This window comes from Absiella sp. AM29-15, assembly GCF_003434225.1.
In the GTDB taxonomy this organism is placed as follows: Bacteria; Bacillota_I; Bacilli_A; order Erysipelotrichales; family Erysipelotrichaceae; genus Hoskinsella; species Hoskinsella hominis.
This window is the reverse complement of sequence record NZ_QVFL01000016.1, coordinates 57,672-115,342: the sequence shown is the minus strand read 5'-3', so window position 1 is coordinate 115,342 and position 57,671 is coordinate 57,672. Positions and strand designations below refer to the sequence as shown.

General features: G+C 37.1%; 65 protein-coding genes and 2 other annotated features (2 of these 67 cut by a window edge). Of the genes, 11 read left to right on the top strand and 54 right to left on the bottom strand.

The genetic code is table 11. The features are described 5' to 3' along the window. The 3 genes in view from DW761_RS15735 to DW761_RS21705 are tightly spaced (at most 21 nt apart) and all read left to right on the top strand, a layout consistent with a single transcriptional unit that may run on beyond the window. Positions 1-148 carry the 3' end of a shikimate kinase gene (locus DW761_RS15735; RefSeq protein WP_117518701.1) on the top strand. It extends 1,106 nt beyond the left edge of the window, so the window shows 148 of its 1,254 coding nt (coding positions 1,107-1,254); its start codon lies beyond the left edge, outside the window; its stop codon occupies positions 146-148. 21 nt (positions 149-169) lie between these two features. Continuing rightward, a complete protein-coding gene (aroF, locus tag DW761_RS15730) occupies positions 170-1,186 on the top strand; it encodes a 3-deoxy-7-phosphoheptulonate synthase (RefSeq protein WP_117518700.1) in 1,017 nt (338 codons plus the stop codon). Beyond that, a complete protein-coding gene (locus DW761_RS21705; RefSeq protein WP_117518699.1) occupies positions 1,164-1,577 on the top strand; it encodes a DUF2809 domain-containing protein in 414 nt (137 codons plus the stop codon). Before aroF ends, DW761_RS21705 begins: the two co-directional genes overlap by 23 nt. 15 nt (positions 1,578-1,592) lie before the next feature. Here DW761_RS21705 and DW761_RS15720 read toward each other — a convergent pair whose 3' ends face one another. Both DW761_RS15720 and DW761_RS15715 read right to left on the bottom strand, forming a co-directional pair. After that, a complete protein-coding gene (locus DW761_RS15720; RefSeq protein ID WP_117518698.1) occupies positions 1,593-2,426 on the bottom strand; it encodes a DegV family protein in 834 nt (277 codons plus the stop codon). 13 nt (positions 2,427-2,439) lie between these two features. Continuing rightward, on the bottom strand, positions 2,440-3,123 hold the full coding sequence (locus tag DW761_RS15715; RefSeq protein ID WP_117453680.1) for a M48 family metallopeptidase: 684 nt from the start codon (positions 3,121-3,123) through the stop codon (positions 2,440-2,442). Positions 3,124-3,282: 159 nt separating this feature from the next. Between DW761_RS15715 and DW761_RS15710 the strand changes: the two genes are divergently transcribed. Both DW761_RS15710 and DW761_RS15705 read left to right on the top strand, forming a co-directional pair. Further along, a complete protein-coding gene (locus DW761_RS15710; RefSeq protein ID WP_117518697.1) occupies positions 3,283-4,236 on the top strand; it encodes a TIGR01212 family radical SAM protein in 954 nt (317 codons plus the stop codon). A 55-nt stretch (positions 4,237-4,291) separates the two neighbouring features. Beyond that, positions 4,292-4,939 (top strand): gamma-glutamyl-gamma-aminobutyrate hydrolase family protein, encoded by a 648-nt coding sequence (locus DW761_RS15705; RefSeq protein WP_117518696.1) that lies wholly within the window; start codon positions 4,292-4,294, stop codon positions 4,937-4,939. Here the strand turns inward: DW761_RS15705 and DW761_RS15700 are convergent. From DW761_RS15700 to DW761_RS15680, 5 genes are all read right to left on the bottom strand, one after another. Continuing rightward, entirely contained in the window at positions 4,912-5,478 is a 567-nt protein-coding gene (locus DW761_RS15700; protein WP_117518695.1) for a YqaA family protein, read from the bottom strand. The two genes, DW761_RS15705 and DW761_RS15700, sit on opposite strands and share 28 nt — an antisense overlap. A 36-nt stretch (positions 5,479-5,514) precedes the next feature. Then, positions 5,515-6,282, bottom strand: coding sequence for an HAD-IIA family hydrolase (locus DW761_RS15695; protein ID WP_117518694.1), 768 nt, complete (start codon positions 6,280-6,282; stop codon positions 5,515-5,517). 1 nt (position 6,283) lies between these two features. Next, the gene (locus DW761_RS15690; protein ID WP_117518693.1) at positions 6,284-6,802 is read right to left on the bottom strand and encodes a hypothetical protein; all 519 of its coding nucleotides are present in this window, start codon (positions 6,800-6,802) and stop codon (positions 6,284-6,286) included. Between the two features lie 122 nt (positions 6,803-6,924). Next, the gene (locus DW761_RS15685; protein ID WP_117518692.1) at positions 6,925-9,012 is read right to left on the bottom strand and encodes a sodium-translocating pyrophosphatase; all 2,088 of its coding nucleotides are present in this window, start codon (positions 9,010-9,012) and stop codon (positions 6,925-6,927) included. Between the two features lie 86 nt (positions 9,013-9,098). Continuing rightward, entirely contained in the window at positions 9,099-10,232 is a 1,134-nt protein-coding gene (locus DW761_RS15680) for an MFS transporter (protein WP_233513115.1), read from the bottom strand. 122 nt (positions 10,233-10,354) lie between these two features. Here DW761_RS15680 and DW761_RS15675 point away from each other — a divergent pair, with 122 nt between their 5' ends. Continuing rightward, positions 10,355-10,939 (top strand): TetR/AcrR family transcriptional regulator C-terminal domain-containing protein, encoded by a 585-nt coding sequence (locus tag DW761_RS15675; protein WP_117518691.1) that lies wholly within the window; start codon positions 10,355-10,357, stop codon positions 10,937-10,939. After that, entirely contained in the window at positions 10,940-11,287 is a 348-nt protein-coding gene (locus tag DW761_RS15670; RefSeq protein ID WP_117453687.1) for a cupin domain-containing protein, read from the top strand. Here DW761_RS15670 and DW761_RS15665 read toward each other — a convergent pair. From DW761_RS15665 to DW761_RS15525, 29 genes are all read right to left on the bottom strand, one after another. Further along, on the bottom strand, positions 11,284-11,643 hold the full coding sequence (locus tag DW761_RS15665; protein ID WP_117518690.1) for a hypothetical protein: 360 nt from the start codon (positions 11,641-11,643) through the stop codon (positions 11,284-11,286). The two genes, DW761_RS15670 and DW761_RS15665, sit on opposite strands and share 4 nt — an antisense overlap. After that, complete coding sequence (locus DW761_RS15660; protein WP_117518689.1) at positions 11,640-12,944, bottom strand: pyrimidine-nucleoside phosphorylase; 1,305 nt, start codon at positions 12,942-12,944, stop codon at positions 11,640-11,642. The genes DW761_RS15665 and DW761_RS15660 overlap by 4 nt, the downstream gene beginning before the upstream one ends. Beyond that, positions 12,932-13,399 (bottom strand): dihydrofolate reductase, encoded by a 468-nt coding sequence (locus tag DW761_RS15655; protein ID WP_158553827.1) that lies wholly within the window; start codon positions 13,397-13,399, stop codon positions 12,932-12,934. The genes DW761_RS15660 and DW761_RS15655 overlap by 13 nt, the downstream gene beginning before the upstream one ends. 17 nt (positions 13,400-13,416) lie before the next feature. Further along, complete coding sequence (locus DW761_RS15650; protein WP_117453691.1) at positions 13,417-14,112, bottom strand: pseudouridine synthase; 696 nt, start codon at positions 14,110-14,112, stop codon at positions 13,417-13,419. Position 14,113: 1 nt separating this feature from the next. After that, positions 14,114-15,820: an oligosaccharide flippase family protein gene (locus tag DW761_RS15645; protein WP_117518687.1), complete on the bottom strand. Its 1,707-nt coding sequence runs from the start codon at positions 15,818-15,820 to the stop codon at positions 14,114-14,116. Between the two features lie 19 nt (positions 15,821-15,839). Next, complete coding sequence (locus tag DW761_RS15640) at positions 15,840-16,361, bottom strand: hypothetical protein (RefSeq protein WP_117453693.1); 522 nt, start codon at positions 16,359-16,361, stop codon at positions 15,840-15,842. A 92-nt stretch (positions 16,362-16,453) separates the two neighbouring features. Next, positions 16,454-16,618, bottom strand: a complete 165-nt coding sequence (locus tag DW761_RS15635) for a DUF1540 domain-containing protein (RefSeq protein ID WP_117453694.1) — start codon at positions 16,616-16,618, stop codon at positions 16,454-16,456. A gap of 45 nt (positions 16,619-16,663) precedes the next feature. Continuing rightward, positions 16,664-16,843 carry a sporulation protein Cse60 gene (locus DW761_RS15630; protein WP_117453695.1) on the bottom strand — a complete coding sequence of 60 codons (180 nt, stop codon included), beginning with the start codon at positions 16,841-16,843 and terminating at the stop codon, positions 16,664-16,666. Positions 16,844-16,871: 28 nt separating this feature from the next. Further along, positions 16,872-17,726 (bottom strand): 4-hydroxy-tetrahydrodipicolinate synthase, encoded by an 855-nt coding sequence (dapA, locus tag DW761_RS15625; protein ID WP_117518686.1) that lies wholly within the window; start codon positions 17,724-17,726, stop codon positions 16,872-16,874. Further along, complete coding sequence (locus DW761_RS15620; protein WP_117518685.1) at positions 17,727-18,305, bottom strand: dipicolinate synthase subunit B; 579 nt, start codon at positions 18,303-18,305, stop codon at positions 17,727-17,729. Beyond that, positions 18,302-19,066, bottom strand: coding sequence for a hypothetical protein (locus DW761_RS15615; protein WP_117453698.1), 765 nt, complete (start codon positions 19,064-19,066; stop codon positions 18,302-18,304). The genes DW761_RS15620 and DW761_RS15615 overlap by 4 nt, the downstream gene beginning before the upstream one ends. A gap of 76 nt (positions 19,067-19,142) precedes the next feature. After that, on the bottom strand, positions 19,143-20,372 hold the full coding sequence (tyrS, locus tag DW761_RS15610; protein WP_117453742.1) for a tyrosine--tRNA ligase: 1,230 nt from the start codon (positions 20,370-20,372) through the stop codon (positions 19,143-19,145). Positions 20,373-20,417: 45 nt separating this feature from the next. Continuing rightward, positions 20,418-20,613 (bottom strand) — a binding site (T-box leader). Between the two features lie 35 nt (positions 20,614-20,648). Then, positions 20,649-21,644: a LacI family DNA-binding transcriptional regulator gene (locus DW761_RS15605; RefSeq protein WP_117518684.1), complete on the bottom strand. Its 996-nt coding sequence runs from the start codon at positions 21,642-21,644 to the stop codon at positions 20,649-20,651. A gap of 20 nt (positions 21,645-21,664) precedes the next feature. Continuing rightward, complete coding sequence (locus DW761_RS15600) at positions 21,665-22,195, bottom strand: hypothetical protein (protein WP_117453700.1); 531 nt, start codon at positions 22,193-22,195, stop codon at positions 21,665-21,667. Next, positions 22,195-22,581, bottom strand: a complete 387-nt coding sequence (locus tag DW761_RS15595; RefSeq protein WP_117453701.1) for a histidine kinase — start codon at positions 22,579-22,581, stop codon at positions 22,195-22,197. The genes DW761_RS15600 and DW761_RS15595 overlap by 1 nt, the downstream gene beginning before the upstream one ends. A 49-nt stretch (positions 22,582-22,630) precedes the next feature. Continuing rightward, entirely contained in the window at positions 22,631-23,944 is a 1,314-nt protein-coding gene (gene murC / locus DW761_RS15590) for a UDP-N-acetylmuramate--L-alanine ligase (protein ID WP_117518683.1), read from the bottom strand. A gap of 12 nt (positions 23,945-23,956) precedes the next feature. Beyond that, complete coding sequence (locus tag DW761_RS15585) at positions 23,957-24,718, bottom strand: internalin (protein WP_117518682.1); 762 nt, start codon at positions 24,716-24,718, stop codon at positions 23,957-23,959. Positions 24,719-24,732: 14 nt separating this feature from the next. Beyond that, the gene (locus DW761_RS15580) at positions 24,733-25,065 is read right to left on the bottom strand and encodes a thioredoxin family protein (RefSeq protein ID WP_117453704.1); all 333 of its coding nucleotides are present in this window, start codon (positions 25,063-25,065) and stop codon (positions 24,733-24,735) included. A 94-nt stretch (positions 25,066-25,159) separates the two neighbouring features. Next, positions 25,160-25,816: a tRNA (guanosine(46)-N7)-methyltransferase TrmB gene (gene trmB / locus DW761_RS15575; protein WP_117453705.1), complete on the bottom strand. Its 657-nt coding sequence runs from the start codon at positions 25,814-25,816 to the stop codon at positions 25,160-25,162. A 10-nt stretch (positions 25,817-25,826) separates the two neighbouring features. Next, complete coding sequence (pepV, locus tag DW761_RS15570; RefSeq protein ID WP_117518681.1) at positions 25,827-27,209, bottom strand: dipeptidase PepV; 1,383 nt, start codon at positions 27,207-27,209, stop codon at positions 25,827-25,829. A gap of 371 nt (positions 27,210-27,580) precedes the next feature. Beyond that, positions 27,581-28,135: a hypothetical protein gene (locus tag DW761_RS15565; RefSeq protein ID WP_117518680.1), complete on the bottom strand. Its 555-nt coding sequence runs from the start codon at positions 28,133-28,135 to the stop codon at positions 27,581-27,583. 205 nt (positions 28,136-28,340) lie between these two features. Next, the gene (gene pnp / locus DW761_RS15560; RefSeq protein WP_117453708.1) at positions 28,341-30,512 is read right to left on the bottom strand and encodes a polyribonucleotide nucleotidyltransferase; all 2,172 of its coding nucleotides are present in this window, start codon (positions 30,510-30,512) and stop codon (positions 28,341-28,343) included. A 103-nt stretch (positions 30,513-30,615) separates the two neighbouring features. Continuing rightward, positions 30,616-30,882, bottom strand: a complete 267-nt coding sequence (rpsO, locus tag DW761_RS15555) for a 30S ribosomal protein S15 (protein WP_117453709.1) — start codon at positions 30,880-30,882, stop codon at positions 30,616-30,618. A 130-nt stretch (positions 30,883-31,012) separates the two neighbouring features. Next, positions 31,013-32,389: a sodium-dependent transporter gene (locus DW761_RS15550; protein ID WP_117518679.1), complete on the bottom strand. Its 1,377-nt coding sequence runs from the start codon at positions 32,387-32,389 to the stop codon at positions 31,013-31,015. 62 nt (positions 32,390-32,451) lie between these two features. Then, a complete protein-coding gene (locus tag DW761_RS15545; protein ID WP_117453711.1) occupies positions 32,452-33,147 on the bottom strand; it encodes a transglycosylase domain-containing protein in 696 nt (231 codons plus the stop codon). Between the two features lie 131 nt (positions 33,148-33,278). Next, positions 33,279-33,494, bottom strand: a complete 216-nt coding sequence (locus DW761_RS15540; protein WP_117453712.1) for a YneF family protein — start codon at positions 33,492-33,494, stop codon at positions 33,279-33,281. 69 nt (positions 33,495-33,563) lie between these two features. Beyond that, a complete protein-coding gene (locus DW761_RS15535) occupies positions 33,564-33,893 on the bottom strand; it encodes a hypothetical protein (RefSeq protein ID WP_117518678.1) in 330 nt (109 codons plus the stop codon). 154 nt (positions 33,894-34,047) lie between these two features. Continuing rightward, positions 34,048-35,499, bottom strand: a complete 1,452-nt coding sequence (locus DW761_RS15530; protein ID WP_117518677.1) for a 4Fe-4S dicluster domain-containing protein — start codon at positions 35,497-35,499, stop codon at positions 34,048-34,050. A gap of 92 nt (positions 35,500-35,591) precedes the next feature. Next, positions 35,592-36,467, bottom strand: a complete 876-nt coding sequence (locus DW761_RS15525; protein ID WP_117518676.1) for a DMT family transporter — start codon at positions 36,465-36,467, stop codon at positions 35,592-35,594. Between the two features lie 202 nt (positions 36,468-36,669). Here DW761_RS15525 and DW761_RS15520 point away from each other — a divergent pair, with 202 nt between their 5' ends. Continuing rightward, the gene (locus DW761_RS15520) at positions 36,670-37,242 is read left to right on the top strand and encodes a xanthine phosphoribosyltransferase (RefSeq protein WP_117453716.1); all 573 of its coding nucleotides are present in this window, start codon (positions 36,670-36,672) and stop codon (positions 37,240-37,242) included. 27 nt (positions 37,243-37,269) lie between these two features. On the opposite strand, the gene DW761_RS15515 is transcribed toward DW761_RS15520, so the two are convergent. From DW761_RS15515 to DW761_RS15475, 9 genes are read right to left on the bottom strand one after another with little or no spacing between them, the layout of a single operon-like run. Continuing rightward, complete coding sequence (locus tag DW761_RS15515; RefSeq protein WP_117518675.1) at positions 37,270-37,872, bottom strand: TlpA family protein disulfide reductase; 603 nt, start codon at positions 37,870-37,872, stop codon at positions 37,270-37,272. 40 nt (positions 37,873-37,912) lie between these two features. Continuing rightward, entirely contained in the window at positions 37,913-38,821 is a 909-nt protein-coding gene (gene argF, locus DW761_RS15510; RefSeq protein ID WP_117518674.1) for an ornithine carbamoyltransferase, read from the bottom strand. A 32-nt stretch (positions 38,822-38,853) separates the two neighbouring features. After that, complete coding sequence (locus DW761_RS15505; protein WP_117518673.1) at positions 38,854-40,023, bottom strand: aspartate aminotransferase family protein; 1,170 nt, start codon at positions 40,021-40,023, stop codon at positions 38,854-38,856. Positions 40,024-40,025: 2 nt separating this feature from the next. Then, entirely contained in the window at positions 40,026-40,892 is an 867-nt protein-coding gene (gene argB, locus DW761_RS15500) for an acetylglutamate kinase (protein ID WP_117453720.1), read from the bottom strand. A 19-nt stretch (positions 40,893-40,911) separates the two neighbouring features. Next, positions 40,912-42,129: a bifunctional glutamate N-acetyltransferase/amino-acid acetyltransferase ArgJ gene (argJ, locus tag DW761_RS15495; RefSeq protein ID WP_117518672.1), complete on the bottom strand. Its 1,218-nt coding sequence runs from the start codon at positions 42,127-42,129 to the stop codon at positions 40,912-40,914. Positions 42,130-42,146: 17 nt separating this feature from the next. Continuing rightward, positions 42,147-43,187 (bottom strand): N-acetyl-gamma-glutamyl-phosphate reductase, encoded by a 1,041-nt coding sequence (gene argC, locus DW761_RS15490; RefSeq protein ID WP_117518671.1) that lies wholly within the window; start codon positions 43,185-43,187, stop codon positions 42,147-42,149. Position 43,188: 1 nt separating this feature from the next. Continuing rightward, complete coding sequence (gene argH / locus DW761_RS15485) at positions 43,189-44,565, bottom strand: argininosuccinate lyase (protein WP_117518670.1); 1,377 nt, start codon at positions 44,563-44,565, stop codon at positions 43,189-43,191. Positions 44,566-44,596: 31 nt separating this feature from the next. Then, complete coding sequence (locus DW761_RS15480; RefSeq protein WP_117518669.1) at positions 44,597-45,037, bottom strand: GNAT family N-acetyltransferase; 441 nt, start codon at positions 45,035-45,037, stop codon at positions 44,597-44,599. 9 nt (positions 45,038-45,046) lie between these two features. Further along, the gene (locus tag DW761_RS15475; protein WP_117453725.1) at positions 45,047-46,270 is read right to left on the bottom strand and encodes an argininosuccinate synthase; all 1,224 of its coding nucleotides are present in this window, start codon (positions 46,268-46,270) and stop codon (positions 45,047-45,049) included. A 92-nt stretch (positions 46,271-46,362) separates the two neighbouring features. Continuing rightward, positions 46,363-46,579: a binding site (T-box leader), on the bottom strand. 160 nt (positions 46,580-46,739) lie between these two features. On the opposite strand from DW761_RS15475, the gene DW761_RS15470 reads away from it, so the two are divergent. Next, positions 46,740-47,939, top strand: a complete 1,200-nt coding sequence (locus DW761_RS15470; protein ID WP_117453726.1) for an ATP-grasp domain-containing protein — start codon at positions 46,740-46,742, stop codon at positions 47,937-47,939. Between the two features lie 74 nt (positions 47,940-48,013). Here DW761_RS15470 and DW761_RS15465 read toward each other — a convergent pair whose 3' ends face one another. Continuing rightward, positions 48,014-48,271 carry a glutaredoxin family protein gene (locus DW761_RS15465; RefSeq protein ID WP_117518668.1) on the bottom strand — a complete coding sequence of 86 codons (258 nt, stop codon included), beginning with the start codon at positions 48,269-48,271 and terminating at the stop codon, positions 48,014-48,016. Positions 48,272-48,414: 143 nt separating this feature from the next. On the opposite strand from DW761_RS15465, the gene DW761_RS15460 reads away from it, so the two are divergent. After that, positions 48,415-49,170 carry an alpha/beta hydrolase gene (locus DW761_RS15460; protein WP_117453728.1) on the top strand — a complete coding sequence of 252 codons (756 nt, stop codon included), beginning with the start codon at positions 48,415-48,417 and terminating at the stop codon, positions 49,168-49,170. Positions 49,171-49,381: 211 nt separating this feature from the next. On the opposite strand, the gene DW761_RS15455 is transcribed toward DW761_RS15460, so the two are convergent. Next, entirely contained in the window at positions 49,382-50,158 is a 777-nt protein-coding gene (locus DW761_RS15455; RefSeq protein ID WP_117518667.1) for an HAD family hydrolase, read from the bottom strand. 3 nt (positions 50,159-50,161) lie between these two features. Further along, positions 50,162-51,193 carry a threonine aldolase family protein gene (locus DW761_RS15450; RefSeq protein WP_117453730.1) on the bottom strand — a complete coding sequence of 344 codons (1,032 nt, stop codon included), beginning with the start codon at positions 51,191-51,193 and terminating at the stop codon, positions 50,162-50,164. A 447-nt stretch (positions 51,194-51,640) separates the two neighbouring features. Between DW761_RS15450 and dcd the strand changes: the two genes are divergently transcribed. Continuing rightward, positions 51,641-52,180, top strand: coding sequence for a dCTP deaminase (gene dcd, locus DW761_RS15445; RefSeq protein WP_117453731.1), 540 nt, complete (start codon positions 51,641-51,643; stop codon positions 52,178-52,180). Between the two features lie 44 nt (positions 52,181-52,224). Here dcd and DW761_RS15440 read toward each other — a convergent pair whose 3' ends face one another. From DW761_RS15440 to DW761_RS15415, 6 genes are all read right to left on the bottom strand, one after another. Beyond that, positions 52,225-53,775, bottom strand: a complete 1,551-nt coding sequence (locus DW761_RS15440) for an acyl CoA:acetate/3-ketoacid CoA transferase (RefSeq protein WP_117453732.1) — start codon at positions 53,773-53,775, stop codon at positions 52,225-52,227. A gap of 92 nt (positions 53,776-53,867) precedes the next feature. Next, positions 53,868-54,647: a short-chain-enoyl-CoA hydratase gene (locus DW761_RS15435; protein ID WP_117453733.1), complete on the bottom strand. Its 780-nt coding sequence runs from the start codon at positions 54,645-54,647 to the stop codon at positions 53,868-53,870. A 96-nt stretch (positions 54,648-54,743) separates the two neighbouring features. Next, positions 54,744-55,583 carry a 3-hydroxyacyl-CoA dehydrogenase family protein gene (locus DW761_RS15430; RefSeq protein WP_117453734.1) on the bottom strand — a complete coding sequence of 280 codons (840 nt, stop codon included), beginning with the start codon at positions 55,581-55,583 and terminating at the stop codon, positions 54,744-54,746. Positions 55,584-55,662: 79 nt separating this feature from the next. Beyond that, positions 55,663-56,685 (bottom strand): electron transfer flavoprotein subunit alpha/FixB family protein, encoded by a 1,023-nt coding sequence (locus DW761_RS15425; RefSeq protein ID WP_117453735.1) that lies wholly within the window; start codon positions 56,683-56,685, stop codon positions 55,663-55,665. A gap of 12 nt (positions 56,686-56,697) precedes the next feature. Then, entirely contained in the window at positions 56,698-57,489 is a 792-nt protein-coding gene (locus tag DW761_RS15420) for an electron transfer flavoprotein subunit beta/FixA family protein (protein ID WP_117453736.1), read from the bottom strand. Positions 57,490-57,509: 20 nt separating this feature from the next. Next, positions 57,510-57,671: the end of an acyl-CoA dehydrogenase gene (locus DW761_RS15415; protein WP_117518666.1), read on the bottom strand. 978 nt of this gene lie beyond the right edge of the window; only the last 162 of its 1,140 coding nucleotides appear in the window; its start codon lies beyond the right edge, outside the window; its stop codon occupies positions 57,510-57,512.

Sequence of the window (57,671 nt, the reverse complement as noted above, 5' to 3'; positions counted from 1 at the left end):
GAGTAAAGCTGCCATACAGGAAATGCTGGATATAAGAGCGCCGTTATATGAAGCAGCTGCAGATATCTGCATTGAAAACAATAACGATCTTGATACTGTCATAGAAATGATCAAACAAATGTTTGATGCATATTGTCAAAAATTATAAAGAAAGAAGAGGGATAAACTTATGATTATTACATTAAAGAAGGATGCACCTAAGGAAGAGGTCAATAAGCTTGTTAAAAGCTTTGAAAACAAAGGCTTATCTGTTACCATGATTTATGGTGACAACTACAATGTCTTTGGTTTGGTCGGTGATACCAGCAAGGTGGATGAAAAGCTGGTCAAAGCACATCCATTTGTAGAAAATGTGACACGTATTGCAGCACCATATAAAAAAGCCAACCGTTTATTTCACCCGGCTGATACGATTGTTGATGTTGCCGGCATTAAAATTGGTGGTCATGAAAAAATTGTTGTGATTGGCGGACCTTGCTCCGTAGAAGGTGATACGCAGATCATGGAAATCGCAAAAGCTGTCAAAGAAGCCGGTGGCGATATGTTAAGAGGTGGCGCGTATAAACCAAGAACCAGCCCTTATGCATTCCAGGGTATGGGCACAGAAGGTGTCAACTGTATGGTTCACGCAAGAGAAACCTATGGACTTCCTATCGTTAGTGAACTCATGAGCGCTGATAAACTGGATGAATTCATTGAAAACGTAGATTTAATTCAGATTGGTGCCCGTAATATGCAAAACTTTGATCTGTTAAAAGCAGTTGGTAAGACCAATAAGCCAGTCCTTTTAAAACGTGGGCTTGCCAACACGATTGAAGAATGGATCATGGCTGCGGAATACATCATGTCAGAAGGAAATGAAAATGTTATCTTCTGTGAACGTGGTATCCGTACATTTGAAACATATACAAGAAACACTTTGGATTTAAGTGTTGTGCCAATCATCAAAGAGAAAACGCATTTACCAATCATCATTGATCCAAGTCATGCGACTGGTGACTGGAAACTTGTTGAGAGTGCTTCCCTTGCCGCTATCGCTGCAGGTGCTGATGGTTTGATTATTGAAGTACACAATGATCCGGAAAACGCATGGAGTGATGGTGCCCAGTCATTGAAACCAGAACGTTTTGCGGAAGTTATTCGTAAAGGCAGAAAAATTGCCAATGTTATTGGCAGAGAGATGTAATACCAAAAGAAACAGAGGATGGATATCTGTATGGATCATCCTCTGTATTCTTTTAGGCCTATTATCAAGAAGCACTCTTCCCCTTCCCACTTTCTTTCATGCATATGGTGGGGATACATTATGGGCATCCATGTTTTACTTTATCTTTTTATGGCTCTTGCCAGATAAAAAAGCATCTTTCATTTTAATTGTCACTATCATATTTTCCTTTATGATTGAGTTTTCTCAAATGATTGATGTAGCATGGTTAAATGCTTTACGTCAAACACCTTTACGCCTATTATTAGGTCAGGGCTTTTTGATGAGTGATTTACATTGTTATGTAGTTGGTGCTATTTTGGCTTTTGTTCTCGATCAATATGTCATATTTAAAAAGAATCAACGCATTTAAACGTTGATTCTTTCTTTATTTTTTAATTGTCTGGATAGCAATACATCCAGGTCCACCCTGTGTGATAAAGGCAGGAGATAGTTCTAATAACTGAATTTCTGTATCATGGAAAACAGCTTTGATCTGTTCCATGATTTTTTTTGCATCTGCCAAAGCATCCGCATGGGATACATAAATCATATAATCATGATTGACTCCCATTTCTTTAAACTTCTCCATTATTTCAGATACGGCCTTGCTTAATGTCCGTTTGATCGTATATTTATCTAATCGTTTACCATCATCTACCTGCTGCATAACAGGTTTTAATTTTAACAATCCACCAATACTTGCAGCAGCTGGTTTTAAACGGCCTCCACGTTTTAAAAACGAGAAGTCTTGTGGAATCAGAAAAGACTGCATATGTGCAATACTTTCTTCCAGTTTCTCAATAATCACCTGAATAGGTTCTTGCGCATCACGTAAACGTACTGCTTTTTCCACAAGATAACGATGTGGTCCACATAATGTTTTAGAATTTAAAACATGAATTCTTTCTTTTTCTGGCATTTGTTCACGAGCCATCGTTGCTGTTTCATAGGTTCCAGATAAACCATCTGCCATACAGATGCTTAATACATCATTCCCCTGTGCACGTTCAAATGCTTCAATGACATCCCCAATCGGAGGTTGTGAAGAAGATGGCACATGTCCATTCTTTACACTTTCTAAAAATTCGTTTGTGTCAAAGCATAAATCACGCAAATGGTGATCATCTACGCTTACACATAGTGGCAATACATCAATGTTCATACGTTTTCCTTCTTCAATTGTAAATAAGGCTGACGTATCTGTAATAATCTTAATCATAGGCTGCTCTCTTTCATCCAACTAATTTCATACGCTCTTTATAATCCGGCATATAATTTTCTATAATGTGATAAAATGCTTTGGAATGGTTTGGCTGTATAAAGTGTACAAACTCATGCAATACCACATATTCAATAAACTCAAATGGATAATGAATCAACTTCTTGTTTAATGTAATACTGTTCTTTGCCGGTGTACAGCTTCCCCAACGGCTTTTCATATCCCTGATTTTAATCTGTGGGAATGGTAACTGATAATCATGCAGAGATTTATGTGTCATCATTGCAACATCGGTATATACATCCTTGCACAGTTTATCTAAAAACTGTCTGATGACTTTATCTATATCGCTGCCTTCCTTCATCTGTACATACAGATACTGGTTGTCATAGCTTACATGATTGTATTTCCCCTTGCTTTTCTTGATCTTTAAATCGTTTCCAAACAATAGGATATGCGTATCGCTGATCATGGTTTTCGCATTCTGTTCCATCACCGACTTTTGATGTTCAATGATCCATGAGATCTTGCTGCTCACAAAATCATCAATCTTTTCCATCGGTATAAAAGGATTCGCACTTACCACAACTTCTCCCTTTGGAGATATACGCATATTTATATTTTTTACCTGTTTGATAACCAGTGTATAGGTAATCGGATATTTTTTACACTGGATGACTTTCTTTTCTATACTCATATCAACAACATCCTCAATCTCTATATGCGTGTCTATTATTATCGCATAATTTGTCGAAAAAAGGAATAAGTTTTTCTATTGAAAATCATATATTTTGCTTACAATCATTTACATTTAGTTTTCTATTCATTTTATGATAAAATACATCTGGTGATGAATATGAAAAAAGTAAATCCTTTCCCTTTCAGTGATGACAACAAGCGTTATCATACATGGAATTATTATTTAAAGCATCAATATCATGAAAAAGTATTTAAAGTAGCATTAAACGCAAATTTCTCCTGTCCTAACCGTGATGGAACTTGCGGCGTTGGTGGATGCAGCTTTTGTGGGTCTCTTGGTTCTGGAGAATATGCTGGGGATATTCATGAAGATCTATTTGCGCAATTTGAAGAGCGTAAGGCGATGATGAAACGCAAATGGCCTGATGGCAGTGCCATCGCTTATTTTCAAGCATATACAAATACATATGCGAAACTAGACACCTTAAAGAAAACCTTTGATCCCTTTGTGAATCGTGAAGATGTAGTAGCCTTAAGCATTGCGACACGTTGCGATTGTTTAGAAGATGATAAGATTGCATATCTTCAATCTTTAACGAAACAGAAAGATATTTGGATAGAATTGGGATTACAAAGCATACATGATGAAACAGCGAAACGAGTAAACCGTGGGCATGATTATCAGACTTTTTTAGACTGTATCCAACGTTTAAAGCATACGGATTTAAAAATCTGTATACATATCATTAATTCCCTGCCTTATGAAAGCAAGGAAATGATGTTAAATACTGTACGTGCAATCGCAGATCTGCCCATTCATGCTGTAAAGATACATATGTTACACATTATGGAAGATACCCAGATGGCTAAAGAGTACAAAGAGCATCCATTCCCTATTCTAACAAAAGAGGAATATATTGATGTTGTGGTATCTCAATTAGAGCTTCTTCCTCCTGAAATCATCATTCAGCGATTAACGGGTGATGGTGTAAAGGATAAATTGATTGCGCCTGATTGGACATTAAAAAAGGTTGTTGTCTTAAATGATATTGATAAAGAAATGGTACGCCGCAACACGTGGCAGGGCAAGCATTATAAAAAATCTGTATAATGCTTTTTTCACGTTTTATTCATGGATGCATATCTTAAACATAGAGGTGATGCATTTGAAATGTGCAGGAATCATAGGTCGTTTAGAGGATTTTGAGGATCAAAAGAAATGGTTTGTGAATGCGTCTTATGTAAAAGCGATAGAAGCACTTGGATGGAGTATTTATCCTATTGTATCCAACACATCCTTGGTTCATGCATTAACGATATGTGATTGTTTGATCATACCTGGTGGATATGATGTACAGGGGTATTATGTACAAGAAGAAAAAAGAGCGGAATGTACGTATTATGCTTCCATGATGGATCATTTTGATTTTATCGTACTAGACGCCTTTGTGAAACAGAAAAAACCAATTCTTGGTATTTGTCGTGGTATACAAATCATTAATTTATATTTTCATGGTTCTTTATTAACACATATGAATGAGAAAACGCATGCGAAAAATCATATGCATTCCATTTATTTTGCTAGTGGCAGTGTTTTGACACAGTTATATCAAACACCATGCATCGTCAACAGTTATCATCATCAGGTGATTGGCAAATTAGGGGATGATTTACAATCCCTTGGATATAGTGAAGAAATGTATGTAGAAGCCATTGCACATAAAAAGCTGCCTATCTTAGGTGTACAATGGCATCCGGAAAAGATGGATGATGATCAGATCTTACCTTATTTTTTTGATATTCTTTGTGCCTGAAGTTTTCTTCTAGTTTTCACCCATTCATATATCATCCAGACCAGAATCAAGATGGAAATCCATATGCCAAAGCGATCAACATTGATCATGGTATGAAGACGGTTTAAACAATACGTAACCAACAAACTTCTCAATAATCTAGCAATACCATCACTTAATGTGAATTTTAAAAATGGCATATGCGTAAAGCCAGCAAGATAAGCTAATAGAAAATCAGGAAGTGGTGTTATGCCGCCGATAAAAACCGCAATGACACCATAACGCTCCATCAATGCTTCCCCTTTTTCAATATCCTCTTTGGCAGCGATATTTTTTAATACTGATGAACCTATACGCCAAGCCAGCAGATAACCAATAGCACCTCCGATACAGGTGCCTGCCGCACCAATCATAGAATACCATATCCATTTTTGTGGACTCTTTAAGCACAATGGCACAAGTAGTACTTCTAAAGATGGAAGTGGCAGAAATGCCTTTAAAATTGAATACAGGAATAATCCTGCATCTTCAAATATAAGAAAAAAATTCTGAATGTTCATGAAATCTCCTCATTTCATGATATGCTTCAGAATTTTTTATATGAGTTCTTTTAAATTATGTACGATGATATCTGGCTGGATATCCATGCGTTTTGCGTCATGTTCATCATGAACGCCACTGGTCACAAAAATCGTTTCCACCTGATTTTGTATACCAAACAAAATATCTGTTTCCAGATTATCTCCTATCATCACACAATCACTTGCGTCAACATGGGCAAAGCTTAACGCTTCTTTCATCATTGCTTCATTTGGTTTCCCAATGATCAAGCCTTCAGATTCACTGGCATATTGAAACATTGCGACGATTGCCCCATTGCCGATTCGATAACCATCTCCATGTGGAAGTCTTCGATCAGCATTTGTACCTATCAAAGTAGCACCTTTTTGTATCAGGTTAAATGCTTTACAATACTGTTCATAGCTTGCATGTACATCTAAACCAATAAATACATGATCCGCTTCCTGTTCATCAATTATAAATCCCTGTTCAAGAAGGGCTTCCTTCATTCCTTCCTGTCCAATATAATATGCTTTATTGCCTTTTAAATAACGTTTCGCATATGCAGCCGAAGCCATGGCACTGGTAAAGAAAGCTTCATCACGTATACCATGAAATCCCATACGTTCCATCTTTTCACGATTTTGAGCATGCGTACGCATCGCATTATTGGTAATGAAATAATAAGGGATATCCTGTGCAATTAGATAATCAATAAATTCAATCGCACCATCAATTAATTCATCCCCGCGATACATTGTCCCATCTAAATCAATAAAGCAGGTTTTATCCTTCCAGGACATATTATATACTCCTCATATACATGCCCTGATAATGATCAAGGTATGCTTCTTCTTCAAATTCGTTTTCTTTCATGATCTCCATAAACAGATACATACATAATGCATAAATACTGCCAAAAACACCATTTGAGAAATTCACGGTACAGCTATCCTCCTCAATCGTAAATTCTGCGACCTGCATCTGACGATCAAAGATGATAACACTGCGTTTTGCGGCATGTCTGCCTCCATAAATATGATACGTTACATCATGATAAATCATATCGAATCCGTTTTTACTTTTACGCAGTTCCCCAATTTTTTCTTCCTGTTCATACATTGTGAATTCATGTGATTTCAATACTGGCAGAATATGATACCATTTTTTGATTTGATAAAAACTTAGTACTACATCTTCATATGGATTTTTTAGTAAGATGTTGATCAAGTTACCTTCTTTTTCCTGTACAATGGTATAAATCAAATGTCCGTTTTCCTGTACCTGATATATATCATCCTGCTTGACAAGTGTAAACAGCATATGTAGCTCCTCCTTTTAAAAAAGCTCTTGGTAAGTATCAAGAGCTTCATGTATGAGTATATTGTTCATCATACGTCTTTCTTACAGAAACATTATAAGGAAATTTGTATGATTTTGCAAGGTTATTTAAATAGGAAACTTAACAGTGGTTCCATTTCCATTAAGACAGGAGCTAAAATCAAAGAGATGACAGACATCAATTTGATCAAGATATCCATTGCCGGACCTGCTGTATCTTTGAATGGATCCCCTACAGTATCTCCGGTAACTGCTGCTTTATGTGCTTCACTGCCTTTTCCACCATGGTGTCCACTTTCGATATACTTCTTTGCATTATCCCAAGCACCACCTGCATTGGCCATAAATACCGCTAACATAATGGCAGACATCAATGCCCCTACAAGTAGACCACCTAATCCCTTCGTACCTAATAAGATTCCACAAAGAATTGGTGATATTACAGCAATACATCCAGGCAGGATCATTTCTTTCAAGGCTGCCTGTGTGGAGATATCTACGCATTTTGCATAATCTGGTTTACTGGTTCCTTTCATGATGCCAGGATCTGCTTTAAACTGTCTTCTTACTTCATCAATCATCTGATTTGCAGCTTTTCCAACTGATTTGATGGTTAAGGAGGTAAAGAAGAATGGGAGCATCGCACCAATTAACAATGCGACAATCACTCCTGGTTCTAACAGGGATATGACTTCAAGCTGAGCAACCTGTGCATAGGCAACAATCATCGCCAATGCAGTAAATGCTGCTGAACCAATACAGAAACCTTTTCCAACGGCAGCAGTTGTATTTCCTACGGAATCCAATCGATCGGTAATTTCTCTAACTGCTGGTTCCATATCTGCCATTTCCGCAATACCACCTGCATTATCAGCAATAGGTCCATATGCATCTACGGATACTGTGATTCCTGTTGTGGACAACATGCCAACTGCACCTAAAGCAATACCATACATGCCAAAGAACATATAGCTGGCAGCAATACCTGCCGCTAACAGCAGAATCGTTAATGCTGTGGACTGCATTCCGATACTAAATCCGGAAATAATATTTGTCGCATGTCCAGTCAGACTTTGTGATGCGATTTCCTGTACATGTTTATATTCATCACTGGTATAATATTCTGCGATTTTACCAATGATGACCCCTACTACCAAGCCACTTAAAATGGAATAGAATGGATAAGCACTTTTAAAGACCATCTGTGATAATAACAAAGAGCCAACCAGTACGACAAGTGTTGCGACATATGTGGCAATACTTAATGCCTTTTGTGGATTCTGCCATTCTTTCATACGCACAAATACCTGTGCCGCAATGGATGCGATGATTCCTAATGCACAAACCATAATTGGAAATACACTTCCAGCAATGCCTACCGATTTACCTGATACAGTAAGTACGATACCAAGGGAAATTGCGGATACGATTGCGCCAACATAGGATTCACACAAATCACTTCCCATACCTGCGATATCTCCTACATTATCTCCTACATTATCTGCGATAACTGCAGGATTTCTTGGATCATCTTCAGGGATGCCGCTTTCGACTTTACCAACCAAATCGGCGCCAACATCTGCTGCTTTGGTATAAATACCACCGCCAACTCTGGCAAACAAAGCAATCATGGAGCAGCCTAAGCTGTATCCTGATACCACATGTGCAGATAATGCATAATTATGGGAAAACAGATAAAATCCTAAAAACAGAACTGTTAATCCTAATAAGCCAAACCCTACAACACATAAACCAAGTACGCTTCCTCCACTAAATGCAATACGTAAAGCTTTTGGCATGCCTTTATCATGCGCTGCCTGAGATACTCTGGCATTTGCTTTGGTTGCGGCCTGCATACCACAGAAACCAGCAACTCCACTGCATAATGTTCCAATAATAAAACAGAACGCTGCTCCCATTCCCACACCATCTACATTTTGTAAAGCCGGTATAAAGCCAAGGGATGCCAGCAATACTGCAATCACGATCACAAAGATAATGATGACACGGTATTCTCTGCCTAAAAATGCCATTGCTCCCTCATGAATAAATCCTGAAAGCTTGTCTAACATACGCATGTGAATTTTTTCTCTTTTGATATTTTGAAAAAGAAAAAAAGCATACACCAGCGCTAGACACGCAAGCAAGATTGCAGCCATTAAAAAATAGACTGCATTTTCGTCGTTTATCATATTATTTTTCCTCCATTGTAAGCGATTACACTTCTTACTGAATATTATAGCACTTTCAAAAGGAAAAGCAATATTTTATGAATACTTTACGACATTTTTTGATTAATCTTTTTATAATAGAAAATTAACAATAAAGGTACAATGGAGAATATTGCCACTAAATATAAAGTCATATCGTAACCAATGCTGCTTGCCAGAAAACTGGTAATCAATGGTGTAATCAAGCCGCTAAAGCCAATAAAAACAGCCATTGCAAACATCTGGGCACTGCTTGCCACCTTTTCCCCACTTACTTCTTTAATCAACAATTTGCTTGTCAACATGATTATTGGTAATGTCACAATCTGAAGACCTGCAGTTCCTATGATCAGCCATGGCGAATGAAAAAAGCCATACAGAAAAAATTTTACTGCATACATGACTGTGCCAAACCACAATAATGTAAAAGGTTTAAATCTCTTTAGTATTTTTGCGGATATCAAAAACAAAGGCGCTTCCATAAAAGACTGTAATGCCCATTTGATTCCTATCTGGGTACTGTTTGCGTGAATATCCAGCATCTTATCAATGACAACATATTGATCTGCTGTTCCAATCATATAAATAAATAGATATATACATACCAGCAGAAGATAGCGTTTATTCTTAAAAAATCCTTTGATATCTTCCATACGCATAGCTCTGCCGTTTTTCTTTGCATCACTGCTTGTTTTTATCAAATATAATAAAACAATGGATATGATAGAAAAACTAATCAATAACGATATGTATGAAAAATGGGATACTAGATAGCCTGCGATGGGAGAACCAATGGTTAGTCCCAATGCCCCGAAACAACGTAGCACACCGTAATGTTCACTGTCCAATTCCAACATCCATGTTTCATCTAATCCCATAATGACTTTTACCATACCACCCATAAAGGATACTGTAAAGATATGGTAATAAAATACGCGCTGTTGATATAAAAACATCGCAAAACTTGCGGCGATCAAAATGACATACGCCAATAAGAAAAAACGGCGAATCTTTTGAAAACGATCGCAGAGATAGCCAAATAAGAACTGTCCAATGATGGATACAATTGCATTTCCTGCTAAAATCCAGCCACGTTCTACCACGCTGTAGCCTAACTTCGTTAAATATGGTATCATTTGTGTGTTTACCATGGATATTGCCACAAAAACAAAAAAGTTTAATGCGTATAATTTCCATTTCATATGTTTTTCTATGATCATCACATCCCGTCTTAGTATGTTTATGATCAAAAAAAATATGCACAGGCTTTCTTATAAAAACAAATTCGTGTATAATGTAGGCAAACATCAGGAGGTGTTTTCTTATGTCAGATACGATACAAACAAAGGAAATATTAGCTGAAACGTTAAAACTTTTAACAAATAAAAAAAGCTTTGCGAAAATCACAATCGCTGATATCACTAAAACAAGTGGATTTAACAGACAGACTTTCTATTATCATTTCCGTGATAAATATGAATTGTTGGAGTGGATTTATCGCCATGATGCACAACAGATATTTGATCATCATATTAGTTTTGAAAACTGGCATCGCTATATGGCTGCCTTATTAACGCATATCAAACAGGATAAGACGTTTTATCAGAATACGATTAGTTGTGATGATACAGTATTTAAGGAATTCATCTTTTCCATGACAAAATCAATATTTTTTCTTGCCATAGATGCACTTGACCTGCATCATCAGATATCTGAAAATGACAAGAATTTCTATAGTGAATTTTTCAGTTTTGGCATTGCTGGTGTCATTGGCAACTGGGTAAAGACAGATATGAAAGAAACCCCGGAAAAGGTTGCCAGCAACTTGAAAAGTCTAGCGCAGGATAGTGAAAAGCTGGCTTATGAGCGCTATCGTGAATCTTATAAAATTATGAAGGAGGAATCATAGATGAAACAAAAAGTAGAAGATTATTTTGAACGGTGCGGTGGTAAAGGATGGATGCATATTGAACGTTTACTAGTTCCTGAAGAATTAGGTCCTCATGTAAAGATGTATGCCAAAGTTACCATTGATCCCCATAGTTCATTAGGCTACCATGAACATCATGGAGATGGTGAAAGCTATTATATCCTGGAGGGAGAAGCAATTTATCAGGATCATGATAAAAAACGTATATTAAAACCAGGAGATGTGACCTTTACAGCGGATGGTTTTGGTCATGGCATTGAAAATCCTAAAGATACACCGCTTGTATTTATGGCACTTATCATTAATAACGACGAAAGACTGGATTAACCAGCCTTTTTTTGAAAACATAATAGAAACCCAGGCAGCATAAATACGATATATGGCAAGCCATATAATGAGTACAGCGGATAACGAATGATTCCGGGCACAAATTTTATTGTGTGAAACAGAAACGTATCCATCGTCAGGATAGTATATCCTAAAAGGATGATTACCCCCAGCCAGTATAGAATCGCTGTTTCTTTTTTGATGCGTGTTTGAAAACAGGCATATCCAAGATATGCAAAGGCAAAAACAAGTGTCAAATATTTGATGATCAGTAACACTGGCTTCATCACATGCATAATAGACAAGCTAATGCTGATGATAAAGCATATGCTGGAAATGAAGAATGCTTTTTTCATTCTTCTATTACCTTATAGATCAAATCATGTTTCTCTACTGGTGTTTTTGTAAAGTGATAAGAAGCATAAAAATCATCAAGCCAATGAGGAGGCAATGCGTGATTAATGTGTACATAGGCGAGAATATCGCCTTTTTTTACATAATCACCATCTTTTTTCTGAAGTACGATGCCAACGGATGGATCAATGATATCTTCTTTCACCTGACGACCTGCGCCAAGCTGCATGGCAAGGGTACCTAATGATAATGCATGAACCTCTTCTACATAGCCTTCTTCCCTGCTTTTGATTTCTAATATTTCTTTTGCCTGTGGCAGGGTTTCAGGATGTTTGATCATCTGAATATCTCCATGCTGTGCTTCTACCATATCTATTAGTTTTTGTAAAGCAGAACCATTATGAACAGCTGTTTCAAGCATTGTTCTGGCTTCAGATTCATTTTCTGCTTTTTTTGCCTGCATCAGCATGATGCTTCCTGCCTTTAAACAAAGCTCATAAAAATCCTTTGGACCTTCTCCTTTTAAAGTCGCAATGGCTTCTTTCACTTCTAATGCATTACCGATTGCATTGCCTAAGGGCTCATTCATATTGGAAATCATTGCCCGTACATCTTTATGAAAATGTTTTCCAATGGAAATCATGGTTTTCGCAAGCTTTTCAGCATCCTCCTTTGTCTGCATAAAAGCTCCTTCCCCAAATTTAACATCTAGTAAAATCGTATCCGCACCACATGCTAATTTTTTTGACATGATGCTAGAGGCAATTAAGGGAATTGAATTCACTGTCGCAGTCACATCACGTAATGCATATAACTTTTTATCAGCTGGCACAAGATTCCCGCTTTGACCAACAATTGCCAATCCAATGGAATTGATTTGATGTTTAAAGCTTTCCATATCCATATTGATTTGAAAGCCTTTGATACTTTCTACTTTATCAAGTGTTCCACCTGTGTGTCCAAGACCTCTGCCACTCATTTTCGCAATCTTAACACCACAAGCCGCCACCATTGGCGCAAGGGCTAAACTCGTCTTGTCCCCGACCCCACCGGTAGAATGTTTATCACATTTGATGCCAGCAATATCTGATAGATCCATGACTTCCCCGCTATACAGCATTTCTTCTGTAAGCCATGCTGTTTCCTGTTCGTTCATGCCATTAAAACAGATAGCCATCAATAATGCAGATACCTGGTAATCTGGTATTTTATCCTGCACATAGGATGTGATAAATTCATGAATTTCTCCTTTTGATAAAGGATGATTTTCTTTCTTTTTTTCAATGATATCTACAAACCGCATGAAACATCCTTCTTTCTTTGAAAATAATACCATGTAAATGATGCATATTCGATACACTCCATACAGATAAAGTCTGATTCATCATAAGAAGGAAAGCTTGTATCTGATGAATAAATGCCTTTGATGATGGATATATAGATACGATGCGCATATGGCAAGGAAAGCTGATAGATTTCTCTTCCTCCACATACCATCAATTCTTCTTTACTGTGTTGATAGTACTCAAGAATAGCGGTAACATCTTTCACACTTTGAACCTGTTCATATGGATACTCATGTTTTGTTCTAGACGCAATAAGCATTTTTCTTTCAGGCAGGGGACGTCCTATGGATTCCCATGTTTTTCTACCCATCAATATTGTATGATGAAGTGTTAACTGTTGAAACAGATATAATTCTTCAGGTATATGCCATGGCATATGTCCTTGAAAGCCAATATGAGCTTGTTCATCCATAGCGACAATGCAGGTGATCATGCATATAATTCAGCGATTTCTTCATCACTTAAAAAACGCCATTCTCCCTCTTGTAATGCTTCATCTAACACAAGACTTCCCATACGCACACGTTTTAACTGTAATACTTCATTATTTACCGCATGCAGCATGCGTTTTACCTGATGATATTTCCCTTCAGAAATAATCAGATGAATCTTGCATTGCTCTATAACCTGTACATGTGCTTTTTTGATTGGTTCATCATCTAAAAGAATCGTGCCATTTTCTAAAGTTTCAATATCCTGTGCAGATAAAGGATGATCGATAATCACTTCATATTCTTTCTCCACATGTTTTTTAGGAGATAACAATTCATGAGAGAGTGCACCATCATTGCAGATCAACAGCAATCCTGTAGTGTCAATATCTAATCGTCCTACCGGAAACATATCTTTTGGCAAATGGATATCAATGATATCTAATACCGTTTCATGCATGCCATCTTTGGTACTGGATACAACATCCTGTGGTTTATTTAACATGATATAATAATATTTTTGATAGGAAACTTCTTCCCCATCTAAACAGATCACATCCTGAAGCTCATCGATATGACAATCATCTTTCTTACAGACTTCTCCATTAATTGTGACAAAGCCTTTGCGTATCATTTGTTTTACTTCTTTACGAGTCCCGGCGCCAGCGTGGGATAGGAATTTATCTAATCGCATATTAACCTCTTCTTCTTGAAATTAGCTTGGATATATTAAAATGAAACAATGTTTGTGGCAATTGGAAAATACCTGTAAGTGCCAGATAAACAGCCATTGCGAAAATACCAGATATACCCATTTGCACAACACCCATTAATCTTCCCATGCCATAGCCTTTTAATCCAATTAATTCACACAACCATGCCATTAAGAACATGCCTGCACAACCTAAAATGATGATCAACAGCTTATGGAACGTATATTTCCAATTCACATGATACTGACTAGCCAGTGAATACATTCCCGCAATCATATAACCACCCATAGCAACCATAGTAGATAATACAAGACCAGAGTATCCAAAGACCTTTAACATCGGATAAGACAAGGCAAATTTTACCGCAACCATAACCACCTGGAAACGAATACATAAACGACGCTGACCAACCGCCATCATCAATGCAGTCACAACCGGGTTGATTGTGGAGATCAATGCTTCAATAGAGAACCACTTCAGTATCTGTGCACACGTATCTAAATCTGCCGGATTGGCAGGTGGAAACAAGATATCATATAATGGTTTTGCGTACAGGAATAAACAAAAACTGATTGGTACACCAATATATAAAACGATATCAAAACAATCACGAATATTTTTACGAATCTGTTTATAATCCTGGCGGGCAAGTGCTGATGTGATATGTGGAATGATAGCACTAGAAAATCCTGGTGCCAGTATCATTGGAATGGACATCAGTTTTAAGACTCCGTAATTGATACAGCCTGTGATTAAAACGATTTCTTCACTGGTATTGCCATGTGCTTCTAGACCGCTTTTTAGAAATACTGTATTCACAATGGTATCACTATATCCAAGAACTGCGGAGAAAAGATATGGCATAGCGATCATGATTAATTCTTGCATGATTGCTTTTTTATCCGTAACACCCTGATCCTCCTGGGCCTTCGCTTTTTTACGCATCTGTGGCATGATTTTTCGATCATACAGTTTTAAATGCATAAAGGCAAGGATTGCGGCAACGCTGGTGGATAACACACCAAAATAGACACTCCATACATGTCCATAGTTAAACATATAAATCGCAACAGCACTTAAAATCAAAAGGAATGCGACACGTGCAATCTGTTCAAGCACTTGTGATAATGCATATACTTCCATTTCTTTTAAGCCCTGATAAAAACCACGAGTAGCACTTAATACTGGCACAAAGAATAACGCAAAGCTGATCAAAATCAATACCAGACGCATCGTGGATAAGTCCGCTGATGTAGATACGATTTGAACCGCAGGTTCTAATATTCCCGATGCCTGTGATACACCGATATCTGATGCCGGTAACACTAGCTTGGCAAGTGGTGAAGAAAATACAATGACTAACAGCATGGCAAATGCGCCAAAGCAGATCATGACAAGGGTTGCTAATTTTCTTACCAATAAAGATGTACGATAATCTCCCTTACTTGTATACTTTGCAATTAATGTTGCCACTGCAAAGGGAAAACCCGCTGTAAATATATTCAGCAGGTAACTGTAAATATTGTAGGCAACCCCATACATTGCCACATTGGCTTCATTTCCAAGCAATGTATTAAAGGGTACGGCGTAAAATAAACCAATGAATTTTGCGACAAAGATACCGGCAGATGATATCAGTGCCCCAGCAATCATGGATTGCTTCTTATTGGAATTTTTTTGTTTATTCATGTCTTCAAAACCTTTCTACTTATCCTTCATTTTCGCTTTTTTCAGCATAACTGCAATTGAAGAATACACTGTATTTATTTGCTCTGGTACTATCTTTCCATGATACCATTACGTTTAGTGTAAATTGTTTATCTTTAGAAATTCCATTTAAGCCAATTCCCTTCCAGTAATCTAGATTTGGATTAGACTGATATGGAATCAAATTAAAGCTTTCTGAAATATCTTTTCCCAGAATTCCGATACAGGGATAAACATTTGTATTAGAATCATTTGCCTGATTGACCGCAATCGCCTGAATATCATACATGGCAACACGGGGATTGTCAATCTGTACTTCATATTCATAAGAACCATCATCCAGCTTTTGCTGAACCAATCTATAGTCAAAAGGAATACTTTTGGTTTCAATTCCTTTGTTATTGATTACGGCATTGATAAATGTTTCATAGTTTTTCATACTTTCTTCTTCCTGTTTACTGCGTTTATTACAGCCACTTAAAAGCAGCAGCATACATAGGATCAATGGAAAAACTTTACGCATAACATCACCTCTGCCTTACATTATATCAAATATCTAAAAATTAAACAATGAAACTGGAATATGTGACAAAAATAAAACGGCCAATTGGCCGCTTATTTACCGCATTTACAACGAAATGAGTTACATTCAGTTTCATGACAGTGATTTGGTTCTACACAATTGTCACAGCAAACGCTGATAGTTTCAGCTTCACAATGGTTATCCTTCTGATAAACACAGGAATGTACGTTGCATAAGATTTCTGTTTTTTTCTGCATCTGATCACACCTCCAACAAGCTTAGTATGTGAGCGATTCATGGGATTATGCCTCATATAGCAGTAAAGCGCTAAAACAATAAATTTGTCCATCATCACAATCACAGACTGCCACAGAGAAGCGGATATCAATAAGCTGAATGTCTTCCTGTTCCATCAAAAATGCATTGATACTATCACTTAAATCATCTTCATGCTCCTCATCAAACACCTTTACCTGTTTCATATGATCACCAGCAACAGGATATCATGTTTTATTCTTCTTCGTTGTCGAAATAAGAAGATAACAATAGTTCTTTTTCCCGATTGATTGCACACATGGGTAAACGCAATATATTTTCACATTCTTTTTTACGTGATAATAAATATTTCACCGGTGCTGGGGATGCGTCACAGAAGGTCAAAGAAGCTTCTTTGTATAACTCTTTGCGTAATCGATTGTCTTTTCTGCCTTCCTTAATAAAACGCTGTAGCTTTTCCATATTGAAATGTCCCATAACGGATATCAATCCATCCATGCCAATATCAAAGCCTTCATCAAAATAGCCATCCTCTCCGCTGTAGATTCTGAATAATGGGAATTCTTTTTTTAATTTCACGACCGTATCTAAGTCATGACTTGCCTGTTTCAGTCCTACGATATTTTTATGTTCATAGACAAGCTTGCGAATCGTATCATATTGTAACTCTACACCACAGCGGCCTGGAACATTATACAACATGATATTGGAATCAATCGCAGAAGCAATTGCATGATAATGTTCATATAGTCCTCGCTGGGAAGGCTTGTTGTAGTAAGGTGTTACCACAAGAACACCGTCAATCGCATACTTTTGTGCTTTGCGAATCAAACGAATTGTATCACGTGTACAGTTTCTGCCACAGCCAAACCATACTTCACAATTCCCCTGTACAATCGATAAAACATGCTGTAAGACTGCATAGCGTTCTGCCTCTCTTAATGTTGGTGTTTCGGCTGTTGTTCCACAGACAATAAAACCATCACATCCTTCTCTCATCAATCGTTTGACGATCTTTGTCAATGCATCATAATCCACTTCATTTTCTTTCGTAAATGGTGTAATCAAAGCGACCATTACTTTCTGCATCTAATCACCCCCGTAAAGTATTGGTTGGATCTGGCGGTCTTTTAAAGCCATGTCAGCAGTTTTTTCTAACAAATTCCACTTACTGACGATACTTCTTTCTTTTTCAAATGGTGCATCCTGAGCAAATGGAATCACAAAGAAATGTTTCAAATTGATCAGTGTAAAGATATTTTTTGCGCTGATGCTTAAGCCATCGTTGCTGGCTATGCCAAATACAATATTGCGATTATTTCTAAGCATTGCCTTTGCCGCAAGTGTTACCGGATGATCATATATTCCAAGCACCATCTTTGCGGCAACTGTCGCACTCATTGGCGCAATGATCATGATATCATAAGCATTGGATGGTCCAACCTTTTCCGCCTCTACTATTGTATGAATGACTGGCTTATGACTTGCCTTTTCCAGACGTGAAATAAAATCTTCATGTTGAAAGAAACGGGTATCACAGGTAAATACATTCTCACTGACAACTGCCTGTACATCGTTTTCTTCGCATAATTTTTCGAATTCTTTTAAAACTGCGGCATGATTACAGAATGAGCCGCAAATTCCAAATAAAATATGCTGATTTTTCATTTTATCAATTTCCCCCTGACATAATCGGCAATGATTTTCCCAGCACTTTCTGCACAGAATCTTCCTGGCAGATTTCCTTCTTTTTGATATGGAATACCTAGTTCCTTTGCACATTGCTTATCCACAACATCTGGTGTAGCGATATCAATGATCAAAGGTGCATTTTTCCATGAACGCATCAAGTCTGCATCCATAAGTTTCTCAATGGATGTGTTGATAATGACATCTCCACATTGTTTCCAATGCTTTGTGGTCATAAATGTATCATCTTCTATACAATCCCTGCGAATCACACGCACCTTTACATCCAGACTTTTTAACATACGATAAATCGCTTTCCCGCAATGTCCATAACCGATGATATCAATCTGGATATCATATAAACTTTTCGCAAGCGATGTAATCAAAAGATGCAGGATACCTTCTGCCGTCAATATGGCGTTTTCATCAATCACAGTCGTATCCTTCATATAATAGTATTTTTTCATAGGCAGTGCTGAGATATAAGAAGTTTCCATTCCTGAAAATATAATCATATCTTTTTGAATCTGCCAAAACATGGAAGGTACATGAACCAAAGAATCATACAACTTCATATATCCTTCATCATCAATTCCTTTTACTGGTAAAATAATCGCATCCAGACGGGGCAATGTTAAAAAGTCACTATCCTCATCAATTGCGATGATTTCCATTTCCATATGCAGACTTTTACATACGTAACGCATTCTATCGTCACTGCAAACAACAGCAGTTATCATAACTATCTCTCCTCGTTATATCATATGTAAAAAATAGAAAATGGTCCCTAATTAAAAAGCAGGAATCTTTCGATTCCTACTGTTCAATTACAAAATAATTACGTTTTCCTTTTTTGATCAAGGTATGATTTTCACTGATCGCATTTGCACTGCTTACCACAAATGCAACATCCTGAATCTTTTCACCATTGATCTGGATAGATCCCTGATTGATCCATTCTCTTGCTTCACGTTTACTGCTGGCAATACCTGCCGCAACAAGTGCGTCTGGCAAAGGCATGTTGTCATCTATGGATTTTGCTTCCATACCATGTAACGCATCTTTGATTTCATTTGCTTCTAAATCTTTGATATTGCCTCTGAATAATGCATTCGTGATTTTTAATGCTTTCTGATATTCATCTTCTCCATGTAAGTATGTGACAACTTCTCTAGCAAGTGCTTTTTGTGCTTCACGTTTATGTGGTTCTTTATTTAAACTGTCTTCTAATGCATCAATTTCCTCTTTGCCTAAGAATGTCAGTTTCTTTAAGTAATCGATTACTTTGGCATCTTCAGAATTTACCAGAAACTGATACATTTCATAAGAACTTGTTTTTGATTTATCCAGCCATACAGTACCTGTTTCACTCTTTCCAAATTTTGTACCATCTGCTTTTGTGATCAAAGGCATTGTCATACCATAGCATTCTACATCTGCACCATGTTTTTTACGAATCAATTCCAAACCGCTGGTAATGTTTCCCCACTGATCCTGTCCACCTAACTGTAAAGTACATCCTTTTGCTTCATACAAGTGTAAGAAATCCATTGCTTGAAGAATCATATAAGAGAATTCAGTATAGCTGATACCACTTTCCAGTCTTCTCTTTACTGTTTCTTTATTGATCATGTAATTGATATTGAAGTATTTTCCAATATCACGCAAAAAGTCAATTACACTTAAATCTTTTGTCCAATCTAGGTTATTTACCATTTCAAAGCCAAACAGTTCTTTGATCTGTGCACTTAGACAATCATAGTTGTGTTGTAATACTTCTTTCGTTAACATATTACGTTCCCCAGTTGCCTTTGGATCACCAATAAATCCTGTAGCGCCACCTACCAGCATCAATGGGTGATGTCCATGAGCTGCCAAACGTTTAGCGCATAATAAAGATGAGTAATGTCCAATGTGTAAAGAATCCCCTGTAGGGTCTGTACCTATATAGAATGTCATTCCTCCGGCGTTTAATTTTTCTTCCAAATCAGGACTTGTCACATCATTGATCAGTCCTCTCCATTTCAATTCATCAAATAATTTCATTTCCATGTTCATAATTTCCTTTCTTCCATAAAAAAACGTCCTTGATCCAAGGACGCAATAACTACGTGGTACCACCTTAGTTCGCTTTTACAAGCGCACTTTCATCTCTTAACGTGAGAATACGGCTTTACTTTGCATAAAGCAGCTCCAAGGTGTATTTCACAGTTTCCTGTATGCATTCTCACCAGCCATGCACTCTCTATAACATTTCACTGTGCTCTTTTCTTTTCATAGCCTTTGTATTTAAGTATATGTATTTTATTTCGTTTGTCAATCTTATTTTGTAGATTTACGAGGTGTAAAGATATAGCTTAATTCAATTTCTTTATCCATAACTTCGTTTTCTTCTGTCAGCATCTTTGTCAATAAACGCATGGCGACAGCACCTAAGTCATAATCAGGAATCTTGAATCCTGAAATCTGAGGACGTGCCATTGCATTATATTTACTATCTAAGATACAAACTAATTCCATATCATCAGGAATACTCAAACCAGCTTCTTTTGCTGTATTTAATACAGCCATTGCCTGTGAATCACGATATGTGATGATAACATCATGGTGAATATTTCCACTCATATATTCTTTCAGGAATAAATAAGAAGAGCGGTATTCTTTTGGAATTGCAATATATTTTTCAAACTTCATGCCAGAATCAGCAAACGCTCTTTCCAAACCATCTTTTAACTGTTTGATCATTGCTGGATTCTTACGGTCTTCTACAAGTGCAAGATCTGTCTTTCCTGCTTTGATGCATTTCATTGCATAATCATATACCAGTTTTGCATAATCAACATAAACAGAACCTACTGTATCATCAGACATCTTATTACCAATAACAACGATTGGAATCTGATAGTTTGTCAGCTGTTTCAATTCATCTTTATTCAGTTTATCATTGAAGATCACAACGCCATCCACACGTGATTTGATGATATTTTCAATGATATCATTCATTTCACTAATACCTTCTGTTGTTGTGTGCAGCATAATGTTATATTTATAAATTTTTGCTACATCAATTAAACCATTGATGATTTGTCCAGTATAAAAATAGCTGGCTTCTGGAACGATCAATGCAATGGTTGTAGTCTTCTGTAATGCCAGACCCTGTGCAATTGCATTTGGCTTATAACCTAATTTTTCAATTGCCTCCTGTACCTTTACTCGTGTATCCTCACGTACCACTTCACTTCCGTTAATAACACGAGATACCGTTGCCAATGATACATCTGCTTCTTTTGCGACATCATAAATTGTAATTCTTTTCATAACAGTTATCCCTTCTGACCTTATTCGTCACTATCATCGGTGTCCAGCACCTTTTTTAAGCCATTAAATGCATGTGTTGCCGCTTTTAATGTGCCTTTTTTCAACTTGTTGACATTTCGTTTTACACGTTCGTCATTTTTTACACTTGTAATTGTATCACTGATAGAGTCCATTGCTTTCGATACATGCTCATTCTCCATGATCGTATGAAGCCCATCACTAACACCATCCATTACTTTCTCACCAGCAGATACGACTTTTTCTTTGGCATTTTGTACATCCTCACGTTTCACAAACGCTTCTGTTTTTGTCTTGCCTTTTTCAAGCACATCCGCAGTGTCTTCTTTTAATTTTTTCAACCTTGCACTAATCTCTTCACTATCAACATTCTCAGAAAGCCAATCACGAAAGTCCTGATATAAACGACTCACTTCCTTTTTGGTATCATCCAGAAAGCTTTGATCACCATCTACATCATCTTCCATTTGAATAATGGTATATTTTGCTTCTTTTTCCATAGAATCTACTTCTTTTTCGCAGTCGTTTTCCATCATTCTTCTCCTTCCATATCGCTTCTGACAGCGGTTGTTGTATCTTCTTTTTTACTTTTTTGCAAAGCCCACTCTTTAATGGCGCCAAGATTTTCGATAATCGCCACCAATGCACTGCGCACAGCTGTTTTGCTGGCTTCATGTACAGTATCGATGGTATCGCTTAGCTCATTTAACGTGTTTAATGGTTTTTCGAGGGTTTCCAGTTCCTTATTTGCCGTATCCAGCGTTTTCGTCATACTGATAACTGCCTCATTCGCAGATTTTAAAAGAATGATCAGGTGTCTTACAAATATGATAAGAAACACCAATACGATAAAACCTAAGATTGGCAGACATTTTCCTGCCACAACACTTAACAAATTCAGTAACTGATCTAATTCCATAGGAACACCTCTCTCAATATATTACAACAATCTGTAACCATTTTCAACATTATTGAAAACTTTTTACAACATTTTTTAACTTATAAATATCCTTGCTGCTCATAAACAAGTAAACAGCAGGTCCACGTGATGCCAGCATCTTAGCTGCTTCTTCATCTTCTTTGATGACTTTTGCCTTGCTGCTAAGCTTAGCAAGATCATCAATCGTGATATCAATACCTTCCTCTTTTGCAGCATTTTCTGGGAAGTGGCAAAGATAAACTTCATCTGCTGCATCCAGTTCTTTCGCAAAACGATCCATAAAATAATAGATACGTGAATAGCGATCAGGTTTAAACAATGCGATAATTTTCTTGCCAGGATATTTGATTTTCGCTGCTTCGATCATATATTTCACAGCTGTTGGATGATGCGCATAATCATCAATATAGATATTACCATGGTTTTCTTCAATCGTAAAACGACGTTTTACACCTGGAAAGCTCTCTAATCCATTCTGTAGTACTTCAGCACGCAAGCCTTCCATAATACCTAATGCGATGACACCAAGGCTGTTCCATAATAAAGGTTTCCCAACAAACGGAAGTTTAAAACTGCCAAACAGATTTTTTTTGTATAACACATCAAAAGACATGCCATCTTCACCCTGCACAATATTGACAGCCTGCACATCATTATCATCATACAGACCATAATACAGATGCGCTGTGTTTACATTTAAACTTCTTGTACTTTCATCATCACCAAAGATGACAACGCCTTTTTTCACCTGATTAGCGAATGTTTCAAAAGCGTTACAATAATCAGCCATATCTTTATAATAATCTACATGGTCTAATTCAATATTGGTAATGATGGCATATTGTGGTTCATATGCCAGGAAATGGCGCTGATATTCACAGGATTCCAAAACAAAATACTTACTGTTTTCCGGCATTTCTCCTGTTCCATCACCGATCAGATAGCCAGTAGGCGCAACAAGTGACATCACATGGGAAAGCATTCCTGTTGTGGTAGTTTTTCCATGGGTACCCGCTACAGATACACTGGTATATTCTTGTACCAGTTGTCCTAAAAATTCATGATACCAGTACACTGTTGCTTTATTTTCAGCCTTTAGTTCTAAAGCTCTTTTTACTTCTGGATTATCCTCATGGAATGCATTTCCAATAATGATTGTAGAGCCTTCCACAATATTTTTTTCATCGAATCCAGTGATTTGAATACCACGTTCTTCTAATGGTTTCTGTGTAAAGATATATTTTTCTATATCTGAACCGTTTACTTCATCTCCTCGATCATTTACGATTTCCGCAAGAGAAGCCATACCGCTTCCTTTAATACCTATAAAATGATACAGCATTTCATTCACCCCTTATTCTTCTTCCTTTAGCTTATATGTTTCTTTATCTGCTTCATGAACGGGTGTAGATTCCCCAAACAGGGAGATCTGCATCAGATCTTCTTCACAATCATTTTTTACATCATCAACCAGAATTTCATCAAGTGTCACATTATTGATTTCTTCAATCTCATCCATGCGTTTGATTTCAACATCATCACTTGGTGTTTCAACTGGTGTCTGTTTCGCCTTTTCTTTTGCGGCAATTTCTTCTTTTGCCTCTTCTTCAAATTCTTCTAATTCACTAACACCATAATATGGTGAAATAATCGTTCCTAATGGATTAGGCTTTTTCTTCACAGAGGAAGATTTCTTCAAGATATCAACGCTTTGTTTTCTCTTGATTTCTTTTTTCTTCTTTTCTTCTTCTTTTGCGCCAAAGATTGGTGATATCACTGGTGTAAACTCAAATTCTTTCTTTTCGTTTTTCTGTAAGACAGGACGCTGTTGTGCGATTGTCTTTTTTTCTTTTACTTCAGGCTTTACCTGAGGAGCATCATCTTCCAAATCTATACTTACAAACTTTTTCTTTTCTTCCTTTGTCTTTACTTTATCAGTTCGCTCAAAGGTACGTTCTTCTTCATAAGTATACAAATCTTCCCTTACAGGTTCCTGTTTTATTGTTTTTTCTTTTTTTGGTTCTTTAAATTCTATATTTTCCAATTCATCTTCTGCGATGATATCTGCATCAGATTCATCAAATAACAGATTCACAAACTTCTTAAAAACACCCATTCTTTTATGCCTCCTTATTTATCTAATGCTTTCAAAAAGGCATCAATTTCATCTTTTGTTTTTCTTAGTTTAGACACAAAGCGTCCGGTTTCTACACCATCTTTTACACCTACAAAGCTTGGGATTCCCATAATCATCTGATCCTGAGCAATTTCCATACACTGATCTCTGTCCACATAGTAGAAATGATAATCAGGATATGCTTTTACTAAATCAGGCATAAAACCCTTTATAAATTGACAGTCTGGACACCAGTCAGCACTGAAGGTGAACACCTGTACGCCTTTTTCATGATACGCTTTTTCAAATTCTTCCATTGAAGTGATTTCATTCATATATTCTTTCATGATCACACGCAGCCTTTCTTACCGAGATTTCTACTCACTTTATTTATTATATCATCATTTTATGAAAAATAATTTCTTTATTTCATAAATTATCTTAATTTTCATTTTTGATAGGATACTTCTTCCAGACAGCACGATAAATTGGTTGTCCTTTTTCCATGAATTTGCGTTCATATTCACTGATTGCATCCTCATCATGTTCATTTCTTCTGAAATCTACACTGAAATCATGTAAAAACCAGCCGCACTTTTGAAATTCAATAACAGAATATTCAAATAAAGAACTATTGTCTGTTTTCATTTGAATTTCTCCATCATCATTTAAGATATCTGCATATTGGCGGATAAATTTTTCATTTGACAAGCGTTTTTTATGTGCACGTTTTTTTGGCCATGGATCAGAAAAGTTTAGATGGATCACATCTACTTCTCCTTTTTCAAACCAATCGCTGATGTTTTCTGCATCATCATTGATAAATGCCACATTGCTCATTGCTTCTTCTAATTTTGTATATTTACGAACAGCGAGTGCAGCAACATTATTGTTTTTTTCAATACCGATCCAGCCATTTTCTGGTTGTTTTTGACTCATTAAAATCCAATAATCGCCCTTTCCTGTGCCAATTTCTACATGCAGGACCTCTTTGTTTAATAGCTGTTTCCATTTTCCAGCATACGTGCTTGGTTCTTTGATTACTACTTCCTGTTCCTTTAAAAAGTCTTCTGCCCAAGGCAGTTTACGCATTCTCATAAGTACCTCACTATTTCGCTAATTTTTCTAATGCTTCTGCATAGATTGCAGTTGCGCATAATAAATCATCGACGCGGATTCCTTCATCTTTTTGATGGCATCCGCCAACAAACATTCCTTCTGGCTGTGTACGGTTTGGAAATTCAGGACCAAATGCCACAAAGTTAGGGAATTTCTTTGCGTAGGTACCTCCGCCAATGGTCATATTTGGTGTTGTTTCATCCTTGCTGTATTTACGATACACATTACTCAATGTAGTTACCAGTTCACTGCTAGGATCTACATATAATGGCTTTGTATCTTTTTCTAATGTGATATCTAATGCATAGTTGATTGCTTTTGCTTTCTTATGGAAACCAGCCATCACGATATCAGCATTTGTTTCTAATGGATAACGAATATCAATCGTGATTTCTACATGTCCGTTTTCAATATTCACAATACCGGTATTCATTGTTAGAAAGCCCATGGTTGCACTTTCCATAAAGATATCCACTGGTTTTCCCTGCCAGTCATGTAACATTTCATATGTATCCGCTGCAAATTTATCATGAAAACAATTTCCTACAAAGTTTAACAAATGAAGTGCTGCATTATTTCCAAGATATGGCATTGCGGCATGGGCAAATGCTCCTTCAATCATCAGTTCAGCTTTTTCACCAGTATATGCTACACTGCCTTTTAAACCATTTGATTTCAAATAGAAATCAAACATATCTGTGGCACGATCATTCCATTCTTTTACAACACAGCTTGCTTTACCAATGACGATATTCATACGTTCTCCAGCATGCATAGATTCGATTACCGTTTCAGTATCTCCACTTATTTGTATATGTAGACCGCCTTTCTCACCATAAATTACTGGGAATTCCGCATCTGGTGTAAATCCAATGGTAGGTACTTCTGCATGTTTCACATAGTAATTCATACAATCCATGCCACTTTCTTCATCACACCCAAGAATCAGCATGATTTTTTTATTCAGTTTCACATGATTATCTTTTAACATTTTTAACGCATAGAATCCACTCATGGCAGGTCCTTTATCATCCAATACCCCACGGCCAAATAGATATCCATTTTCTTCAACCATAGCAAAAGGATCTTTACTCCATCCTTCACCAACAGGTACTACATCAAGGTGTGCAAGCATACCAACACTTTCTTCACCTTCTCCATATGTAATAACGCCGGCATAGCCATCGATATTTTTTACTGTAAAACCTTCTTTTTCACCAAGAGCCAGCATGTGGTCTAATGCCTTGCGGCATCCTTCTCCAAATGGTGCACCTTCTTTGGGTGTATCTTTTATACTAGGAATCGCAATGATACCTTTTACATCTTCTATTAAATCTTCTTTATACTTTTTTACTTCTTCTAACCAATCCATTTCGTTCACCTCGCCTACTATTTTACCATAGCTTTCTCAACTTACCTATGCTTTTTTACATTTTTTTCAGAAATTATTTCTATAAAATCGTAAAAATTAATATCTCACAATGATTAGAATTTATTTTAAGTATATATATGAGAAAAAATGCTTTTACATATGAATGAAATTACTTTTTATAGGATTTCTTATTACTGCGATTTTCATAAGAACATGCTAACAAAAACGAAGACTTTGTTTATAATAATTCATATGTTTTCAGATACATAAAGAGGAAACTCTTGCTTCCTCTAATCGAAATGATATAAATCCATCAAAATTTTATAAAACCATCTAGGATAATCTATCAGATACTGAATAATCATAAAACATCATCTATCATGAAAGTAATTTAATACATCATTTAACTTTATTGGAGTTGTTTCGTTATTTTGTGCTTGTGTTAAGCTATATACCCCCTGTGTCGCATTAACAAAACTTGGATAGCCAGAAGGATATGTTACAACTAAAAACAAATAAGTATCCCCTTCTTCTATCGGGGTATATTCATCCAATACATAATTAACTTCATCAGATTCTCCGCCAAGGCGTTTTACTTCAATTTTATTATTTTTGATTTCTCCCTTATATACTTTATCTGTTTGGATTGTATAAATTGTATAAGGCATGGATGAACTTTCCCCACTAGTTAATTCATTTTCCTCTTCGTTGGCAACATCCATACATTCATATCTAACATCCACAACTTTTCCAGTAAAAGCTAAATCACTCGCATTTACAACATCTTCTACGTGACCATATTGAGGATAATCTACATGTAAATAAGTAACTTCTTTCGGTTCTTTTTTCATAGAAATATACAGCAAACTAATTACTACTAAAACACATATAATGCTTAGTAATACATATGATTTATTCTTCTTCATCGTGCATTCTTCCTTTCTTTGCGATTTTTTATCTCGTATTACACATGAACATGATTTTGATTTCTATGAAAGATATGTTGATAGGCAGCTACTCTTTATTCAATTTTATAATACAATAATTTTTCAATATTTACAATGCAGTGAATTTTTAAAAGTTATAAAAAAAGGAAGACATTTTTCAATATCCTCCTAGTTATCCAAAGATTTATGCTTCAGAAGCTGGTGCTTCTTCTGCTTTTTCTTCCGGTTTCTTTTCTTCTTTTTTAGGTTTTGGTAGCAATGCTTTTGCGCTGACATTTACACGTCCACGATCATCGATTTCCATAACCTTAACTTTTACTGTATCTCCGATATTTAATACATCTTCCACTTTTTCTACACGTTCATGTGCAATCTTGGAAATATGTAATAATCCATCTGTACCAGGGAACAGATTTACGAATGCACCAAATTTTTCAATTCTAACAACCTTCGCATCATATATATCTCCAACTTTCGCTACACGTACGATATCACGAATCATATCTGCTGCTTTGTTAATGGAAGCACGGTCCATATGGTAGATGACTACTTTTCCATCATCATCAATATCAATCTTCACATCATTGCTGTCTGCGATGATCTGGTTGATGACTTTACCATTCTGTCCGATAACTTCACGAATCTTTTCAGGATCGATATACAGGATTTCAATCTTAGGTGCATAAGTACCAACATCTTCTCTTGGTTTTTCAATTGCCTGCATCATATTTTCAAGAATCTGTGCACGTGCGATTTTTGCCTGTGCCAATGCTTCTTTGAATACTGCTTCTGTAATACCAGTTACTTTGATATCCATCTGTAATGCTGTGATACCTTCACTTGTACCGGCAACCTTAAAGTCCATATCACCGAAGTGATCTTCCATACCCTGAATATCTGTCAATACAGTATAAGCACCTGTTTCTTCATTCATGATCAGACCCATGGCGATACCAGCAACTGGTGCTTTGATTGGAACACCGGCAGCCATTAAAGACATTGTGCCTGCACAGATAGATGCCTGAGAACTAGAACCATTGGATTCTAATACTTCTGCGACTGTACGAATTGTATATGGGAATTCTTCTTCACTTGGAAGAACCTGAGAAAGTGCTCTTTCTCCCAATGCTCCATGTCCGATTTCACGACGTCCTGGATTTCCCATACGTCCTGTTTCACCAACAGAATATGGAGGGAAATTGTAATGATGCATGAAACGTTTACTATCTACTTCTGTGACATCATCAATAATTTGATTGTCGTTCATTGGTCCAAGTGTAGTCACACTTAATACCTGTGTTTCTCCACGTGTAAATAATGCACTACCATGCACACGTGGTAATATATCTACCTGAGAATCCAAAGGACGGATTTCATCGATCTTACGTCCATCTGGACGAATCTTATCTTCAATGATCAGACGACGAACTTCATCAGCTTCAATACCATGACAGATTTCTTTTACCTGTTTGATTGCTTTGTTCATCTCTGCTTCACTTGCATATTCTTTTGCTTCAAACATTGCAACAGCAGCTTCTGTTAACTCATCAATTTTGCCATAACGTTCCAGTTTCTTTTCAATAGAAACAGCTTCACGAATTGCTGTTTCAAAATTAGCACGTACTTCTGAATCAATCGCTTCATCCACTGTGTACAATTTTACTTCCATTTTTTCTTTACCAACTGCTGCAGCAATTTCTTCCTGGAAAGCAACCAGTTGTTTGATATGTTCATGTCCAAACATGATGGCGCCAAGCATTGCTTCTTCACTAACTTCTTTTGCTCCAGCTTCTACCATGTTTACAGCATATTTTGTTCCAGCTACGGTTAAGTGAATATCACTTTTTTCCTGTTGCTCTGGTGTAGGATTGATTACATATTCTCCATCAATTCTGCCTACAACAACACCGGCGATTGGTCCATTGAATGGGATATCAGACACACATAGTGCTAAAGATGCACCAAACATTGCTGTCATTTCTGGAGAACATTCCTGTTCTACAGATAATACCGTATTTACAACCTGTACCTCATTACGGAAGCCTTCCGCAAATAATGGACGGATTGGACGGTCAATCATACGAGCAGTCAATGTCGCATGTTCACTTGGTCTTCCTTCTCTTCTTAAGAAACCACCAGGAATCTTACCTACTGAATATAACTTTTCTTCAAATGAAACAGTCAATGGGAAAAAGTCAATCCCTTCTTTTGCCTGTTTGCTGGCGGTAGCCGTAGATAATACAACGGTATCGTTATATCTTACTAAAACTGACCCTCCGGCCTGTTTTGCCACTTCACCTGTTTCTACTGTGATCCCACGACCACAGAAATCTAAACGAAATACTTGTTTAGCCACTATCTTCACCTCTTATTTTTTCATCTTTTTAATGATATCATACTTTTTTAAGGAAAGAAACAAAAATAAAAACAAAAAAAGCTCTTTCGAGCTTTTTCATGACTTATTTACGTAATCCTAAACGAGTAATCAGTTCTTTGTAACGGTTTAAGTCTTTTTTCTTCAGGTAAGCCAAAAGATTTCTACGACGTCCAACCATTTTCATCAAACCTCTTTGAGAATGATAATCGTGTTTGTGTTCTTTGAAGTGTTCTGTTAACTGGTTGATTCTTGCAGTTAATACAGCAATCTGTACTTCTGGAGAACCAGTGTCGCCTTCAAAGCGTGCGTATTCTTTCATGATCGCCTGTTTTTCTGATTTTAATAACATAATGTTTTCCTCCTATTTTGATAGATGTTCTATACTGAGTGAACCGTCGAGGAATCTCGGTGGACTAAGTATAAAACCTTTATGATTATAGCATGTCTTCTGTATATAAAGCAAGTGCTTTTTTACACTTTTACGCAAACAGCTTTTCCCATAAACCAAATAGGAAAATAAATACAACAATTAATGGCAGAATATAGCTAACATAATATCTTGTCTTTTCAGGAAAGCGCAACCCTTCTCCAGCATTTGCCTCTTTGATAAAAGCCTCCCAGCCCCAGCCATAACGTCTTGTGCAAAAAAACAAGAATACGATAGAACCAATCGGCATAATCACATTGCTGACCATAAAATCTAACAAATCAAGCACAGCACTGCCTTCTCCAAATGGCTGAAAGCCAGATAACACACTGAAGCCCAAGGCACAAGGAATGCTGCCCGCAATAATAATCAACAGATTGATAAGCACGCTTTTTCTTCTTGTGAATCCAAATAAATCTATCCCAAATGAAATGATATTTTCAAATACAGCAATGATGGTAGATAATGCCGCAAAGTTCATAAAGATGAAAAATAAAGATCCCCAGATACGGCCATTACTCATGGCATTAAAGATATTGGGTAGTGTCACAAATACAAGACCAGGACCACTTCCTGCATCAACGCCAAAAGACATACAGGCTGGAAAAATGATAAAGCCTGCCATGATTGCCACAAAGGTATCCAAAATCATAATATTCAAGGATTCCCCACTCAATGAGCGTTTTTTATCAATATAGCTGCCAAAAATCGCCATACCGCCCATCCCAATGCTAAGGGTAAAAAATGCCTGTCCCATCGCTGTGTAGATTGCATTAAAGATACCATTTTCCATTAACTGCTCAAAATCAGGGATCAGATAGAATTTGATTCCTTCCATGGCACCAGGTAAACTTAAAGATTTTAAAACAAGAACAATCATAACACCAAGCAATAGACTCATCATAACCTTGGTAATTTTTTCTACCCCGTTTTGTAATCCAAGAACACACACAAAGCATCCAATGCATACCACAAGGATCATCCAGAATACAGATGCCGCAGGGTTTTGCTGCAGGTCCACAAAGGTTTGTGTTACGGCCTGTGTACTCATACCATTAAATTCCCCACTTGCCATCTTCACAAAATATGCCAGCATCCATCCAGAGATGGTTGTATAAAACATGACCAAAAGATAATTTCCCAACATGGCCATATAGGAAAAAAGATGCCATTTTTTACCTTTTGGTTCCAATACCTGAAAGCTTTTTGCGACGCTTTGACGACTTGCTCTTCCTACTGAAAATTCCATTACCATAATCGGCAATCCTAAAATAATCAGAAAGAACAGGTACACCAGAACAAAAGCGCCTCCCCCATATTTACCTGTTACATAAGGGAAACGCCATATATTTCCAAGCCCAATAGCACATCCAGCCGATAAGAAAATAAAGCCGATGCGTGATGATAGTTTTTCTCTTTTCTGTTCCATAACTTCTCCTTTTACACGTATGTATAATTGTAAAAGAAGCATATGTTTCTGTCAACAAAAACTTAGTATTTACTGATGATTGTATCCATATCCTGTTGTGAGATATGTTTTTCACGTACCATGGCAGATAATACCATTTTCTGTCTTTTTCTTGCGGCATCCTCATGATTGCTCAGCTGATAGTTGCTTGGTGATTGTGGCAATCCAGCCAAAAGACTTGCTTCATCCAATGTCAACTGATCTGGTGTTTTCCCAAAATATCCCATGCTTGCCTGATAGATACCCATGTGATTATCCCCATAATTGATAACATTTACATACAGTTCTAAGATTTCCTCTTTTGATAGCTCAGCTTCCAGATCATATGCTAAAAAGATTTCACTCATTTTACGAAGATATGATGGCTGATAATCGAAATATAGATTTTTTGCGAGCTGCTGTGTAATCGTAGAGCCTCCACCAACAATACCGCTGGCAAAGATGTTGTTCACAAGTGCGCGAGCCAATGAACGATAATCAACACCTTTATGCTGATAAAAGCGATGATCTTCAATGGAGATTGTTGCCTGAATCAGTGTTGGACTGATATCTTTTGTTTTCACATAGTCAGGCTTTTCTCGTATTTCTTTCACCTTTTCTTCAATGGATACATCCGATACAGCTTTCTTATAATTGACATATCCTACACCCACAAACAGGATACCTAATGTTAACAGTGCTACCAGAAACAGCAGCAGGATTCTTTTTATAATTTTCATCTTATCACCATTCCTGTGACCATTATAACATAATTTTTTTCAAAATAAGTAATCTTACACAAGTGTTATACAACAAGCCTTTATCTTACAAAAATGTAAAAGAAAACACGAATGATACACTCGTGTTTTTTTTAACGGTTTGAGTTAACTGATTTCATAATCTGCTTAATCTGGGCTTCACTAGGCTTTCTTCCCATCTGCAGGAACATTGCGCGAATCATCTTCTCATTAATTGGTGGGTTTTCCTTCAATTCTTTCTCAAATTTCTTTCTTGTGAAATAAAATCCTAAAAAACCTCCTACTACTAAACCAAGAAGCACATACATAATAGAAGTTAAAAAATTCATCTTCTGATTCCTCCTAACGCTGTATACATTTTACTATTTTTATGCGCACTTTACAACACTTTTTTGCTTTTATTCGCTAACTTCCATGATATGGCAGGGATAGATACGCATCAATAGTTCTAAAAACGGGTTCTTTAATGTATCTGCGTATACAATTCCATTTTGTAAATGAATACGACATGCACATTTTGGATGCATTTGTAATAATAAATCGTCCCCTTCTTCATAGATCGGTTCTTCAAAAAAGGATAAAGCGCTGTTTCTGATTTCATCTTTTTTTATTTGATCCAACATCATGGAACGTTGTGTATACGATAGTGTATTGACTTTATTCATGATATCCAGATGTTTCGAAAAGGTTGGAAAAAACTTTGAATGTACTGCATAAAATGTTACCATCTTCATCACCTAAGATAGAGTATATGCTCATAATATCGCAGAATATGTCGAAATTACGATGATTTTACATTCTTATTTGAATCCATATAGAGTTTATGAATCAATGTTTCTATTCTTTATAAAACAAGGGAGAAAACTTGTTCTCCCTTAATTTTTATCTGTGTAAATCAATATCTGAGAAATCAAATGTTTCTAATGTAGAAGCAATTGTTTTATCTTTGATTGTCACATTTTCTTTTGCCATACGAGCTTTTGCTTTTGGTGCACTTTCAATAGTAGCAGGACCACAAATACATCCACCAGTACATGCCATACCTTCTAAGATATCTGCATTGAAGCGATTAACCTTCATCATCAGCAGTGCTTTCTTACATTCTAAGCTTCCATCTGCATATTGTGCAACAAGTGTTTCTTCATCGCCACATTCTCCAGCTGCCTGTGCAACTGCTTTGGATACACCGCCTCCAATAGAGAAGTTACGTGCATAAAGACTTGCTGTATCGCTTTCTCTTGGTGTTACATTTTCAGCGGAAATATTCTTAGATACAAACATTGCACCTAATTCTTCAAATGTTAAGCAATAATCTACTTCTGTATCTAAAGTTTCCTGTTTTTTCGCAACACATGGTCCGATAAATACAACTTTTGCTTCTGGGTGGTTGTGTTTTAAATATCTTGTGATTGCCACCATTGGACTTACCATGTGAGATACGTTTGCTTCATATACTGTTGGGAAGTGCTGTTTTGCCATATTGACAAAAGCAGGACAACATGATGTTGTGATCTTCTTTCCTTCTTTTTTATGTGCGATAGCATCTTGTTTTTCATACCATGCAACAGCATCGGCACCGATTGCTGCTTCGTATACTTCTTCAAAGCCTAACATACGGATACTTTCCATAATCTGTGGAAGTGTCGCATTGTCAAACTGTCCCTGAATAGCAGGCGCAAAGATGGCGTACATTTTTGTACCTTTATTCAATTCATCAATCACTGGTACCATCCAGCTCATATCTTCAATTGCCCCAAATGGACATTTTGCCTGACATGCGCCACAGTTGATACATTTTTCTTCATCGATGACTGCATAATTGTGTTCATCCATACTGATTGCATCTACTGGACAGCTCTTCATACATGGACGCTGTGTTTCAACGATTGCATTAAATGGACATGCATTCTTACATGCGCCACATTCTTTACATTTGTCATAATCGATAAATGCGCGGTCATTTCCCATCTTGATCGCATCAAATTTACATGCGGATAAACATGCTTTTGCCATACATTTACGGCAGTTGTCTGTTACCTGAATCTTGTGGATACTACATCCATCACAAGCTGCTTCTAACACACGAACAATCTGACGTTCGTTGTTGTTTTCTACTGGTACCGGTGGCTTGCCCATCGCCATACGTGTACGTTCACGGATAATTTCCTTTTCCTTATAGATACAGCAGCGGAAATCTGCATGTTTGCCCGGAATCAACAGATTTGCTACCTCATCGCATACGTCTTCATTCAGTTTACCTTCAAATGCGCGCTTACTAACTTCTTTTAGTACATCGAATTTAAACTGTCTGGCTTCGTGATCAAATAATGACATAATTTCCTCCTCTTTTCTTACACAACCCTAACTTGTGTATTTTTTAGCAAGTCAATTATAGCATAGAAAATTATACAAAAAAAGCAACATTTCTAAATTTGCTGTTTTTTTATAGTTTTCTTTGGCTGATATTCTATATATAGGATACTGGCGAATATGAAAACGGCGCCAATGATCATTTGCACAGACATGACTTCATGTAAAATAAGGAAAGAAAAGATTGACGCAAACAAAGCTTCCATGGATAAAATCAGACTTGCCGTGTTTGCTGTCGTAAATTTTTGGGCATAGGTCTGAATCAAATATGCCAGCAACGTTGATACAAAAATCAAATATGCGATATTGCCGATTGCACTGGCATTCCAGCTTGCTGGTGGTGCTTCAAAGCACAAGGCACAAATCGTAGATAGGATTCCTGCTGTCAACATCTGCATTGCTGTCATGGCAATGGCATCTATATGAGCACTGTATCGTTCCAATGCAATGATATGCAAAGCAAAAAACAACGCACAGATCAAGGATAACAAATCCCCATAAGTCAACATCATTGCCTCTTTCTTTAACGTTAAAAGCGCTATACCAAACAAGCATACGATAGAAGCAATGATTTCCTTACGATTAGGTTTACGTTTCCATAAGAGCCATAATAAATAAGGCACAAACACCACATTGGTGGCTGTAAGAAATGCATTCTTGCTTGGCGTAGAATATTGTAACCCAAAGGTCTGAAAAGCAAATGCGAAAAATAAAAATACACCAGCTATGATTCCATGCTTTATATCTTTTCTGTTTAATCGTTTTAATTTAGGAAAACTGATCATGATGGGTAGGATACTGGCACCCATAAAACGAATCATCATTACATAAAATGGAGAAACACTATCTAATGCCCCTGCTGTTGCGATAAACCCGCCTCCCCATATGATGGTTACCGATACCAACATCAAATTGGCATACATCTTTTTCATATAAAAATACACCTCACATGGGTTTAATGATACAAAACATTTTCTTATTTTGCAAGTAATCCAGCCCTTTTCCATGCTGTTTTGTAACACTTTGGGACCTTTTTTCCAAATTCTTTTGAAATATCTTACTTCCCTCTTGTGCCGTTTTAAAATTATGGTAAAATAAACAAGTCAATAAAAACTAGCATGAGGTGAACAAAAAATGAAAGAGTTAGAAAGATATATACTGGAACATGGCGAAGCCCTTGGTGAGGATATCTTAAAGGTAGATGCTTTTTTGAATCATCAGATTGATCCAATGTTTATGATGGAGCTGGCAAAGGATTTAAAAGAGCATTTCAAAGATAAAAACATCAATAAGATCGTTACCATTGAAACAAGCGGGATTGCCCCTTCTGTTTTCTTAGGTTATTTATTAAACGTACCAGTTGTATATTTTAAGAAAAGTACCAGCAAGATTTTAAAAGATGCATTATATCAGACAAAGATCCATTCATTCACAAAGGATATTGATTATCAGATCAGCTGTTCAAAGAAATATCTGAATGAAAATGATCATGTCTTACTAATCGATGATTTTATGGCCAATGGAGAAGCATGTCTTGGTGCGATTGATTTGATCAAACAGGCAAATGCTACTGTAGAAGGCATTGGCATCGTCATTGAAAAAGCATTTCAGGATGGTCGTGCAAAAGTGGAAGCACAAGGCTATCAGGTATATGCACAGGCAAGAATTTCATCATTACATGATGGAGAAATCACATTTTGTGAATAAAATGAAAACTCAGCTGTGACTGAGTTTTTATTTTAGCTTTTGAAACATATCTTCATAAATGCTCTGTAAATCTTTTTTCTCCTGCTCATTCATCTTACGCTCATGAGCATCATGTCCATCGACTGTACCAACATGTCCTGCGACCACTTTGCCATCTTTTATGACTAACACAAATGGTACATAAATTTGATATTTTCCCTCATCATCCTGATTCATATAAGTGCTGGCATAAGAAATTAGTTCTTTTTTCTGATCAGGTGTATAGATCAATTCAGAATCATCATCTCTAGTTCTTACATAAGCAATCGATTGATTATGCTTTTTAGCTATATCATTTAATACAGGAATTGCCTCTATACACCATGGACATTTTGGATATCCCAAATAAAAGATACCGCTTTTCTTTTCTTTGATTGCTGTTAATAAGTGTGCCATGTCACTTTCTTCAAACATACTGTTTTTGGTATCAAAGTTTTCATATCCACTCATATCTGCCTTTTCCCCAAAGCCACAACCCTTGGAATCATCACAATATGTGGCATTGTGATCTTCTGGCTGTTTACTATTTGATGTAGAAGTAGAGCATCCACATAATAAAATCAATAATACACAAAGAAATGCTTTTTTCATACGTCACCTGCTTTCCTTACATGTACGAAAAGGTGAGTTATTACTCACCTAATAAACGAACCAATACTGCTTTTTGAGCATGCAGACGATTTTCTGCTTCATCAAAGATTTCATCTGCGTGTGCTTCAAATACTTTCTCTGTGATTTCTTCTTCACGATGGGCTGGTAAACAGTGCTGTACCATCGCATCAGGTTTTGCGACTTCCATAACAGCATCATTGATTTGATATTTGCCGCCAAAGATTTTCTTTCTTGTTTCTGCTTCGCCTTCTTCACCCATGCTAGCCCATACATCTGTCACGAGCACATCTGCATCCTTCGCAGCTTCTAACACATCCTGTGTCAAGGTGAAACGTCCGGTTGCTTTGGCACGCTCTACAATTTTTTCATCTGGTAAATATTCTAATGGGCATGCACATGCGACTTCCATACCTGCTAAAATACCACCATTGATCAATGAATTCGCCATATTATTGCCTGCGCCGATAAAGCACATCTTTAAACCTTCCAGTTTTCCTTTATGTTCACGAATTGTCTGTAGATCCGCAAGCACCTGACATGGATGCACATAATCAGTTAATCCATTGATGATAGGAATACTTCCATATTCAGCCAATTCTTCCAAATCACTTTGTTTATAGGTACGAATCATAATACCATCCAGATAACGACTTAATACACGGGCGGTATCTTTGATCGGTTCTCCTCTGCCTAACTGCATATCATTGGCATTTAAATAGATTCCCTGACCACCTAATTGTTTCATACCAACTTCAAATGAAACACGTGTTCTTGTGGATGATTTCGTAAAAATCATGCCCAGTACCTTATTTTTCAGATATGGGGTAAATACGCCTTCTTTTACTTCTTTTTTTAATTGATCTGCCAGATCCAGCAAGTCATATAATTCTTCCTTTGTTAAATCTGCCAGCGTCAGTAAATGTTTCATTTACGCTCCTCCTTTGGTTTCTTTCTTTTATATTACCATGCCTTTAATACTTCTTCCAGTATATCACAAGCTTTTTCTAATTGTTCATCTGTAATGATGAGTGGTGGCAGCATTCTTACTTTATCCTTTGCGGTCAAAAGCAATAAGCCTGAATCAATACATGCACGTACAACATCTATGGCACTTATACCATCTAATACGATACCACGCATCAATCCCAAACCATTTACACCGATGACATGTGGCATTTGTAAAGCACGTTTCTTGATATATTCCCCTTTACGTTTTACTTCATCAAATAATTCCTGATTCATATGGGATAAAACAACGTTAGCCCCAGCACATGCGACAGGATTTCCACCAAACGTTGTGCCATGATCCCCAGGACCAAAAACATCTTTTACTTTATCATTCAACAATACACCGCCAATTGGCAATCCATTGCCTAAGCCTTTGGCTGTTGTGACGATATCCGGCTGGATATCAAATTGTTCATATGCATATAAACTGCCACATCTTCCTATTCCAGTCTGTACCTCATCAATGATGAGTAAAATATCATTTTGTTGACAGATTTCTGCGACTTCCTTTACGAAGTCCTGATCTAATGGCAAAACGCCGCCTTCTCCCTGTATCAGCTCCATCATGATGGCACAGGTGTTTTTATTGATTTTTGATTTGACATCTTCAATATCATTGGCATTTGCATGAACAAAGCCTGGTGTAAAGGGATCAAAATGCTGATGGAAATGATCCTGACCTGTAGCTGAGAGGGTCGTGATCGTACGTCCATGGAAAGAATTTACAAGTGTCAATATTTCATAGTTTTTTTGTCCATATTTATCACTGGCATACTTTCTGGCAACCTTAATTGCACCTTCATTTGCCTCTGCCCCACTGTTCGCAAAAAACATTTTAGAAAAATGTGTCATATTACACAATTTTTCTGCGACCTGTGTATCAGGTTTTGAGTAATATAAGTTAGATACATGTTGCAGGCTAGTAGCCTGTTCACATACTGCCTTTACCCATTCCTCATTGCCAAATCCCAGGCAATTTACACCAATACCAGCTGTCATATCAATATATTCTTTTTCATTTTCATCATACAACAATGCACCAGAGCCATGTGTCAGTACAATATCAAATCTACCATAGGTGTGTGCAATATATGCATTATCATTCGCTTTTATCTGACTCATGTCTATCCCTCTTTCTTTTCAAACATTGTTCCAATACCTTCTTCAGATAATATTTCAATCAATAAGGAGTGTGGAACACGTCCATCAATGATAACGGCTTTCTTTACGGAATGGGTGATTGCTGTTTCACAGCATTCCACTTTTGGAATCATACCGCCACTGATGATACCGGCATCCTTTAAATAATGGATGTCTTCTACATAAATCTTTTGAATCAAAGATGTTTCATCTTTTGGATCACGTAGCACTCCTGGAATATCGCTGACCAAAATCATATTCTCTGCGCCCAGACAACCTGCCACGCTGGCAGCTGCGGTATCCGCATTGATATTATAAGAATGCCCATTTGTATCACATCCTACACTTGCGACAACCGGGATATAGCCTTTCTCAATTACATCTAATATTAATTGTGGATTGACGCCAGTAATCGCACCTACATAGCCTAAATCATCTCCAGGAAGTTTTTTCGCTGTGATCACATTTGCGTCCATACCACAAATACCGACTGCTTTCGCACCTTTTTGATTGATCAAAGATACTAAGTCTTTATTGGTTTTCCCTGCTAGTACCATCTGAACAATATCCATGGTTTCATCATCTGTATAACGAAGTCCGTTCACAAATTTCGATTCTTTTCCAATCTTGCCAAGCATCTTATTGATTTCAGGACCTCCACCATGTACCAATACAACATGGATACCGATTTCTGAAAGTAATACGATGTCCGTAATCACATTTTGTTTCAGTTCTTCATTTTTCATAGCATTGCCGCCATACTTTACCACAACGATCTTTCCACTGTATTTTTGTATGAATGGAAGTGCCTTGCTTAAGATCTCCGCTTTCTGTATTGCATCAATTTTCATATCGTTTTCCCTCTTTCTTTTACGTACGATAATCTCCATTGATTTTTACATAATCATACGTTAAATCACAACCCCATGCTGTTGCATATCCTTCACCCTGATGCATATCGATGAGTATATCGATTTCATCTTCTTCTAACACTTTAGCGGCATGGTCTTCATCAAAACCACAGCCACTGCCATTTACACAAACCGGAAGTTCTCCAGCTTCACTGGACAATGTTACATCGATTTTATCTACATCAAAGATTGCATCCGTATAGCCGATTGCACATAAAATTCTTCCCCAGTTGGCATCTTTTCCAAACATTGCTGCTTTGAATAATGAACTGGTGATAACACTTTTCGCAACTTTTTTTGCACAAGTAATATCTGGTGCCTGTTGTACAATACATGTCAACAGCTTGCTTGCACCTTCTCCATCTTTTGCAATGTTTCTTGAAATATCTACACAGATATCCATTAAAGCAGCTTTGAAAGCTTCATATGCTTCATTTTTTTCATCAATTACTTTATTTTTCGCCATACCATTGGCCATGATACACAACATATCATTGGTGGAAGTATCTCCATCCACACTTACCATATTAAAGGTATCATTGACAACTTCATGAACCACTTCATCTAACAATTCAGATGTGATTGCCACATCACTTGTTAAAAAGGCTAACATCGTTGCCATATTGGGATGGATCATGCCACTGCCTTTCGCCATACCACCAATACGGCATGTGACACCATCAATCATAAATTCTGTACAGAATTCTTTCTTGAAAGTATCCGTTGTCATAATGCCTTCACAAGCATCACTTCCCTTTTGATCAGAGATACCTGCACACAATTCATCCATATGCTGAACAAATGGATCCATGCTCATCGGTTCTCCAATGACACCCGTACTTGCGACAATAATATCCTCTGCTTTAATGCCAAGTGCTTTCGCACAAAGTTCACTCATGCCATTGGCAATTTCTACCCCATTGGCATTACAAGTATTGGCATTTCCACTGTTACAGATCATCGCCTGTGCAAGTCCATCTTTTAAATGTTCTTTGGTCACAAAGATGGGTGCCCCTTTAACCTTGTTTTGTGTATACGTAGCGGCAGCATTTGCCACGACTTCACTATAGATAACACTTAAATCTTTCTTTGTTTTATTTTTACGGATACCACAATGAATTCCATTGGCTTTAAACCCTTTTGGAAAACAGATACCGTTCTTCCTATATTGACTCATAAATTTCCATTCCTTTCCTAGAAGGATGGCGCTACCATCTTTAACCCCATACCTTCATCTAAATCAAACAGGATATTCATATTCTGAATTGCCTGTCCTGCCGCACCTTTTACCATATTATCTATGGCAGATACAATAATTGCCCGATTGCTTCTTTCATCCAAATGGATGGATACATCACAATAATTTGAATATTTGATATACTTTAAGTCTGCCGTTTTTCCTAAAGGAAGGACACGGACAAACTGTTCATTTGCGTAAAACTGTTCATATAAGACATGAAGCTCTTCTACCTTCATCGTTTCTTTTAAATCCACATACATCGTTGAGATGATTCCACGATTGATTGGAAGTAAATGTGGAGTAAAATTAATCAATACATCCTCATCGCACAATCTAGATAATGTTTGTTCAATCTCTGGGGTATGACGATGAGATGCGATTTTATAAGGCGCAAAAGATTCATTACAACGAGGAAAATGCGTTGTTTCACTTAAACTTTTTCCTGAACCTGTTGTACCGCTTTTTGAATCAATGATGATATGCTTGCAATCCGCAAGTTTTGCTTTCATGATTGGCGCTAAGCCTAGTGCCACACTTGTTGGATAACAGCCTGGATTCCCAATGATTTTTTTCCCTTTGATATCTTCTCGGAATAATTCAGGCAATCCATAAACACTTTCCTTATGCAACGCAGAATCATGATAATCCAGTCCATACCACATCGCATAATCTTCTTCTTTATCCAAACGAAAGTCCGCCCCTAAATCGATAAATATTTTATCGGCATCAAAACATTTACGTGCTAGTTTTTCACTTAAACCATGAGGAAGTGAGGCAAATACGACATCACTTGCCGCAATAACACTATCTTCATCCTGAAATACCATATCACATATCTGATAAAAGCCAGGATATAAATCACTAATCTTTTGTCCGGTATATGATTTAGAACTGATGCCGCTTACTTCCACCATAGGATGATTCCATAATAAACGAACCAATTCTGCTCCAGCATAGCCACTTGCTCCAATTACTCCTGCCTGTATCTTCTTCATCTTACATTTCTCCCAACTTTGTTTTTACCTGTTCAATGTGTGCCTTCACAGTTTGCGGTGCTGGTCCTCCCTTGACCACACGCATATTTACACATGTATCCAGGCTGATTGCTTCAAATATATCTTCTTCAAACAGCTCATTTACCTGTTTGTATTCTTCTAAACTTAATGTTTCCAATGTTTGATTATGATCTTGACAATAGCTGACTAGCGCACCGATACAGCGATAGGCATCACGAAACGGCATACCTTTCTTCGTTAGATAATCCGCACAATCTGTCGCATTGATAAATCCTTTACTAGCTGCATTACGCATATTATCTTTTAAGATACGTGATGTTTCCAGCATTGGTGTAAAGGTTGTTAAACACAAATTCACAGTATCGATTGCATCAAACAAAGCTTCTTTATCTTCCTGCATATCTTTATTGTATGCCAAAGGAATCCCTTTCATCATCGTTAATAAAGTTGTTAAATCCCCATATACACGTCCGGTTTTACCACGAATCAATTCCGCTACATCTGGATTTTTCTTCTGTGGCATAATAGAACTGCCAGTCGCAAATGCATCATCCAACTCCATAAATTTATATTCCCAAGAACACCATAAAATGATTTCTTCACTGAATCTTGATAAATGCATCATGACCATAGACAAATCACTTGCTGTTTCAATACAGAAATCACGATCACTGACACCATCCAGTGAATTCATGGATACAGATTGAAAGCCAAGCTCCTTACATACCATATCACGATTGATGGGATACGTTGTTGTCGCAAGTGCGCCACTGCCAAGTGGTAGTACTTCCACTCGTTTCTTTGCTTCTTTTAATCGCTCAATATCACGTAGAAACATTTCCGCATAAGCCATGATATGGTGCGCAAATGTAATTGGCTGCGCTCTTTGTAGATGGGTGTATCCTGGCATGATCGTTTCTGTATGTTCACTTGCTTTATCAACAATCACCTGAATCAGATCTTTAATATTTTCAATCACTTCATCAATAGCATCACTTGTATATAAACGTGTATCAAGTGCTACCTGATCATTACGAGAACGTGCTGTATGAAGACGTTTTCCAGCATCATGAATACGCTTTGTTAATTCACTTTCCATAAACATATGAATATCTTCTGCCATAGGATCAATCAATAACGTTCCATCTTCAATATCCTTTTTGATGGTTAACAGACCTTCTTCAATTGCTTGTGCATCTTCCATAGAAATAATTCCCTGTTTTCCCAACATATGTGCATGGGCAATACTGCCTTTGATATCCTGTGCATACATACGATGATCAACGGAAATACTGGAATTAAAATCATTCAATCTTTGATCTGCGGCCTTCTTAAATCTTGCGTCCCATAAACTCATGCAGTGCTCCTCCTTTATTTTGATTGGTGGATCAGGTATCTAATCTGACCAGATCCACCAAAGCTTTATTTCGATAATTTAAATCTTCCCGGATATAAAATCCCTGTTGCTGCCAGAAACCATTTCCGGTTTCGTTCGTTTTAAAAACGACCAATGCTACTTTATTTATTCCTTCATTTTTCAAAGCATCACAAGCATGTTTTGTTAATGAAGAAGCGATTCCCTGATGACGATATGATGTAGCAACTGCAGTATGATAGATAAAACCTCTTCTGCCATCATGTCCACTCATGATCACACCAACGATTTTTTCGTTATCTTTTGCGATGAAACATGTATTGGGATTTCTTAATAAGAAAGTTTTTATTCCTTCATAAGAATCATCTACATCATTTAATCCCATCCCTGGAGTAGATATCCATAACTGATATACACCTTCATAGTCATCCATACACATCTTTGTGATTGTCATTAAAAGCTCCTATTTTTTAGTTTTCGCATCCATCTGGGCTTTTACCTTGATAGGTAGACCATATAGATTAATGAAGCCTGCAGAATCATTTTGATCATAAGAGTCATCTTCTCCAAAACTTGCAATTTGTTCAGAGTATAAAGTATAAGGACTATTCATACCTGCAGGAATGATATTTCCTTTATAAAGTTTTAATTTTACTTCTCCAGTTACAGTTTCACTTGTTTTATCCACAAATGCGCTTAATGCTTCTCTTAATGGTGTAAACCATTGTCCATCATACAACAGTTCACCAAATTTCTGAGCAACGCCTTGTTTGTAGTGCTGTGTTGCTTTATCCAGACAGATGGTTTCCAACAGCTCATGTGCTTTATAAAGAATTGTTCCACCTGGAGTTTCATATACACCACGTGATTTCATACCAACAAGTCTGTTTTCTACCATATCGATAATACCGATACCATTAGCACCACCGATTTCATTTAATTTTTTCACCATGGCCTGTCCGCCAAGTTTTTCACCATTTAATGCCACAGGAATACCTTTTTCAAATGTTAATGTAATATAAGTTGGTGTATCTGGTGCTTTTTCAGGCGTAACACCCATTTCTAAAATCTTATCATACATTGGTTCATTCATAGGATCTTCTAAATCCAACCCTTCGTGGCTTAAGTGCCATAAGTTCTTATCTTTAGAGTAGTTAGTTTCTCTGTTGATTTTTAATGGAATGTTGTGACTTTCTGCATAATCGATTTCTTCATCTCTTGATTTGATATCCCATTCACGCCATGGTGCGATGATTGGCATATCAGGAGCAAATGCTTTGATTGCTAATTCAAAACGTACCTGGTCATTTCCTTTCCCTGTACATCCATGACAGATGGCATCTGCACCTTCTTTTAATGCGATTTCCACAAGCTTTTGACCAATCAAAGGTCTTGCGAATGCTGTACCTAACAGATAAACACCTTCATAAACCGCATTGGCTTTCATACATGGATAGATATAATCTTCAACGAATTCATCTTTTAAATCCAGAATATACAGCTTGCTGGCACCTGTTGCAATCGCTTTTTCTTCCAGACCATCTAATTCTGATTCCTGTCCAACATCGGCAGATACTGCTACAACTTCACAGTTGTTGTAGTTTTCTTTCAGCCAAGGAATGATAATTGATGTATCAAGTCCTCCAGAATATGCAAGTATTACTTTCTTAATGTCTTCTTTTTTCATGTTCTTCAACCTCTTTCTTTCTCTTTTTTTGTTTATCAAACATCTTTCAGTTTCATGAGTGGTGATATAAAAAACGTCTCTGGATAAATATATCCAGAGACGTATAGTTGCTTCACCTTACGCGGTACCACTCTAGTTGCCATGTTTTCATGACCTCTTTTTCATAACGCTGAAACATGCGTCCTGTGATACTTGTTTCCCACAGGCTCTCCAGAGTGCGTTTCTTCCTAAGCTTCCCTTCAGGCTTTCACCAATCCCCGACTCGCTTTGCTTTCCATTTAGGAATACTCTCTCTTTCCACGATTTATGGTTACATCATACTCCTTTGAAAATGACTTGTCAACACAAAATTACATTATTTTCATAATTTCTGTAAAATATTTCAAAACAATTTGTTTCATTGTTTCAGCAGAAAGACTTTGACATTCAATTTTGGTTCGCTTACAATCTTAGTAAGGAGGTGCTTTCTATGAATTTTATTTTTATATCCCCTAATTTTCCTGAAAGCTACTGGCTGTTTTGTCAGGGATTAAAAAACAACGGCGTAAATGTACTTGCCATTGGCGATACCGCTTATGCCAATCTGACAACCAATCTGAAAAACTCGATCAATGACTATTATCAAGTTTCCTCACTGGAAAATTATGATGAAGTCATGCGCGGTGTTGCCTGTTTCATTCATAAACATGGAAGAATCGACTGGATTGAATCTAACAATGAATACTGGCTTTCCCTAGATGCACGATTACGTAAAGATTTTAATATACAGCATGGAATTACGATCGATCATATTGATGAATACCAAAGCAAAATCAAAATGAAAGAATATTATGCGAAAGCCGGAATCAAGACTGCCCGTTATGAAATGGCAAGTGATGAAGCCCATGCCATCGCATTTGCGAATATGGTAGGTTATCCAATCATTATCAAACCCAATGTCGGTGTTGGTGCCAATCACACGTATAAGTTAAAGAATGAAGATGAAATCAAGGCATTCTTTGCTCATCCGATGAATGAACCATATCTGATGGAAGAATATATCAAAGGTATCTGTTTCTCATTTGATGGCATCGCCAACAGTCAAAAAGATATCCTGTTTATGACATCACATCAATATACCGAAAGTATCATGGATGCAGTCAATGAACATAAAAGCATTGGATGCTATTCTTATAAGACGATTCCTGATGATATTCTGGATGCTGGTACACGTGCAGTAAAGGCATTTGATACAAGAAATCGTTTCTTCCACTTTGAGTTCTTCCGTTTATTAGAAGATCAGCCAAACGTAGGAAAACAAGGCGATATCATTGGCTTGGAGGTTAATATGCGACCACCAGGAGGATTTTTACCTGACATGATCAATTATGCTAATGATGTAAATGTTTACCAGCTATGGGCAGATATGATCGTACATGATGCAATCCACTATCACTTTGAACGTAAATATTCCAGCTGCTTTATCGGGCGAAGAGATCAAATAGCATATGCACACAGCATTGAAGATATCAAAGCTGCCTATAACGCAAATATTTTAATGATACAAAGATTACCTGAAGCGTTGGCTTCTGCAATGGGCGATGAAGTCATCGTTGCTCGTTTCCCTAGTGAAAAAGATGTATTATTATTCCTGCATTATGCAGAAGAAACAAAAGCAGATATCGAATAGATTTCTGCTTTCATCGTAAAAAGAGATTTCAAAAATGATTTACAGATAATCATTTTTTGAAATCTCTTATTTTATTATAAAGCAGCATCAAATACAGCTTTAATTTTATCTTTTGTGGCTGCGCCTTCATGTTTCTTGATACCATCCACAAAATACGTTGGCACATACCAGTAATCCAATGTATCAGCCAGTTGTGGCTGTTCACTTTCTTCAATATATGTAATATTTATATCCTGATAAACCGGCTGCTCCTGTTTCAATTCTTCCATCCAGTTCATTGCCTGTTTACAATATGGACAGCCTTTTAAATACATCATGGTAATCTTTTTCATATCCTTATCACCTCACACATACACTATAGCATACCCCAAACTTTGAAACAATGATGATGCTTTATCAAAGTATAAGAAAATTTTATGTTACTGATCTTTTATCTTGTGGTATAATTACAACAATGTTATTTGAGGTGAATAAAATGGTTGAAAAAAAAGAGGTTTCTATTTCCTGTTTCGATACAATGCGTATGCTGCATATCTATACGCCGAAGGGATATCCAAAGGGCAGGAAGAAATATCCTGTTTTGTATATGTATGATGGACATAATCTGTTTTTTGATGAAGATGCCACCTATGGTAAAAGCTGGGGTTTAGCTGATTATCTGGATTCTCAGAATATGGATATCATCGTTGTTGGAATTGAATGCAATCATGAAGGCAATATGCGATTGGAAGAATTTTCTCCTTATGATTTTGAAGATGCGTATATTGGACATATTCATGGTCGTGGTGATCAATTGATGGAATGGGTCGTACATGAATTAAAGCCATGGATTGACAGTACATATCGTACAAAGAAAAGCCGTTCTTATACCGGTATCGCCGGCAGCAGTATGGGTGGTTTAATGGCACTTTATACTATTCTTCATCATAACGATACATTCTCTATGGCAGGTTGTTTTTCAAGTTTTTTATATCCTGTCATGGAAGATTTAAAAAAGGAATTGCATGCCTGTAGCTTAAAGGAAAGCCGCATTTTCCTATCTTGGGGAACAGATGAATTCCGTTCAAAGACTGCACTTGCTTATGGTACTGATCGAAATCTTTATATCACACAGCAATTACTACAAAAAGGCGCTGATGTTTTCCCTTATCAGCACATCAAAGGGAAACATAATGAGGCAAGCTGGGAAAAAGAATTGCCAATTGCGCTTCCTTTCTTATTCGAAGAATAAAGACGATGTTTGATACACCGTCTTTTTTCATAGATATTGTTTTACTTCCTCATATAAATATAGCTAAATCTTTGGATATTATCAAAAAGAATTCATTGTTTCATTCCACGTTTATGGAATATCTTAAAAGGTAGTAATCAAAGCTGTAAGTTTCATTAAATTCTTGATATTCTCCTGGTATTTTAAACGTTGTTCTTTGTTTATGACATTCCTATATCCATCCAAAATGTTTCATTGCTTCATAAATGCCATCCTGATCACTGTCTTTTGTGACATAATCTGCAACATCCTTTACTTCATCAATGGCATTTCCCATCGCAATCGAAAAAGCTGCCACCTGAAACATCTTTATATCATTTCTGCCATCTCCAAACACAACCACATCTTCATGCTTCCCTTTTAGCTGTTTTATCATATCTCGAATACCTTCATCTTTATGATCAGGCTCTATGATACAGGAATTGGGATGATAACGCATGGGCAAAGGATATTTATGAAAAACATCCAGTGTCTTTTCCCTGCCTGCAGGCATTGCGATGATGATACGTTCAAATTGGGGAAACTGATGATAATCGATATTCTCAATGATTTCTAAATCACCAATACATGGATCTCCATACAGATCCTTTGTAAAGCGATTATTGTGGGTAATGCGTTTTAAGGAATCCTCCACAGAAACACAAAAACTGATATCTTTTTTCAGACATTCATCAATGACTGCCAAACTAAATGCACGATCTAATGATGTATGCCGGATACACTTATGATTTACATATAAATCATTTCCACCATTACAGACCAAATGTTCAATACCTACTTCTTCAGCGACTGCTTTCGTGAAATAATAAGGGCGTCCTGTCGCAATAGCAACAAAATGGCCTTGTTGCTTCGCTAATTGAACCGCTTTTTTTGTACTATTTGGCACCAATCCGTTTTTTACGCTAGTAAGTGTGCCGTCAATATCAAAGAAAAAATATTTTTTCTGCATAGATTAGCCTTTGACCAGTTTTGTAAAATCAGCTAAAAAGGCATCCACATCTTCTTGTTTTGTTGCCCACGATGTCACAAAACGCATGGCAGTCGTATGTTCATCCATTTCTTCCCATACCTGAAATGCATAATCTTTTTGTAATTTTTCAATCAACTGATTATCTAAAATCGGAAATATTTGGTTTGTTGTTGTTTCAATAAAGAAAGATACACCAAGCTTTTTCATTTCTGACTGCATTTTTTGTGCTAATTCATTGGCATGTTTAGCACTTGGCAAATATAATCCCTGTTCAAACAGAACCTGAAACTGTGTTCCCAACAGCCACCCTTTTGCCAGCATTCCACCACGCTGTTTGATCATATAGCGAAAATTCTTTTTTAAATCATCATTCACGATAACAACAGCTTCTCCAAACAGGGCACCATTCTTTGTTCCGCCAATATAGAAAACATCGCAATATTTGCATAAATCATCAAATTCTACATCGTTATCCTCTGCTGTTAATGCGGCACCAAGTCTTGCGCCATCCATAAACAGATATAATCCAAGTTCATCACAAACATCACGTAATGCCTGTAATTCTTCTTTATGATAAATCGTTCCAATTTCTGTCGCATTGGAAATATAAATCATGGCTGGTTTTACCATATGTTCATCTTCATGTTTTTTTACTGCTTTACGTATACCTTCAACACTTAACTTTCCATCATTTCCATCTGCAATCACAACTTTATGACCAGTCGCTTCAATAGAACCTGTTTCATGCACATTGATATGTCCACTGTCCACTGCAATTACTGCCTCATAAGGGCGCAGGATTGATGAGATCACTGTAAGATTTGCCTGTGTTCCCCCTACTAAGAAATGGATATCACAATCTTCATACTCTAATACTTCTTTGATTGCTTTCTTCGCTGCAAAACAGCATTCATCTTCACCATATCCTACATGTTGTGTCATATTGGATTCTACAAGTGCCTCGATAATTTCCGGACACGCACCTTCACTGTAATCATTTCTAAAACTTATCATACAAATTCACTCCTCTACATTTTCTTCCATTATATCGCAAACAGACAAAAAAATACAGCCGGTTTTCTTACCAGCTGTACTTTTATCAGCACCGTTCTTCCATTATAATTTTTTACCTGCATGCTACCTACAATATCTTACGATTTTAACCAACATGTCCAACATGAACGATTACTGATTTCAGCACTTCTGCCAGGCTGATCTCTAAGACAAGGGGATATCTCCACCAACCCTTACAAAGTGCCATATATCAACACTCTCATCAAGTGTGATATGCGATTTCTGTTGTTACAAGTATATTATAAGATATAAATGTGATTTGTAAATCCTTTTGGAAAAATAAGCAGATAAATGGAATATTTTGTTTCTATCTCGTGTTTAGGCATTGAAAACTAAAACAAAAGTATGGTAGAATAGTGCGGATATAAAACAATAAGGAGGAGCATCATGATATTATCAGATAAGACATTATTTGAAATGATAGAAGCAGACACGTTACAAATCAGCCCATTGGAAAAACATCAGATACAGCCTGCTAGTGTCGATATTCGTTTGGGAAACACATTCAGTATTGTTGAAGATTTACCTTCCGGTATCATTAATCTGGAGGATGAAATACCTTATAAAACCATTGTTACGGATACATATATCTTACTACCTAACCAGTTTGTGCTGGCAACCACCATGGAGTATTTTCATTTACCTGATGATTTAACTGCCTTTGTGGAAGGTAGAAGTTCTTTAGGTCGTATGGGATTATTTATCCAAAATGCTGGCTGGGTCGATCCTGGATTCCATGGAGAAATCACATTAGAACTATATAACGCCAATCGCTGTGCGATTGAATTAAAAGCTGGCAGAAGAATTGGTCAGCTGGTATTCGCTAAAATGGATAGTCCTGCAATTCATCCTTATCAGGGTAAATATCAGGGGCAAAAAGGTGCAACTGGTTCTAGAGTATATTTGGATATGGAGAAACAAAGATAAGAAAAGGACATAGACAGATTTCTCACTGTTTATGTCCTTTTATATTAGTTATTTAATAAACCCATAACTTCTGGAACAAAAATTCTTTCATCCATTGTTTTCAGGTTTTCAGCGATAGCTGGTTTAAATTCCATCTGGCCCAATACATCTTTTTCTAGATCCACACCAGGTGCAATTTCAGTTAATGTCAAGACACCGTCAATCAGTTCAAATACAGCACGTTCTGTGATATAAAGAACTTTCTGACCAGTTTCTTTTGCATATTCAGCAGAGAATGTGATCTGTTCAACATCCTGTTTGAATTTCTTGACACGACCTTCCTGAAGAATATTCAGTTTACCATCTTTTACTTCTACCTTTAAACCACCTGCGGTAAATGTCCCACAGTATACAACAACTGGTGAAGTCTGTGTGATGTTGATAAATCCACCACATCCGGCAATTTTTGGTCCAAAACGTGATACGTTGATATTACCAAAGCGATCACATTCCGCAAGTCCTAAGAATGCTTCACCAAGTCCACCACCATCATAGAAGTCAAACTGATATGGCTGATCAATGATAGCATCAGGATTTGTACATGTTCCAAAAGCAGTACCAGCATTTGGTACACCACCGATTCCGCCAGCTTCAACTGTTAATTTCAATCCTGGTAAGCCTTCTTCATTGGCAACATTTGCGATACCTTCTGGCATACCGATACCTAAGTTGATGATTGCGGATGGATCAAGTTCCATTGTTGCACGACGACAAATGACCTTACGTTCATTTAAAGGCATAGGTGGAATAGAATCCACAGGTACCTTTACTTCCCCACTCAATGCAGGATTATACTGTTCAGCATATGTCTGCATGTGGTTTTCTGGACGTGATACAACGATACCATCTACATAGATTCCAGGAATCTTTACTTTACGTGGATCTAATGTACCATTAGCAACTACTTTTTCAACCTGTAGCAATACAATACCACCAGAGTTTTTCGCTGCCTGTGCAATAGATAAAGAATCCAGTGTTGCGGCTTCTTTTTCCATTGTCGCATTTCCATCTTCATCACAATAAGTAGCACGAATCAATGCAACATTTAATGGGAATGATTTATACAATAACCATTCTTCTCCATGAAGATTTACTAATTCTACCAAATCTTCTTTAGAGCGTTCATTCATCTTTGCACCTTCAATACGAGGGTCAACGAATGTTTTTAAACCGATTTTTGTGAATGTACCAGGACGGTGTCCGGCAATATCACGGAACATCAATGAAATCGTTCCAAGTGGAAGGTTGTATCCTTCTACCTTATTTTCAAATACCAGTTTCTGAAGCTTAGGAATTAATCCCCAGTGTCCACCAATGATACGTTTTAACAGTCCTTCATGACCTAACTTGTTTAGCCCAAGTTTATCTGTTCCATCTCCGATACCAGCTGAAAACATAATTGTCAAATTGTTTGGATGACCAGTTTTCAAGAAAGATTCTTCGATACCAACAGAGAATTCCTGTGGATGTCCACAACCAATGAAACCACCAATACCTACAGCAGCTCCATCAGGAATCATAGCGACTGCCTGTTCTAAACTTATTACCTTACCCAAATCCAATTACCTCCTTTTTATCATCTTCTGCATTCAGTGTATCATAAACACATGTATCAGCAAAATGATAAGCACCTAGAATCGAGTGTTTCTTATTTGTTAGAGAATGTTTTTTCTTTTACTTTTTCTAAGAAGCAAGTCATACCATATGTCTGATCTTCAGTAGCGAAGCAGTTAGAGAATTCTTCAACTTCGATTGCAATACCACCATCGATATCTGTCTGTAGACCATTGTTGATTGCTTTTTTAGAGTTAGCAACTGCAATAGGCGCATTTTTCGCAATACCGTTTGCCATTTTCATAACAGTAGGCATTAATTCTTCAGCTGCAACAACATTGTTTACCAAACCGATTGCAAGTGCACGATCTGCTTTGATGTTACGTGCTGTATAGATCATTTCTTTTGCGATACCAACACCAACGATTCTAGCTAAACGCTGAGTTCCACCAAATCCTGGCGTAATACCCAAACCAACTTCTGGCTGTCCGAATACAGCATTTTCACTAGCGATACGAATATCACAGCTCATTGCTAATTCACATCCACCACCTAATGCGAAACCATTAACAGCAGCGATGACTGGGCAACGGAATGTTTCAATTTTACGGAATACTTCATTACCGAATTTTCCATAAGTAGCAGCTTCTTCAACTGATTTTTCTTTCATTTCAGCAATATCAGCACCAGCTACGAAAGATTTTTCACCAGCACCAGTAATGACAAGTGCATAAACATCTTTATTTGCATCTACTTCATTTAAAGCTTCATTTAATTCAGTTAATACCTGTGTGCTTAATGCATTTAATGCTTTTGGTCTGTTGATTGTGATTGTTGCAACATGACCTTCCACGTTTAATAAAATAGTTTCCATTTTGTTACCTATCCTTTCATATTTTTAAAAAAGTGAATCCACAATTTCAATGGAGTACATGTGAAATTATAGATTCACTGATACTAATGACTAGTCTTATTTAGAGTAATCGTAGAATCCGATTCCAGTCTTCTGACCTAATTTACCGCCACGTACCATTTTTCTCAATAATGTACAGCAACGATATTTAGAATCGTGAGTTTCTGCATATAATACATCCATGATTGCAACAACGATATCCAAACCGATTAAGTCACCTAATGCTAAAGGTCCCATAGGGTGGTTAGCACCAAGTTTCATAGCAGTATCGATATCTTCGATAGAAGCGATACCTTCCTGTAAGATACATGCAGCTTCATTGATCATAGGGATCAGGATACGGTTAACAACGAATCCAGGACCTTCAGCAACTTCTACTGGAGTTTTTCCTAATGATTTACTGATTTCGATGATAGCATCTTTTGTTTCAACTGGTGTGTTGATACCAGAGATAACTTCAACCAGTTTCATACGATCTGCTGGATTGAAGAAGTGCATACCGATTACTGGGTGTTTGATTCCCTTAGCGATTTCAGTTACTGATAAAGAAGAAGTGTTTGTACCAAAGATACAGCTTTCTTTACAGATTTCATCTAATGTAGAGAATAATTCTTTCTTAGTTTCCATGATTTCAAGAACAGCTTCTACAACTAAATCACAGTCAGCTAAATCTTTGTATTCTCCAGCTTTTAAGTTTCCTTTGATTTCAGCAGCTTTTTCAGCAGTCATTTTTTCTCTTGTAACCAATTTGTCTAATTTTTTACCGATTTTGTCGATACCACCCTGTGCCCATTCTAATTTGATGTCACAAACAGTTACATCGTATCCGTTTGTAGCGAAAGCATTAGCGATACCCTGGCCCATTGTTCCGGCACCAATAACTCCAACTTTTTTCATTTTAAATATCTCCTTTTTATTTTTTATAGTAACAAAAGGACAGCGTTACAACGCGCTGCCTTTTGTTATTGCTACTTCATTATGCTTTTTTCGCAGCGATGATTTCTTCTTTTAATAATGGAAGGATTTCTTTTACGTCACCAACAAATCCCATGTTTGCAATGCTGAAGATTTCAGCCTGTGGGTCACGGTTGATAGCGATAATCATATCTGATTTTTCCATACCAGCAACGTGCTGACAAGCACCTGAAATACCACAAGCAATGTATAAGCTTGGACGAACTGTCTTACCAGTCTGACCAACCTGGATATCTTTGCTAACGAATCCATCGTCAACAACTGCACGAGAAGCACACATAGCTCCGCCTAATTCATCAGCAACAGCCTGTACCATATCTAAGCAGTCTTCTGCTCCACGTCCTGCACCAACTAAGATATCGCATTTTGTAATATCGATTCCTTCAACAACTTTTGCGATTGTTTCTTTAACGATAACTTTTGCATCTTTGTCAGCGAATTCTGGAGTAAATTCAATAACTTCACCAGTTCTTGAAGCATCTACTGGATCCATACTGAATACGTTTGGACGAATTGTAGCCATCTGTGGACGAGTGTCTGGACAGATGATTGTACCGAATAAGTTACCACCGAATGTAGGACGAGTTACTAATAATAAAGCTTCGTCAGTCTTTTCTGGGTCCATTTCGATTTTTGTAGCATCAGCAGTCAAACCTGCATTTAAACGTGCAGCAACACGAGGTGCCAAGTCACGTCCTAAAACAGTAGCTCCAGTTAAGAAACTGTCTGGTTTAAATTTATTAATGATCTGAGTTAATGTATCAGCATAGAACTGAGTTGAATATCCTTCAAGCATAGCATCATCAGCTACGATTACTTTGTCAGCACCGTGAGCGATAACATCCTGTGCCTGATCCTTGATGTTGTGTCCTAATAAAACACCAACAACCTGGAATCCCATGTGAGGAATGGATGCAACCAATTTTCTAGCTTCAGAAATTAATTCGTATCCAACATTGGCGATCACGCCGTTTCTCTGTTCAACGAATACGTAAATATCTTTGTATCCTTCAAATTTAGCCATTGTATTCTCCTCCTATTTCGTAATGATCTGCTTTTCTTTCAAAGTCTTAGCAATCAATTTAGCAGCTTCGCCAGCTGGCAGTTCGTAAGTTTCAGTTTCAGCAGTAACATCTTTTGTGAATGTGTGATGTACTTTTGTTGGAGAACCTGCAAGACCAACTTTGCTAGCGTCGATTCCTAAATCATTGAATGTCATGATTTTAACTTCTTTATTGAAAGAATCAACGATATCATTACAGTTCATGTAACGAGGAGTGTTCATTCCACTTAATGTTGTTAACAGACATGGAAGTTTAGCTTCGATAATTTCTTCGCTATCTTCCAAAGATTTTCTAACTGTGATGACTTTGTCATTGATATCAATAATTTTGTCAACATAAGTTACCTGAGGGATATCTAAACGTTCAGCAGTCTGAGGACCAACCTGAGCAGTATCACCATCGATAGCCTGACGACCAGCAATGATCAAATCATAACCGATTTTTTCGATTGCAGCAGCAAGTGTACTAGAAGTAGCACAAGTGTCAGCACCAGCGAATGCACGGTCAGTGATCAGAACACATTCGTCAACACCACGAGCCAATAATTCTTTTAACATTCCACTAGCCTGTGGAGGTCCCATAGAGATAACTGTAACAGTTACATCATCTTTTGTTTCTTTAATTTTTAAAGCTTCTTCAACACCAGCTAAGTCGTCTGGGTTAATGATACTTGGAACACCGGCACGAATCAATGTACCAGTTACTTTATCAACACGGATCTCAGTTGAGTCCGGTACCTGTTTAACAAGAGCGATAATTTTCATGTTCTTCTTCCTTTCCTCTATTATTTCAACATCTGGCCAGAAATAACCATACGCTGTACTTCAGAAGTACCTTCGTAGATTTCAGTGATCTTAGCATCACGGAACATTCTTTCTACTGGATAGTCACGAGTATAACCGTATCCACCCATTAACTGGATAGCTTTTGTAGTAACTTCCATAGC

Excerpts from the sequence above, each read along its gene's own strand:
- DW761_RS15650 (WP_117453691.1), bottom strand. The coding sequence starts at position 14,112 with ATGCGATTAGATAAATTCCTATCCCACGCTGGCGCCGGGACTCGTAAA.
- DW761_RS15540 (WP_117453712.1), bottom strand. The coding sequence starts at position 33,494 with ATGAATTTTTTAACTTCTATTATGTATGTGCTTCTTGGTTTAGTAGTA.
- DW761_RS15455 (WP_117518667.1), bottom strand. The coding sequence starts at position 50,158 with ATGCAGAAAAAATATTTTTTCTTTGATATTGACGGCACACTTACTAGC.
- DW761_RS15605 (WP_117518684.1), bottom strand. The coding sequence starts at position 21,644 with ATGAAAAGAATTACAATTTATGATGTCGCAAAAGAAGCAGATGTATCA.
- DW761_RS15450 (WP_117453730.1), bottom strand. The coding sequence starts at position 51,193 with ATGATAAGTTTTAGAAATGATTACAGTGAAGGTGCGTGTCCGGAAATT.
- DW761_RS15715 (WP_117453680.1), bottom strand. The coding sequence starts at position 3,123 with ATGAGTATAGAAAAGAAAGTCATCCAGTGTAAAAAATATCCGATTACC.
- DW761_RS15680 (WP_233513115.1), bottom strand. The coding sequence starts at position 10,232 with ATGAAATGGAAATTATACGCATTAAACTTTTTTGTTTTTGTGGCAATA.
- DW761_RS15585 (WP_117518682.1), bottom strand. The coding sequence starts at position 24,718 with ATGGGTGTTTTTAAGAAGTTTGTGAATCTGTTATTTGATGAATCTGAT.
- DW761_RS15620 (WP_117518685.1), bottom strand. The coding sequence starts at position 18,305 with ATGAAAAATCAGCATATTTTATTTGGAATTTGCGGCTCATTCTGTAAT.
- DW761_RS15425 (WP_117453735.1), bottom strand. The coding sequence starts at position 56,685 with ATGGCTAAATTTGAAGGATACAAAGATATTTACGTATTCGTTGAACAG.
- DW761_RS15695 (WP_117518694.1), bottom strand. The coding sequence starts at position 6,282 with ATGTCCTGGAAGGATAAAACCTGCTTTATTGATTTAGATGGGACAATG.
- DW761_RS15645 (WP_117518687.1), bottom strand. The coding sequence starts at position 15,820 with ATGAATAAACAAAAAAATTCCAATAAGAAGCAATCCATGATTGCTGGG.
- DW761_RS15690 (WP_117518693.1), bottom strand. The coding sequence starts at position 6,802 with ATGCTGTTTACACTTGTCAAGCAGGATGATATATATCAGGTACAGGAA.
- murC (WP_117518683.1), bottom strand. The coding sequence starts at position 23,944 with ATGCTGTATCATTTTATAGGTATTAAAGGAAGCGGTATGGCTTCTCTT.
- DW761_RS15580 (WP_117453704.1), bottom strand. The coding sequence starts at position 25,065 with ATGAAAGAATATATGAATGAAATCACTTCAATGGAAGAATTTGAAAAA.
- DW761_RS15465 (WP_117518668.1), bottom strand. The coding sequence starts at position 48,271 with ATGAAAAAGATTACCATGATGTATTTAAAAGGCTGTCCATATTGTAAA.
- DW761_RS15515 (WP_117518675.1), bottom strand. The coding sequence starts at position 37,872 with ATGAAAAAAGCATTTCTTTGTGTATTATTGATTTTATTATGTGGATGC.
- rpsO (WP_117453709.1), bottom strand. The coding sequence starts at position 30,882 with ATGTTATTAAAATCAGAAAAACAGGCGATCATGAAAGAATACGCACGC.
- argJ (WP_117518672.1), bottom strand. The coding sequence starts at position 42,129 with ATGAGTCAATATAGGAAGAACGGTATCTGTTTTCCAAAAGGGTTTAAA.
- DW761_RS15685 (WP_117518692.1), bottom strand. The coding sequence starts at position 9,012 with ATGATAAACGACGAAAATGCAGTCTATTTTTTAATGGCTGCAATCTTG.
- DW761_RS15635 (WP_117453694.1), bottom strand. The coding sequence starts at position 16,618 with ATGCAGAAAAAAACAGAAATCTTATGCAACGTACATTCCTGTGTTTAT.
- DW761_RS15600 (WP_117453700.1), bottom strand. The coding sequence starts at position 22,195 with ATGGAAAACGACTGCGAAAAAGAAGTAGATTCTATGGAAAAAGAAGCA.
- DW761_RS15420 (WP_117453736.1), bottom strand. The coding sequence starts at position 57,489 with ATGAAAATTATCGCTCTTGTTAAACAGGTACCGGACTCAACTGAGATC.
- DW761_RS15670 (WP_117453687.1), top strand. The coding sequence starts at position 10,940 with ATGAAACAAAAAGTAGAAGATTATTTTGAACGGTGCGGTGGTAAAGGA.
- argF (WP_117518674.1), bottom strand. The coding sequence starts at position 38,821 with ATGAAACATTTACTGACGCTGGCAGATTTAACAAAGGAAGAATTATAT.
- dapA (WP_117518686.1), bottom strand. The coding sequence starts at position 17,726 with ATGCAGAAAGTAATGGTCGCTTTGATTACACCATTTACGAAAGAAAAT.
- DW761_RS15700 (WP_117518695.1), bottom strand. The coding sequence starts at position 5,478 with ATGAACATTCAGAATTTTTTTCTTATATTTGAAGATGCAGGATTATTC.
- DW761_RS15595 (WP_117453701.1), bottom strand. The coding sequence starts at position 22,581 with ATGGAATTAGATCAGTTACTGAATTTGTTAAGTGTTGTGGCAGGAAAA.
- DW761_RS21705 (WP_117518699.1), top strand. The coding sequence starts at position 1,164 with ATGTTATTGGCAGAGAGATGTAATACCAAAAGAAACAGAGGATGGATA.
- DW761_RS15470 (WP_117453726.1), top strand. The coding sequence starts at position 46,740 with ATGAATTTTATTTTTATATCCCCTAATTTTCCTGAAAGCTACTGGCTG.
- DW761_RS15630 (WP_117453695.1), bottom strand. The coding sequence starts at position 16,843 with ATGAAACAGGTAAAGGTGTTTGATGAGGAGCATGAAGATGATTTAAGT.
- DW761_RS15655 (WP_158553827.1), bottom strand. The coding sequence starts at position 13,399 with ATGGATGAACAAGCTCATATTGGCTTTCAAGGACATATGCCATGGCAT.
- DW761_RS15505 (WP_117518673.1), bottom strand. The coding sequence starts at position 40,023 with ATGAGTCAGATAAAAGCGAATGATAATGCATATATTGCACACACCTAT.
- DW761_RS15565 (WP_117518680.1), bottom strand. The coding sequence starts at position 28,135 with ATGAAGAAGAATAAATCATATGTATTACTAAGCATTATATGTGTTTTA.
- DW761_RS15530 (WP_117518677.1), bottom strand. The coding sequence starts at position 35,499 with ATGTCATTATTTGATCACGAAGCCAGACAGTTTAAATTCGATGTACTA.
- DW761_RS15660 (WP_117518689.1), bottom strand. The coding sequence starts at position 12,944 with ATGCGGTTTGTAGATATCATTGAAAAAAAGAAAGAAAATCATCCTTTA.
- DW761_RS15475 (WP_117453725.1), bottom strand. The coding sequence starts at position 46,270 with ATGAAAAAAGAAGACATTAAGAAAGTAATACTTGCATATTCTGGAGGA.
- DW761_RS15520 (WP_117453716.1), top strand. The coding sequence starts at position 36,670 with ATGAAAGAGTTAGAAAGATATATACTGGAACATGGCGAAGCCCTTGGT.
- aroF (WP_117518700.1), top strand. The coding sequence starts at position 170 with ATGATTATTACATTAAAGAAGGATGCACCTAAGGAAGAGGTCAATAAG.
- DW761_RS15640 (WP_117453693.1), bottom strand. The coding sequence starts at position 16,361 with ATGCGTAAAGTTTTTCCATTGATCCTATGTATGCTGCTGCTTTTAAGT.
- argB (WP_117453720.1), bottom strand. The coding sequence starts at position 40,892 with ATGAAAATTGATGCAATACAGAAAGCGGAGATCTTAAGCAAGGCACTT.
- DW761_RS15430 (WP_117453734.1), bottom strand. The coding sequence starts at position 55,583 with ATGAAAAAAGTTGGAGTTATTGGTGCCGGAACAATGGGCCAGGGTATC.
- pepV (WP_117518681.1), bottom strand. The coding sequence starts at position 27,209 with ATGGATTGGTTAGAAGAAGTAAAAAAGTATAAAGAAGATTTAATAGAA.
- DW761_RS15535 (WP_117518678.1), bottom strand. The coding sequence starts at position 33,893 with ATGGTAACATTTTATGCAGTACATTCAAAGTTTTTTCCAACCTTTTCG.
- DW761_RS15525 (WP_117518676.1), bottom strand. The coding sequence starts at position 36,467 with ATGAAAAAGATGTATGCCAATTTGATGTTGGTATCGGTAACCATCATA.
- DW761_RS15665 (WP_117518690.1), bottom strand. The coding sequence starts at position 11,643 with ATGAAAAAAGCATTCTTCATTTCCAGCATATGCTTTATCATCAGCATT.
- DW761_RS15615 (WP_117453698.1), bottom strand. The coding sequence starts at position 19,066 with ATGATAACTGCTGTTGTTTGCAGTGACGATAGAATGCGTTACGTATGT.
- DW761_RS15720 (WP_117518698.1), bottom strand. The coding sequence starts at position 2,426 with ATGATTAAGATTATTACAGATACGTCAGCCTTATTTACAATTGAAGAA.
- DW761_RS15435 (WP_117453733.1), bottom strand. The coding sequence starts at position 54,647 with ATGGAAACTATTTTATTAAACGTGGAAGGTCATGTTGCAACAATCACA.
- DW761_RS15460 (WP_117453728.1), top strand. The coding sequence starts at position 48,415 with ATGGTTGAAAAAAAAGAGGTTTCTATTTCCTGTTTCGATACAATGCGT.
- argC (WP_117518671.1), bottom strand. The coding sequence starts at position 43,187 with ATGAAGAAGATACAGGCAGGAGTAATTGGAGCAAGTGGCTATGCTGGA.
- DW761_RS15710 (WP_117518697.1), top strand. The coding sequence starts at position 3,283 with ATGAAAAAAGTAAATCCTTTCCCTTTCAGTGATGACAACAAGCGTTAT.
- tyrS (WP_117453742.1), bottom strand. The coding sequence starts at position 20,372 with ATGAAATTATTTGATGAATTGAAATGGAGAGGACTGATCAATGATGTG.
- dcd (WP_117453731.1), top strand. The coding sequence starts at position 51,641 with ATGATATTATCAGATAAGACATTATTTGAAATGATAGAAGCAGACACG.
- trmB (WP_117453705.1), bottom strand. The coding sequence starts at position 25,816 with ATGAGAATGCGTAAACTGCCTTGGGCAGAAGACTTTTTAAAGGAACAG.
- DW761_RS15675 (WP_117518691.1), top strand. The coding sequence starts at position 10,355 with ATGTCAGATACGATACAAACAAAGGAAATATTAGCTGAAACGTTAAAA.
- DW761_RS15545 (WP_117453711.1), bottom strand. The coding sequence starts at position 33,147 with ATGAAAATTATAAAAAGAATCCTGCTGCTGTTTCTGGTAGCACTGTTA.
- DW761_RS15550 (WP_117518679.1), bottom strand. The coding sequence starts at position 32,389 with ATGGAACAGAAAAGAGAAAAACTATCATCACGCATCGGCTTTATTTTC.
- argH (WP_117518670.1), bottom strand. The coding sequence starts at position 44,565 with ATGAGTTTATGGGACGCAAGATTTAAGAAGGCCGCAGATCAAAGATTG.
- DW761_RS15480 (WP_117518669.1), bottom strand. The coding sequence starts at position 45,037 with ATGACAATCACAAAGATGTGTATGGATGACTATGAAGGTGTATATCAG.